The organism is Paraburkholderia ribeironis, assembly GCF_900019265.1.
GTDB lineage: Bacteria > Pseudomonadota > Gammaproteobacteria > Burkholderiales > Burkholderiaceae > Paraburkholderia > Paraburkholderia ribeironis.
The window spans coordinates 57,672-114,585 of the sequence record NZ_CYGX02000004.1; the positions used below are offsets into that span (position 1 = coordinate 57,672).

Sequence of the window (56,914 nt, forward strand, 5' to 3'; positions counted from 1 at the left end):
CTACGTGATGAGCAACCGCCTCGTCGATCTGAACCCGGCGATGGCGGGCTGACGCTCCGTCCTCCGTTTCCACCGCCGCTGCACGACATGTGCGGGACGACGCGCGGTTCGCCCCGGCCGCGCCTGCTACCTGGCAACAAAGCGCGGCAACAGAGCGATTCCCTCCCCGTTGTTCACGCATCGAGCGAAAGCTTTGCCGGTGTGTCGCTTACCGCGCACGAACGCCCCGCCGAACGTTCTCCGGCCGGCAATTTCCGCCCGCCCCAGGCGGCGCAAACGCGCCGTCTCCGAACAGTGCAGCGGCACGCATCCGCTAAAATTGCGGGTTTCCCCTGACATTCGGCGCGCAACACGCGTGCACTACTGGAGACCCACGCCAATGTCCCTGTTTCGCAAAAAGAGCGTCGAGCACATGATCGCGACAAGCGCTCAGAACGCCGGCCTGAAAAAGGCGCTCGGCGCGCTCGATCTGACTTTCCTCGGTGTCGGCGCCATCATCGGCACCGGCATTTTCGTTCTGACCGGCACGGGCGCGGTCCAGGCCGGCCCGGCGCTGATGATCTCGTTCCTGATCGCGGCGGTCGCGTGCGGTTTCGCCGCACTCGCCTACGCCGAATTCGCGTCCACCATTCCGGTCGCGGGCTCCATCTACACGTACTCGTATGCCACGCTCGGCGAGCTGGCCGCGTGGATCATCGGCTGGGACCTGATGCTCGAATATGGGCTGGCCACGTCGGCGGTGTCGGTGGGCTGGTCGGGCTATCTGCAATCGCTGCTATCCGGCTTCGGTGTGTCGTTGCCGGTTGCGCTGACGGCCGCGCCCGGCGCGCTGCCCGGACATGTCACGCTCTTCAACCTGCCGGCGTTTCTCGTGATGATGGCGATCACCGCGTTGCTGTCGTTCGGCGTGCGTGAATCCGCGCGGATCAACAACATCATGGTGGCGATCAAGGTGATCGTGGTGCTGCAGGTGATTGCCGTGGGCGTGTTCCACGTGAGCCCGGCCAACTGGCATCCGTTCATGCCGAATGGCTGGAACGGTGTATTCGGCGCGGCCGCGGTGATGTTCTTCGCGTTCATCGGATTCGATTCGGTGTCGTCGGCGGCCGAAGAGGTGAAGAATCCGAAGCGCGATCTGCCGATCGGCATCATTGCGTCACTGGGCGTGTGCGCGGTGCTGTACGTCGCGGTCGCGGCGGTGGTCACGGGCATCGTGCCGTCGGCGAAGTTCGCCAACATTTCGCACCCGGTGTCGTATGCGTTGCAGGAAGCGGGGCAGACGTGGGTCGCCGGCTTTATCGACCTGGGCGCCGTGCTCGGCATGCTGACGGTGATCCTGGTGATGGCCTACGGTCAGACGCGCGTGATCTTCGCGATGTCGCGCGATGGCCTGTTGCCCGCGCGACTCTCGCGCGTGCATCCGCGCTTCGCGACGCCGTTCTTCACGACGTGGCTAGTGGGGATTTTCTTTGGTTTGATCGGCGCGCTGGTGCCGTTGAATGTGCTGGCTGAGCTGATCAATATCGGCACGCTGGCCGCGTTTTCGATGGTCTCGATCGCGGTGCTCGTATTGCGCAAGACGCATCCCGAGTTGCCGAGGGCGTTCCGGTGTCCGGGTGTGCCGGTGGTGCCGGTGCTCGCGGTCGCGTCCTGCCTGTTCCTGATGCTCAACCTTCAGGACGTGACGTGGGCTGCGTTCCTGATCTGGCTGCTGATCGGCATGGTCATTTATTTCGGCTATTCGCGGCGCAATTCGAAGCTCGCGAAGTAGGCTCCGCTTCTCTCCTTCGCTTCCATCCTTCTCTTCTCTCCTTCTATTCAGGCGACGCTGTCTGGCGGTGTGCTGGCCGCGTCGACCTGTCCGCTGTTTTCTTCTCGGTCTGCTAGCGCCCCGCTGGCCTGACGTGCTGCGGAGCATGAACGAATCGGTGTTCCCGCATGCTCCGCATATATGAGACACAACCCTCATGCTTGTGTCAGCGCATCGCGCACGCAGCGCGCACACTTCCCCTCATAGCGCGTCAGCGCGATTTGTGCTTTACTTTTCGCCAGACTTACAAAACCCGCAGCACCCTTATCGGACCCCACGAGCAGGCAGCTGAAGGCAACAAAAATCAAAGGTCCGGTTTCACCCCATCAGGAGACACTCCATGGCGATCAGCATCAGTCTGACGGTGAACGGCGCGCCCATCAGCGCCTTAGTCGACCCCGGTACCCTGCTTGTCCAGTTCCTGCGCGATCAACTACGCCTCACCGGCACGCACATCGGCTGCGATACGGCCCAGTGCGGCGCCTGCACGGTCCATCTGAACGGCCGCGCGATCAAGTCCTGCAACATCCTCGCGGTGCAAGCCGAAGGTGCGGACGTCACCACCATCGAAGGGCTCGCGCAGAACGGCGCGCTACATCCGATGCAAGCCGCGTTCAAGCATTGCCACGGCCTACAGTGCGGCTTCTGCACACCCGGCATGGTGATGAGCGCGGTCTCGCTAGTGCAGCGTCAACCCGATCTCACCGGCGACGACGTGCGCGCTGAACTCGATGGCAATCTATGCCGCTGTACGGGTTATCACAACATCGTCAAGGCGGTGCTCGAAGGTGCCGAAGGCATGAAGGCCGCCGGCACGTCCAACGCCAATGCCAACGCAGCGGCCAGCGCGCCCGCCACCGCCTGAGGAGCCGACGATGAACGCACCCGAAACTCAAGGCCTGATCGGCGCTTCCGTCGAACGTAAGGAAGACTACCGGTTTCTGACCGGCAACGGCCAATACACTGACGACATCGTCCTGCCCCAGCAAACCTACGCAGTGTTCCTGCGCTCGCCGCATGCGCACGCAAAGATCAACAGCATCGACACCGCGGCGGCGAAGCAGTCTCCCGGCGTGGTGGCGATCTTCACCGGCGCGGACATGGCCGCTGAAAATGTCGGTGGCCTGCCGTGCGGCTGGCTGATCCACAGCACCGACGGCAAGCCGATGAACGAGCCGCCGCATCCGATCATCGCGCATACGAAAGTGCGGCACGTCGGCGATCAGGTCGCTCTCGTGATCGCCGACTCGATCAAGGCCGCGAAAGACGCTGCCGAACTGATCGACGTCGACTACGATGTGCTGCCGGCCGTGGCCGACACCGCGCATGCGGCCGACCCGGGTCAGCCCGCGGTTCACGACGAAGTGCCGGGCAACGTCTGCTACAACTGGGGCCACGGCGACAAAGCCGCGACTGACGCCGCGTTCGCCAAAGCCGCGCACGTCACCACGCTCGACATCGTCAACAACCGGCTGATTCCAAACGCGATCGAACCGCGTGCGGTCAACGCGAGCTATTCGGCGCAGGACGGCAGCTACACGCTCTACGTCGCGAATCAGAATCCGCACGTGGAGCGGCTGTTGATGGCCGCGTTCGTGCTGTCGTTGCCAGAATCGAAGCTGCGCGTGATTGCACCGGACGTCGGCGGCGGCTTCGGCTCGAAGATCTTTCTGTACGCCGAAGACGTCGCGCTGACGTGGGCCTCGAAGAAAATCCGCCGTCCGGTCAAATGGACTGCCGAACGCTCGGAAGCCTTCGTCTCCGATGCACACGGCCGCGATCACGTGACCAAAGCCGAACTGGCGTTGGACGCAGACGGCAAATTCCTCGCGATGCGCGTCCACACGATTGCCAACATGGGCGCATATCTGTCCACGTTCGCGTCGTGCGTGCCGACCATCCTGTACGCCACGCTGCTCGCCGGGCAGTACGCGACGCCCGCGATCTATGCGGAAGTGAAAGCCGTCTTCACCAACACGGTCCCGGTGGACGCCTATCGCGGCGCGGGCCGCCCCGAAGCGACGTACGTCGTGGAGCGCCTCGTCGAAACCGCGGCGCGCGAGATGAAGCTCGATCCGGCGGAAATCCGCCGCCGCAATTTCATCCACCAATTCCCGTACGCAACGCCGGTCGGCCTCACCTACGACACCGGCGACTACGACGCGATCCTCGCGCGCTCGCTCGAACTAGCGGACGTCAAAGGCTTCGAAGCACGTCGGCAGGAGTCCGAAAAGAACGGCAAACGGCGCGGTCTTGGTTACTCGTGCTACATCGAAGCCTGCGGCCTCGCGCCTTCGAACATCGCGGGCGCGTTGGGTGCGCGTGCCGGTCTCTTCGAGACGGGTCAGATCCGCGTGCATCCGACCGGCTCGGTCACGGTGTTCACGGGCTCGCACAGTCACGGCCAGGGGCACGAGACCACCTTCGCGCAAGTCGTCGCCGACCGGCTCGGCATTGCGCTGGAAAGCGTCGAGGTCGTCCACGGCGACACTGGCCGGATTCCGTTCGGCATGGGCACCTATGGCTCGCGCTCGATCGCGGTCGGCGGCACGGCGATCATGAAGGCGCTCGACAAGATCGAAGCCAAGGCCAAGAAAATCGCCGCGCATCTGCTCGAAGCGGCGGCGGAAGACATCGAGTTCAAGGACGGTGTGTTCCGCGTCGCGGGCACTGACCGCACCAAGGCGTTCGCCGACATCTCGCTGGCCGCTTATGTGCCGCACAACTATCCACTCGACAAGCTCGAACCGGGTCTCGAAGAAAGCGCGTTCTACGATCCGACCAACTTCACCTATCCGTCCGGCGCCTACATCTGCGAGATCGAGGTCGATCCGGAGACCGGCGTGTGCGGTATCCAGCGGTTCACCGCGGTCGACGATTTCGGCAACGTGATCAATCCGATGATCGTCGAAGGGCAGGTGCATGGCGGACTCGCGCAGGGCATCGGCCAGGCGATGCTGGAGCGCTGCGTGTACGACACCGAAAGCGGCCAGTTGCTGTCCGGCTCATACATGGACTACGCGATGCCGCGTGCGTCGGACCTGCCGAACTTCAGCGTCGAAACCGCGAAGGGCACGCCGTGCACGCACAATCCGCTCGGCGTCAAAGGCTGCGGCGAAGCGGGCGCGATCGGCTCGCCACCGGCGGTGATCAACGCGATCATCGACGCGCTCGCGCCACTCGGCGTGACCGATCTGCAAATGCCGGCGACACCGCATCGCGTGTGGTCCGCGATTCAAGCGGCCGCGCAACCCCATTGAGATCCTGAGCGGAGCATTCGACATGTATTCATATTCATTCGAGTATCAACGCGCGACGGATCCGCAAGCGGCCGCCGCAGCCCTCACCGCCGACAGCGAAGCAAAGTTTCTGGCCGGTGGCCAGAGCCTGCTACCCACCATGCGACTGCGTCTCGCGCAGCCGTCGCAACTGATCGACGTGACGCGGATTCCCGCGCTCAAGTCGATCAAGGTCGACGCGCAAACGGTGACGATCGGCGCGGCCGTGTGTCACGCCGACGTCGCGGAGCACGCGCAACTGCGGCGCGTGTTGCCGGGGCTCGCGGAGCTCGCTGCGCACATCGGCGATCGCCAGGTGCGCGCGCTCGGCACGATCGGCGGCTCGCTCGCCAACAACGACCCGGCCGCCTGCTATCCGGCGGCGACCCTGGCGTTGGACGCGACCATCGTCACCGACCGGCGGCGCATAGCGTCCAGCGATTTCTTCGTCGGCATGTACGAGACCGCGTTGGCGCCCGACGAGTTGATCGTCGCCGTCGAGTTTCCAGTGCCCGAGCGTGCAGCGTACGAGAAATTCGACAATCCCGCCTCGCACTTCGCACTGGTCGGCGTGTTCGTCGCGAAGTTCGCGAGCGGCGTGCGTGTCGCGGTGACCGGCGCGGCGTCGTCGGTATTTCGCGTGCCCGAACTCGAAAGCGCGCTGTCGGCGAATTTCACGCCGGACGCCGCACGCGCCGTCAGCGTGCTGGCCGACGATCTGAACACCGACATGCACGCGAGCGCCGAGTACCGCGCGCATCTGATTCCGGTGCTGGCGGCGCGTGCGGTGACCCGGGCGAATGGTTAGTGATCCTTGCTATTGACGGCCGACGTGCCCGTGGGTGGGCACGTCATCCGCGTCCGCTCACCGGCCTGACCGCGGCGCAAAGCAACTCGACGCGGCCGGCCCGCGTCGAACTCCACCGCCGTCGCGTTTGATCGCGCAGATTCAGGACCGCCATGCAGCCAGCTTCAATCGACGACACCCTCGCGCAACTCGCCGCGCAACGCTATTTCGCCAGCCGCGAACTGGCGACCGCGCTATATCTCGCGTTACGCATGGAGCGGCCGTTGTTTGTCGAGGGCGAGCCGGGTGTCGGCAAGACCGAACTTGCCAAAGCCGCGGCGGGCATGCTCGGTACCACGATGTTGCGGCTGCAATGCTACGAAGGTCTCGACACCGCCAGTGCGCTGTACGAGTGGGACTATCCGCGGCAGATCATGGCGCTGCGTCTGGCAGAAGCCACCGGCGAGCGCCCCGACAACGACACCTTGTATCGCGGTGAATTCCTGCTCAAGCGTCCGCTGTTGCAAGCACTGATGCCCGATGAAAACCATCCCGGCGCGCGGCGCGTGCTGCTGATCGACGAGATCGATCGTGCCGACGAGCCGTTCGAAGCGTTCCTGCTGGAGCTGCTGTCGGACTTCCAGGTATCGATTCCCGAGTACGGTACCGTGCGCGCGGCGCAGCCGCCGCTCGTCGTAATGACTTCGAACCGCACGCGCGAAGTGCACGACGCGTTGAAGCGCCGCTGCCTGTATCAATGGATCGGCTATCCCGAGCGCGATCGCGAACTGGAGATTGTGGCCGCGCGTGCGCCGCGAACTTCGGCCGAACTGCAGCGGCGTGCGGTCGATTTCGTGCATCGGTTGCGCGGCATGGATCTGTTCAAGGCGCCCGGCATCGCCGAAACGATCGATTGGTGTCGTGCGTTGGAAGCGCTGTCGGTGTCGGAGCTCGATCCGCAATCCGTGCAGAACACGCTGGGCGTGCTGCTCAAGTATCAGGACGATCTGGCGCGCGTGGATGCCGCGCAGATCGCGCAGTGTCTCGCCGCACCGGGATAATCAGCATGCCGAACCAAACCGACACGGGCGATCGCGACGCCGTGGGCCTAGGTTCTCACGCAAGCTCGCCCGCCGCGCCGCTCGACAACACTGCCACGCTCGCCCGCAATGTCGTCCACTTCGTGCGCGTGCTGCGCGGCGCAGGCTTGCCGATGTCGCCGGCACAAGCGGTCGACGCGCTCGCCGCGCTGCACTGGATCGATCTGGGCCGCCGCGACGACGTCCGCTCCGCGCTCGCCGCCCTGCTGGTATCCGCGCCCGACGAACGCGATCTGTTCAACGCCGCGTTCGAGCTGTTCTGGCGCGACCCCGATTGGGAAGGCAAGCTGCGCGCGCTGCTGCTGCCGAAAGTTCGCGAAGGACTGCCACCGCCCAAACGTAACAACCGTCTCGCCGATGCGCTAGCCGTCCGCGTGCCGCCATCGTCGCCTGGCCGCGCACCGCAGGAGACCGAACGGCATGAACTGCACGCGCACGTCACCTTCAGCGCCGAAGAGCGGCTGCGTCATCGCGATTTCGACACGTTATCCGCTGACGAATGGCGCACGCTGCGTCATCTGATCCGCGGCCAGCGGCTGCCGCTCGCCACCGAGCCGACGCGCCGCCTGAAGGCCGCGTCGCACGGCACGCATGCGGACTTGCGCGCGAGCGCGCGGCACGCGGTGCGCGCGGGTGGCGACTGGACAGTGTGGAAGTATCGCGCGGTGGTCGAGCGCAAGCCGCCGCTCGTATTGCTGCTCGACATCTCCGGCTCGATGAGCAACTACTCGCGTGCGGTGCTGTATTTCTGCCACGCGCTGCTGCAGTCGCGCGAACGCCTGCAGGTGTTCCTGTTCGGCACCCGGCTCACCAATGCGACGCGCGCGTTGCGCGAGCGCGACCCCGACGTGGCGATCGCGACGCTCGCCGATCAGGTGGTCGATTGGTCGGGCGGCACGCGCATCGGCGCGGCGCTCGCCGAATTCAACCGCCGCTGGGCACGACGCGTGCTGACCGGCAGGGCAACCGTGCTGCTTGTCACCGACGGCCTCGATCATGAAGCGATCGACGTGCTCGACACCGAGATGGCACGCCTGCGCCGCTTCGCGCATCGCATCGTCTGGCTCAATCCGCTGCTGCGTTTCAGCGGCTTTTCTCCGAAGGCGCGTGGCGTGCAGGCGATCCTGCCGTATGTCGACGCGCATCGTCCGGTTCATAATCTAGACAGTCTGGCAGCGTTCGGCCGCGCGCTCGTGCAACTCACGCGTGCGCCTCGTCCTACCTTCGCGTCCAAGACAACCGCGGGAGCAACCTCATGGAATTGACCGAAACCCAAATGCTGCCGCTTGCGCAGCAACGCACGTGGGATGCGCTGAACGACACCGACGTTCTGCGCGCCTGCATCCCGGGCTGCGAAAGCATCGAACCGGATGGCGAACATGCGTATCTGGTCGTGCTGAGCGCGGCAGTCGGGCCGGTCAAGGCGCGCTTCAAGGGCCGCCTGCAACAGACTGACATCGACGCGCCGAACTCGTACAACGTCGTGTTCGAAGGTCAAGGCGGCGCGGCGGGTTTCGCCAAGGGCAGCGCGCGTGTCACGCTCGAGCCGGACGGCGACACCGCGACGAAGCTGACCTACACGGCGAGCGCGCAAGTCGGCGGCAAGCTTGCGCAAATCGGTTCGCGGCTGATCGATGGCGCGGCACGCAAAATCGCCGGCGAATTCTTCAAGCGTTTCGGCGCACAGGTCGCTGGAGTCGGTGAGGGTGAGGGTGAGGGCGACGGCGAGGGCGCGACGACTGCGGACGATGATGAAGCGGCCGCCACCGAAGCCGCGCCGCCGAACACGGAATCGACTGACGCCGCGGACGCCGAGTCCGGCGGCGACGCACCGAAGAGGAAGAAATCATGGAAAGCGTGGATCTCGAAGTTCTGAAGTCCAGCGCACGCTGGCTGAACGAAGGACATCGCGCGCTACTGGTGACGGTGGTGAAGACGTGGGGTTCGTCGCCGCGGCCCGAGGGCGCGATGCTCGCGGTGCGCGACGACGGGCTTGTGGTCGGCTCGGTATCGGGCGGTTGCATCGAGGACGATCTGATCGACCGTGTGCGGCAAAAAGGTATCGAGCAGACGCGTCCCGAAGCGGTGAAGTACGGCATCACGGCGGAGGAGGCGCATCGCTTCGGTCTGCCTTGCGGCGGGACGATCCAGCTGGTGCTCGAGCCGTTGACGCCGCAAAGCGGCATTGCCGAGCTATGCCGCGCGGTGGAAGACGGTCGTCTCGTGGCCCGGGAAGTCGACATGATCACGGGTGCGGTGCGGCTCGACAACGCGCAGGCAACCGACGGCGTGCATTTCGACGGTGAACGTCTGTTGACGATCCACGGGCCGCGCTATCGGATGCTGGTGATCGGCGCGGGGCAGTTGTCGCGCTATCTGTGCAACATTGCGGTGGGGCTCGATTATCAGGTGACGGTGTGTGATCCGCGCGAAGAGTACACCGAGGAGTGGGACGTCCCGGGCACGAAGGTCGTGCGCACGATGCCGGACGACACCGTGATCGACATGAAGCTCGACGAGCGCTGCGCGGTGATCGCGCTGACGCACGATCCGAAGCTCGACGATCTCGCGCTGATGGAAGCGCTGAAAACGCCGGCGTTTTATGTCGGCGCGTTGGGGTCGCGAAGGAACAACCACGCGCGGCGCGAGCGGTTGAAAGAGTTCGATCTGAACGACGCGGAACTGGCCCGTTTGCATGGGCCGGTTGGTATTTATATCGGCAGCCGGACGCCGCCTGAGATCGCCGTCTCTATTCTTGCCGAGGTGACGGCGGCCAAGAACGGCGTCTCGCTGCCGACGTTGCTTCAGGTTGAAGGCGCGAAGGCGGCACGGGAGATTGCCGCGTCCGGCGGCACGGAGTGTAGCGTTTGACGCAGGGGCGGCATGCGTAGCGCGTGTTGCGTGTTGCGTGTTGCGTGTTGCGTGTTGCGTGTTGCGTGTTGCGTGTTGCGTGTTGCGTGTTGCGCATGGCTACTTGCTGGCGTGCGCCGTTGCTGTCAATCACCGCTTACATCAACCCGCAAACCACGGCTGCGATCACCGATCCGCCCACCAGCACGACGCCCACGAGGCGGCGCTTGTTGAGTTCGGTCCACAGCAGGACACCGGTCAGCGAAAGCAGGATGATGCTGCCGGCAATCGTGTCGATCAATAGCACCCAGCCGACGCCCAAGCCCACGCCCTTGTGCAGATTGCTCATGGTCGCGAGAAACGAGTTGTGCGTGCGTTTCACCGCGACGAAACCGTTGCCAACCCAGTATTCCGCTTGCACGCTCTGAGTGGGTCCCATGATGCCGACCTGCCAGAACTCCGGCTGTATCGTGCTGCGATCGCCCCATGCCACCGGATGCGCCGGCTCGCGCCTGACGCGCCCCGGCTTGCCGTCGATTTGCAACTCGCTTTTGAGCCAATTCGCCATCTCCGTCGGCGAATGCAGCGGCTTCTGCGGCACCGGAATCTGCATTTCCTCGACGTGCGGCTCGCCCGTCGACACCTTCAGCGGACCGCCACGATGGTTCAGAAGGAAGCCGGTCAAGCCGAACATCAGGCCAAGTACCGCGCCCCACAAGCCGACCCAGCCATGCACCTTGCGCAGCCACTTGATGAAACTCGCGCGTCGCGAACGCTGGCGGCGCGCCGCCTGCTCGGCGTCGTTCATCGGGTGATGACCGCGCTGCGGCGTGTGAACCGCGTAGGGCGTGCCGCCATCGGCAGCGGGTTTCAGTTCGAACGAATCGGGGGCGTTCACATCCAGACTCCAGGCGCAGCGGGTTAGTCCGTCGCCGGCTCGCGGCGACAATGCGCGCTCATCTGGCAGCGGTGAAGAAAGTATCGGAAGGAAGGAGTCGAACGACGCGGCTTGCGGTCCCGATCGTCCGGCTGAGAGGCTGGTTGGCAGTCACAGAGGAGGAGGAATGTGACAAACGGCTGGCGATGCCCTTCAATTGAGAATGGCTATCATTACACATTTGGCGCTTTGGCTCAATCCTCAATACGCAGCAGCTGATCAAGGTCAAGCCGGATCGCTCGCGAGCTTCACGGATTGGTTGGAAGATGCAACGCAGGCGGGACCGCTTCGTCGATTTGCAGTCGCAATGCACCGTTCGAACCTCTCGGCAATGTGGTCATGTTGATGCCCGACAGCGCGACATGTGCGTCGCGCGTGACATTCGCGACGAAGCCGCGCCGCCACCGTCAAAGGCAAGGCAAAGGCAAGGCAAAGCAAAGGCGAAGACAAAGCCAAATGGCTCAGACCGGCCAGAGCGGTCCTTCCTGCATCGCGCCGATCTGTTCACGCATCTCGAGGATGCGCTCTTCCCAGTAGCGCTGCGTGTTGAACCACGGAAACGCCGCCGGAAAGGCCGGGTCGTTCCAGCGGCGCGCGAGCCACGCCTGGTAGTGAATCAACCGCAGCGTGCGCAGCGCTTCGATCAGATACAGCTCGCGCGGTTCGAACTCGCAGAAGTCCTCGTAGCCGGCGAGCAGATCGGTCAACGCTCGCGACGCCTCGGCACGCTCGCCCGGCAGCAACAGCCACAAATCCTGCACGGCGGGACCCATGCGGCTGTCGTCGAAGTCGACGAAATGCGGACCCGCGTCGGTCCACAACACATTGCTCGGATGGCAGTCGCCATGCATGCGCAGCATGCGGATGTCGCCGGCACGCTCGAACGCGCGCTCGACGCCTTCGAGCGCCAGGTTCACCACGGTTTCCCACGCGGTGCGCAGATCATCGGGCACGAACCGGTGAGCGAGCAGAAAGTCGCGCGGCTCGTAGCCGAAGGTGTGGATGTCGAGCGTGGGACGTTCGGTGTAGTTCTGCGTCTGCCCGACCGCATGAATCCGGCCGATGAAACGCCCAAGCCATTCGAGCGTATCGCGCCGGTCCAGGTCCGGCGCGCGGCCGCCGCGACGCTCGAAGATCGAGAAGCGGAAACCGTCGAAGCGATGCAGCGTGCGGCCCTCCAACACGCGTGCGGGCACCGCCGGAATCTCGCGTGCGGCGAGATCGGCAACGAATGCATGTTCTTCGAGAATCGCCGTGTCGCTCCAACGCTCGGGACGATAGAACTTCGCGACCACAGGCGGACCGTCTTCGACGCCCACCTGATACACGCGATTTTCGTAGCTGTTGAGTGGCAGCATGCGGCCGTCGGTGCGCACGCCAATCGTGCTGAGCACACTATCGAGCGCGTCGAGCACGATTTCCGGCTTGAGCCGGGCGAAAGGCACGGCGCTGTGCGCGCCGTCCTGAGGGTCGAGAGTGTCGTCGTTCATGCCCGCATTGTGCGCTGTGCTGCCGTCAAAGACGAGGGCAACGGCTCACGACACGGATTACAACCTGCACACGCTTGCAACGCAAAACGCTTTCAATGCATTTGCGCGCCCGACGGTCGAACCATCTCGCCGGTATCGATCAGGTCTTCCAGGAAAAAAGGCTCAGTGTTCAGCTGCAGCGAAGCGCCGGGCTCACCGGCATACCACGCCACCATGGCCATGTCGCCGAGAATACGCATGACGATTCCGCGCGCACCTTGCGGCACGGCGATATGCACCGACCGGACAATGGAACCGATTTGCATGATATTTCCCCGTTTCTCCCATAGCCGGCTTTATGATTTCATGCCGGTCAAGGTGATGATAAAAGCGCCGCTTCGCCACCAACGTTGCGTACGCACCCAATCTGCTGCGTGTGATACGCGAAAGAGCTTCGAGTGATTGTTCCCGTTTTACGGGGCTTTGGAAAGCGCGAACAGAAAGCGGTTCAACCGTCGTTTCGCCCTATTCCAATTACGGTGCGCGCGACCGATGATCTGGCGTAAAGCGTCGTAACGAGACCATCATAAACCCTGCTGGGGGGAGATATCAAAAACGTGCACAGTCTTGACGATTCACTCTATAAGAGCGGCGCACGCCGCGCCCATCATGCTCGCGACGTCGACCCCGCGCGCAGTGTCGACGTCGATGGTTTTTATCAGCCGCGCTAATCATGTGGATCGTTCGTCTCGCGCTGCGGCGCCCCTATACGTTCGTCGTGCTGGCCCTGCTCCTGCTGATCGTCGGGCCGCTGACCATCCTGCGCACGCCGACCGATATCTTCCCGAACATCGACATTCCGGTGCTCTCGGTGATCTGGTCGTACAACGGCCTGCCCGCCGACGAGATGGAAAAGCGCATCGTGCTCAACTACGAGCGCGGGCTGTCGGTGGCGGTCAACGATATCGAGCACACCGAATCGACGTCGCTGAACGGCATCGCGGTCATCAAGATCTTTTTTCAGCCGAACGCGAACATCGACGAGGCCCTCGCCGAGGTCACCGCGCTGTCGCAAGCGCAATTGCGCTCGCTGCCGCCTGGCATCACGCCACCATTTATCCTGCGCTACAACGCGTCGACCGTGCCGATCCTGCGGCTCTCGCTTTCGTCCGCGTCACTGACCGAGCAGGAGCTGTACGACTTCGGCAACAACTTCCTGAAGACGCAGCTCGCCACCGTGCCGGGTGCGTCCGCGCCACTTCCCTATGGCGGCAAGCAACGGCAGATCATGGTCGATATCGATTCGCGCAAGCTGCAGGAGCGCAATCTTTCGCCGCTCGACGTGGTCAACGCCGTCAGTGCGCAAAATCTGATTCTGCCTTCGGGCACCGCGAAAATCGGCTCGACTGAATACTCGGTGGAAATGAACGGCAGCCCGGATTCGCTGGCCGGCCTGAACAACATCCCGATCCGCACGACGGCCAACGGCACCGTGTACATCCGCGATGTCGCCCATGTGCGCGACGGCTTCCAGCCGCAGACCAATATCGTGCGCGTGAACGGCCAGCGCGCGTCGCTGCTCACCATCAACAAGAGCGGCAACGCGTCCACGCTCGATATCGTCGACCGCATCAAGAAGATGATGCCGACGCTGCGCAATCTCGTACCCCCGTCGCTCAATATCGATCCCGTGGCGGATCAGTCGCTGTTCGTGCGCGCCTCGGTGCAAGGCGTGCTGCGCGAAGCGCTGATCGCCGCGTGCCTGACCGGTCTGATGATTCTGCTGTTCCTCGGCAATTGGCGCGCGACGCTGATCATCGCCGTGTCGATTCCGCTGTCGATGATCACGTCGATCATCGCGCTGTCGGCTCTCGGTCAAACAATCAACATCATGACGCTCGGCGGGCTCGCGCTCGCGGTCGGTATTCTGGTGGACGATGCGACGGTGGCGATCGAAAACATCAGCCATCAACTGGAACAGGGCAAGACGCTCGAACAGGCGATTCTCGATGGCGCGCATCAGATCGCCGTGCCAACGCTGGTATCGACCTTGTCGATCTGTATCGTGTTCGTGCCGATGTTCCTCCTGACGGGCGTCGCGCACTATCTGTTCATCCCGCTCGCCGAGGCGGTGGTGTTCGCGATGCTCGCCTCGTATTTCTTCTCGCGCACGCTCGTGCCGACGCTCGCCAAATACCTGCTGCGTTATCACCACAAACCGGCGGACCTGCATCACGCACCGGCGCAAACGCGTAACCCGTTCATGCGTGTGCACTACGCTTTCGAGCGCGGTTTTGCGCGTCTGCGCGCGCGCTATCGCGTGTTCCTCGAAGCGCGCGTCGCGCGGCCGGGTCTTTTCGTCACGCTGTTTCTGATCTGCTGTGGCGCGTCGATGGTGCTGCTGCCGTTCATTGGCCGCGACTTTTTCCCGGCGGTCGATGCAGGCACGATCGCGCTGCATCTACGCGCGAAAACCGGCATGCGTGTCGAGGAAACGGCGGTGGTGACCGATCGCGTCGACATGCGGATTCGCCAGTTGATACCGGCGGGCGAACTGCATTCGATCATCGACAATATCGGCTTGCCGGTGTCGGGCATCAACCTCTCTTACAGCAATACCGGCACGATCGGCACCTCGGATGCCGACGTGCTGATCACGCTGAATCCCGATCATCATCCGACCGCCGACTACGTGCGCACGCTACGGCGCACGCTCACCGACGAATTCCCAGGCGTGCAGTTCGCATTCCTGCCCGCGGACATCGTCAGTCAAACGCTCAACTTCGGCATGCCGGCGCCGATCGACATCCAGATCGTCGGCCGCGAGGTGGACGGCAATCGCGCGTTCGCCGCGAAGTTGCTGAGCCGTCTGCGCAGCGTGCCAGGTCTGGTCGATGCACGCATCCAGCAGCCCGCGGACTTGCCGCGTATCTTCATCGACGTGGACCGCACGCGTGCGCAGCAAGCCGGCTTCTCGCAGCGCGATATCGCAAGCAATCTGCTGATCACGCTGTCCGGCAGCCAGCAAACCACGCCGACGTTCTGGCTCAATCCGCACAACGGCGTCAGCTACAACGTGATTACGGAAGCGCCGCAATACACGATCGATTCGCTGCAGTCGCTCGCGAACATTCCGCTGAATGCAAACGGCCGCAGCAATATCCTCGGCTCGCTCGCCAGCATGAAACGCGAAGCCGGCAACGCGGTGCTCACGCACTACAACGCGCAGACCACCATCGACATATTCGGCACCGCCGATGGCCGCGATCTCGGCGGCGTCTCCGACGACATCCGCCAGATCATCGACGACGCCCGTGCCGATCTGCCCAGGAGCTCGACCCTCGAAGTCCGCGGCCAGGTGCGGACCATGAACGAGTCGTTCTCGGGTCTGTTCGCCGGTCTCGTGTTCGCGATCGTGCTGGTGTATCTGTTGATCGTGGTGAATTTCCAGTCGTGGCTCGATCCGTTCATCATCATCACGGCGCTGCCTGGCGCGCTCGCGGGCATCGTGTGGATGCTGTTTCTCACGCACACCACGCTGTCGATTCCGGCGCTGACGGGCGCCATCATGTGTATCGGCATCGCCACCGCCAACTCGATTCTCGTGATCAGCTTTGCGCGCGAACAATTGCTCGAGCATGGCGACGCGACGCGTGCGGCGGTCGATGCGGGCTTCACGCGGTTTCGTCCGGTGCTGATGACGGCACTCGCCATGGTGATCGGCATGGTGCCGATGGCGATCGGTCTCGGCGAAGGCGGCGAGCAGAATGCGCCGCTCGGACGCGCGGTGATCGGCGGCCTGGCGGTCGGCACGCTGGCGACGCTGATCTTCGTGCCGGTGGTGTTCTCGATGATCTACCGGCGACTCGCGGCGCGACGTCAGCGCGCGGCCGAGCATGTGGTCGGCAAGCCATGAAGCGAATGGCGACACGGATAATGAGCAACCCGGCGCACGACACAAGAGGCAGCGTCGACTGCCCACGCATTTTCACAGGGGAAGTTTGATGGAGTCACAACGTCCAGACGGTTCCGGCACCACGCCCGCGCCCGCCAAGGCAAAGCGCGCGCGCTGGCTCGGCGTCGCGGCGGCCGTGGTGGTCATCGCGCTCGCGGCGCAAGGCATCTGGTCGCGCCACGCTGCGCATGCAGCGCTCGAACGCGATGCCGAACATGCCGGCCAGATTAGCGTCGAAGTCGTGCGGCCGCAGAAGTCGTCAGCTGGATTCGATCTCGTGCTGCCCGGCAACGTTCAGGCGTTTCTCGATACGCCGATCTACGCGCGCACCAACGGCTACCTGAAAAAGTGGTACGCCGACATCGGTGCGCGCGTGAAGAACGGCCAGTTGCTCGCGGAAATCGACACGCCGGAAGTGGACGATCAACTGCGCGCCGCCCGCGCGGATCTCGCCAACGCCGAAGCCAACTATGCGCTGGCGAAAAGCACCGCCGATCGCTGGACCGAGATGCTGAAGAGCAAATCGGTTTCGAAGCAGGAGACTGACGAAAAGGTCGGCGACATGCTCGCGAAGAAGGCCACGCTCGACGCGGCGCACTTCAACGTCGCACGCCTGGAAAAAACGCAGTCGTTCCAGAAGGTCTACGCGCCGTTCGATGGCACGGTGACCGCGCGCAACGTCGATGTCGGTGCGCTGATCGATGCGGGCAGCGCTGGAGGGCCCGCGAAGGAGCTGTTCCATGTCGCGCAGGCGGATCGGCTGCGCGTGTATGTGAACGTGCCGCAGGCGTACGCTCAGCAAGTGCGCGCACAGCAGACGGCGTTTCTGACGCTGACCGAGACGCCGTCCAGACATTATCCGGGCACGGTGGCGCGCACGGCGGGCGCTGTCGATGCGCAACAACGGACGATGCTGGTCGAAGTCGATGTCGACAATCGCAACGGCGAGTTGCTGCCGGGCGCGTATGCCCAGGTGCATTTCGTGCTGGGCGCGGGCGCGGCGCCGTTCACGCTGCCCGGCAACACCTTGCTGTTCCGGCCGGATGGCGTGAAGATCGCGACGGTCGATGCACAGCATAAGGTGAAGTTGCTGGCGGTGTCGCTGGGCACGGACTTCGGCACGCGCGTCGCGATCGCGTCCGGCATGCGTGGCGACGAGCAGGTGATCCTGAATCCGCAGGACTCGATCGTCGATGGCGCACCGGTGCGGATCGTACCGCGCCAGGGGGAGCGGGCGGCGGGCAGCGAGGGTTCCACTGGCGCGTCTGGCGCGGCAGGCAGTGGCACAGATGCAGCGAGTGCTGCTGGTTCCGCTGCAAGCGGTGCAGGATCGGCGAGCGAGTCCGGCGCGGCGGCGACGAGCGCATCGGCAGCGCATGCCGACGTTTTGCCGTCCGCGAGGACGTCATCATGAGTACGCCGGTTTTGCGACGCGCCGTCGTCCAGCAACCCACGCGCCGCTGCGTTCGCGTCGCCGCACGCACTTCGGCGCTCGCCTCGGCATTCGCGCTGACGCTGGCCTGCACACTCACCGCGTGCACACTCGGTCCCGACTACGTGAGGCCGCCCACGACCACCGCGGCGACCTACAAGGAACTCGAAGGCAGCGGCTGGAAGCCCGCGCAACCCGCCGACGCGCTCACGCGCGGCGCCTGGTGGCATATCTACGCGGACCCATCGCTAGATGCACTCGAACAGCAGGTCGTCGCCGCCAACCAGAACGTGCAAGCCGCCGAAGCACGCTTTCGCGCCGCCCGCGCAACCGTCGCGCAATATCGTTCGGCCTTCTTCCCGGTGGTCAGCGCCAGCGCGAACTTTTCGCGCACGCGGACCTCGGAGAACGTGCTGCACAAATCGACGGCCGGCCTCACGCTGAACGATTACCTCGTGCAAGCCGATGCATCGTGGGAACCGGACTTATGGGGCCGTGTGTCACGCAGCGTCGAAGGTGCGAAAGCCGAGGCGCAGGCCAGCGCCGCCGACGCACAGGCCGCGCTGCTGTCGATGCAAGCCGAACTCGCAACCGACTACTTCGAATTGCGTGGCATCGATCAGGAGCGCCAACTTCTCGACGACACGCTCAAGGCCTATCAGGAAGCGCTGGATCTGACGCAGCACCGCTACGCCGGCGGCATTGCCACCGACGCCGATGTCGCGCAGGCGCAAACGCAGCTGAAAACCACCCAGGCGCAGGCGCTCGACCTCGGCGTGCAGCGCGCGCAACTCGAACACGCGATCGCGATCCTCATCGGCCAGACGCCTTCCGCCTTCTCGCTGCCGGTGGCGCCGCTCGTCGCCGTGCCGGTGGTGGCGCAAGCGGGTGTGCCGTCCGCCCTGCTCGAACGACGGCCCGACATCGCGTCAGCGGAACGGCAGGTCGCCGCGATGAACGCGCAGATCGGCGTAGCGACTGCGGCGTTTTTCCCGAACCTGATTCTGTCGGTGACGGGCGGACTCGAAGCGACCAACTACAGTCAGTGGCTACTGGCGCCGAGCCGGCTGTGGTCGCTCGGACCGACGCTCGCGGGTACGCTGCTCGACTTCGGCGCACGCGCGTCCGTCAAGGAACAGGCTCGCGCGCACTATGACGAAAGCGTCGCGCAATACCGGCAGACGGTACTGAACGCATTCGGCCAGGTGGAGGACAATCTCGCCGCACTGCGCGTGCTGGAACAGGAAGCCATCGCCCAGGACGACGCGGTGGCGGCCGCGCAGCGTTCGCTGGCGGTGGTGTCGGACCGGTACAAAAACGGCGCGATCACCTATCTCGACGTGGTCGTGGCGCAAACGACGGCACTCACCAACGAACGCAACGCGGTGGCGATCGCGCGCCGCCGGATGGCCGCGAGCGTCGCGCTGGTCAAGGCGCTCGGCGGCGGTTGGGACGCATCGGCGTTGCCGACCGACGAACAGATCGTGCATCCGTCGGCGCCTGCGAGCGATGCGGCGGCGCATGGCTAGCCCACGTTTTCGACGCAATGAAAGCGGTGCGGAGCGCCGCGTGCTGTGCGTGCTGTGCGCTCGCATCGCCGTGGCGTTCCATCGCGCCGCGTGGCGCTCGGCGGCGTGCCCGCCGTCACGATGGCTTACCTCGCCGAACAAGTGCATCCCGACGGGCTCGGGCTCGCGATGAGCCTCTATGTCGACGGCACCGCGATCGGCGGGATGGCGGGACGCGTGATTTCCGGCGTCGTCGCGGATCTGTTTTCGTGGCGCATGGCGATCGGCACGATCGACCTGCTAAACCTTCTGTCGATGCTCGCGTTCCGTGCGCTGCCGCCGCCGTGCCAGCGCGTGACCCGCAACCCAACGCGCATTGGACAAGGCCCAAAAGTAAGGCCAGCGTAATCAAACGCTGCTTTTTTTCGCTCTGCCTGTTGCGCTGCGTCAATCGCGCCGAGCCTTGCGGCGGCTGGGTTCAGCAGCTTGCGAAAAGCCGCTGCGGCGTCGCTGGGCGTTGTTACGTTGATCTAACCGTCTCCTATACTCGAATTGAGCGTGGCCGGTTCATGAGCTCGGGCATCGAGCCGGCGCCTTCGCCAGCCATTACATAAGGAGACGAATATGACGACCTACTTCACGATCGGCGATTTCATCCTGGTCATTCCGATGGCGCTCGCCGGTGCTCTGTTCGTCGGTGCGCTTCCCTGCAAGACGGAACTGCGGCACAACGCGCTGCGCGTGCTGGGCGCGCTGATCGGCGTGATCTGTGCGGTCGCGCTCGTTGAAGGTTTGCCGGCGCTGGTGTAGCGCAAAACAAAGCCGCCTCGTGGGCGGCTTTGTTTCGTTTCTTCTGTCTCAGCGGGAGGCTGGTCGCGCTGATCAGATCGCCTGATCCGTCGACGGCTTTTCCCAAAGATTGATCCCGCCTTCGGTCGCGTAGCGATCGATCTCCGCGAGTTCCTCCTTCGAGAACGCGAGGTTCTTCAACGCGCCGACGTTCTCGCGCACCTGCTCCGCGCGGCTCGCGCCGATCAGCACGGACGTCACGCGCGGATCGCGCAGCGCCCACGCAAGCGCCATTTGCGCGAGGCTCTGCCCACGACGCTGCGCGATGTCGTTGAGCTTGCGCACGTGCTCGATATTTTGCGGACTCAGATGCTCCTGCTTCAACGAGCCGCCACCCGGCTTGTTGACGCGCGCATCGTCCGGCACGCCGTTCAGGTATTTGCCGGTGAGCAGGCCTTGCGCGAGCGGCGTGAACGCGATCGCGCCAGCGCCGACCTGTTCCAGCGCATCCAGCAGTTCGTGTTCGATCCAGCGATTGAGCATGTTATACGCGGGCTGATGGATCAGCAGCGGCACCTTGTATTCGGCAAGCAGCTTCGTCATTTCGAGCGTCTTCGCCGCCGAGTACGACGAAATGCCGATGTACAACGCCTTGCCCTGCTGCACGGCACTCGCCAATGCACCGGCAGTCTCTTCGAGCGGCGTATCGGCATCGAAGCGATGCGAATAGAAAATATCGACGTAGTCGAGGCCCATGCGTTGCAGGCTCTGATCGAGACTGGCGAGCACGTACTTGCGCGAGCCGCCGCCCTGGCCGTACGGACCCGGCCACATGTCCCAACCCGCCTTCGACGAAATCAGCAGTTCGTCGCGGTACGGTTTGAAATCATCCTTGAACAGGCGGCCGAAGTTGGTTTCCGCGCTACCGTACGGCGGCCCGTAGTTGTTCGCCAGGTCGAAGTGCGTAATACCGAGGTCGAACGCCGTGCGCAGGATGTCGCGCTGCGTGGAGATCGGTGTGGTGTCGCCAAAGTTGTGCCACAAGCCGAGCGAGAGCGCCGGCAGTTTGAGACCCGACTTGCCGCAGACGCGGTACTGCATCTCCGAATAGCGTTCTGAAGCTGCTTCGTAAGCCATTGCTAATGTCCTTGTCAGTGAGGTCGCCCAATAATCATTGCGGGCATGAGGCAATCGCGCCGTGCGGGAGGCATGCTGCATTTATAGGTTGAGTCGTCGTGCAGCCAGACCGCTATGGTAGCCAATCGACGCGCTGCGTGCAGACACCCAGTATGCAGGATGGACGATCGCATGCAGGTCCCCTACACTTTGGCCGATCGAAGCTTAGGGGAGGACTACATGACGAAGGCGATTTCAATCGCGCTGATTGTCGGCGGGGTCGTGCTGCTGTATTTCGGCGGGCAGGCGTTCAATTCGGTGAGCAGCGACGTCTCGCGCGTGTTGACCGGTTCGCCGAGCAACAAGGCGATCGTCCTGATCGTGGCCGGTGTGGTGGCGACGTTTGCCGGGCTGACCGGGGTGGCGATGTCCGGGCGCAAACGGTAGTGGTTCGTGCCTTCGCGCGGCGCCTCGCGTCGGGGTCTCACGTTTCCCGTTTCGCGTTCCCCGTTTTGCGCCGGCAAGCGGGGACGCGGACAGGCGCCACCTTTCGCAGATCGACGACCTAGAACGCCACCTCTGGCTTCGCGGCCGAGCGCGTTCCCGGCAACGGCACGTTGCTCGCGCCGTGATACGTGTACACGAGCGAAAACTTCACCTGATCGCTGAGGTTCTTGCCGGCCGAATGCAGCGTATTGCAGTGGAAGAACACCACGTCGCCGGCCTTCAGCTCGGGCGACACCGCCGTGCGAATCCATGCCTGATTGTCTTCCACATCGGCGCGGAAAAACTTCGCTTCGTCGAACCGGTCGGACGTGAACGCCGCGCTGTGCGACTTCGGCACGAGCCACAGCGCGCCGTTATCGACGGTTTCCGAACCCACCGCGAGCCACACCGACACCAGATCGTCGCGCTCAAATGACCAGTAACGCACATCGCGATGCCAGCCGGTCAAGCTGCCATACGCGGGATGCTTGGTCATCATGCAGTTGTGATGCGCACGCGACAGACGCGGCTCCTCACCGAAATACAACTCCATCCAGCCACGAATTTCCGGCGCGGTCGCCCACTGCGCAAAAGCGGGATGACGCCCATACGCATCCAGCAGCCGGCGCACCGTGTGGCCGCCGGGCGCGTCTTTGGACGACGGTGCGCCGGGGTACTGCAGATCCGCTTCGAACTCGATCGGCGCCGCGGCTTCCAGCAACTGCTGCTGCGCGATCTGGTTCAGCTCGGTGCAACGCTCGGGCGACACCAACCCGGGTACCACGACAAAGCCCTGCTCCCGCAACGTCTGAATCTGTTCTTTCTTCGAATGGAGTGACATGGTGTTCCGTTACCGTCGGCTAGCTGATGCTCGATTGCTCGATTGTAAAGCGGGCGCAATCACGCTGCGCGCTTTTGCCGGCCGCGGCACTTCCGCCTGACGCACGACGTTCCCGCGCAAACATCGATCACGCGGCACATTCGATGGGCAAACACGCACGAAAATCGACCACAAAGGGCCTGACCGTACCCGCACAGGGCACGGCTCATCCCCGGAAAAACCCGGATTCGCAGGGTAAAAACCGACTTTCTGCCGTCACGAATCACGTGTAGCCTGCACGCATGTTGATCGCTGCTCCCGCACCTCTACGTCGCGCGCAGGCTATCCAGGCCCATGCCGCCGACCTCCGTGCCTTTTCCCGTCGAATTCAGCGCTTGCGAGTCGTCCATCGCGACACCGCCATTGGCATATTTGGTGCTCCTGTTGGAGCACATCCCGTCGCGCGACACGCTGCCCACTTGTGAAGCCATGCACACTCTTCTGAGCACCCGTCTTACCCGCGCCGCATTGAAAGCGGCGCGTCCCGCCCGCCGCCATGTGGTGCGCGCGCTGCGTCACCATGCCACCCGCGCTCGCGCGTTGGGCGAACAATGGCGCGATGCCAGATCGGTCGACGGTATTCGCACATGGTTCCACACGTTCTTCTCCACGCTGCGTCTGCAAGGTGGCTCGCGCCGTTTTTCGCTGCGCACGCTGCTGCGCAAACCGGCTCCGCTGCGCCTTACCGCCGCGAAACGCGCAGCGCCCGCCGCGCCGCAGAATACGAGTCGCCGCCCGCGTCGGATGTCGACGAGCAGCAGCGGCTGGTTTGCGTTCGCGTTCGCGAGCCGCTAGGACGGTTCGTGAGCACGCCGCCCTACTAGCGGCACATGTGTGGTGTCGACCCAGCGCCGCACGTCGCGGCGCGTGATGCCGTAAGCCAGCCGCACACGGCGCGGCCGCACCGGCAACCAGCAACACGCGATAAAAAACCCCGCCCGGCTTGCGCCGGCGGGGTTTTTTGCTGAAGCGGGCGACTAGCGCTTCTTACGCCAGCGCAGCGACCGGTTCCGTGCCGGCGGCTTCGGCAAGCGCCAGCGCCTTGTCCGTGGCTTCCCACGTGAATTCCGGCTCTTCGCGGCCAAAGTGACCGTAGGCTGCGCTTTTCTCGTACACCGGGCGCAGCAGATCAAGCATCTGGATGATGCCCTTCGGACGCAGATCGAAATGCTCCTGCACCAGACGCGTGATCGTCGCGTCCGACACGCGGCCCGTGCCGAACGTGTTGACCATCACCGAGGTCGGCTGCGCGACGCCAATCGCGTACGACACCTGAATCAGGCAACGCGACGCGAGGCCGGCGGCCACGATGTTCTTCGCGACATAGCGGCCAGCATAAGCCGCCGAGCGGTCGACCTTGGACGGATCCTTGCCCGAGAACGCGCCACCGCCATGGGGCGCCGCGCCGCCGTACGTATCGACGATGATCTTGCGGCCCGTCAGGCCGCAATCGCCTTGCGGACCACCGATCACGAAGCGGCCGGTCGGGTTCACGAGGAACTTGATGTCGCCCTTGATGAGTTCGGCGGGCAGCGTCGGCTTGATGACTTCTTCGATCACGGCTTCGCGCAGCGTGTCCAGATCGATGTCCGGCGAATGCTGGGTGGACAGCACGACGGTGTCGATCGAATACGGCTTGCCGTCGACATAACGCACCGTAACCTGCGACTTTGCGTCCGGGCGCAGCCAGGGCAGGCGGCCATCACGGCGAAGATTCGCCTGACGCTCGACCAGACGGTGCGACAGGTGGATCGGCAGCGGCATCAGTTCAGGCGTTTCCTCGCACGCGTAACCGAACATCAGGCCCTGGTCGCCGGCGCCTTGATCGAGGTTGTTGTCGTGCGCGCGGTCCACGCCCTGGGCAATGTCCGGCGATTGCTTGTCGTACGCGACGAGCACCGCGCAGCCGCGATAGTCGATGCCGTAGTCGGTGTTGTCGTAGCCGATGCGCTTGATGGTGTTGCGCGCAACCTGGATGTAATCGACGTTCGCGGTCGTGGTGATTTCGCCGGCGAGCACGACCAGACCCGTGTTGCACAGCGTTTCAGCGGCAACACGCGAGTATTTGTCCTGGGCCAGAATCGCGTCGAGAATGGCGTCCGAGATCTGATCCGCGACTTTGTCGGGATGGCCTTCGGAGACGGATTCGGAAGTGAAGAGATAGTCGTTTGCCACGTTGCAGACTCCTTTTTGGTGGTTACGGTTGATTTTCACGTAGCCAGCTTCGGGGAGTCTTGAAGCGGCGACGCTTTAGCGGATTACCTGATCGGCCGGCGCGTATCCCATGGATCGCGCCCGCCAGCTTCGCCCCGCAAGTTGTCTATTAACTCGGCGAAGCCCTTATTATAGCGACTTCCTAAGAATGTCACAGGGTGTCCACGAGTGCGGTATTCCGTCAATTTTTCCGCTTTCCTGAAATCCGTCACGCGCACCCCCTCGTTCCCGGGGGCGGCATGCTGAGCCGTTATGGCGCCAGCTTCGCGATCGGGCTGTTGAAACTCTTCGCACTATTGCCCTATGGCTTCGTCGCCCGTCTCGGCGACGGGCTCGGCTGGCTGCTCTATCAGATTCCGAGCCGGCGCAAGCGCATCGTCCACACCAATCTGAAGCTCTGCTTCCCCGAGTGGAGCGACGAGCGCCGCGAAGACGTCGCGCAGAAGCACTTTCGTCATGCGATCCGAAGCTACCTCGAGCGCAGCGTGCAATGGTTCGGCTCTGCGAAAAAGCTCGAAAAACTGATCCAGCTCGACAGCGCGATCGATCTGACGGACCCGAACCTGCCGCCCACGCTGTTCCTCGGCCTGCACTTCGTCGGTATCGAAGCCGGCTCGATCTTTCTGAACTACTCGCTCAAGCGTCAATGCGGCTCGCTGTATCAGCCGATGTCGAACCCGCAGCTGGAAGAAGTCGCCAAGGCGGCGCGCGGGCGTTTCGGCGCGGACATGGCAAGCCGCGCCGACAGCGCCCGCGTCGTGCTGCGCTGGCTGCGCGACCGCAAGCCGGTGATGCTCGGCGCGGATATGGATTACGGCGCGCGCAATTCCACCTTCGTGCCGTTCTTCGGCGTGCCGACCTGCACGCTAACCGCGGTCGGGCGTCTGGCGAAGGTCGGCCATGCGCAGGTCGTGCCGTTCATCGGCGAGGTGCTGCCGAACTACAAGGGTTACCGGCTCAAGGTGTTCAAGCCGTGGGACGGCTATCCGACCGGCGACGACGACGCCGACGCGCGGCGCATGAACGCCTTTCTCGAAGAACAGATTCCGCTGATACCCGAGCAATACTACTGGGTGCACAAGCGCTTCAAGACCCGGCCGCCGGGCGTTCCAGGCGTGTATTGAGACGCGCCGGGCCACGCGGAATCGAACCACCGCCGACGCGGCCTGCAAGAAAGTGCCCGGACGCGGAAATGACGCGGCGCATGGGCGCATCGGCGGGCGCGTCACTTACAATAGCGTGATGAAACTGAAATTCACCAAGATGAAATAAAGTTTCACACAGTCTCTCTAGAATTCAGCAGTCGCCCAGAATCGTCCACCGCACAAAGGTTCTGTGGAATCGACCCTTCCGCGCCGTGTCTTGCGATATCACGACATCACGCCTAAAATGGGTAGCTAGACGGGTAGCTACCCTTAGCTACCCAACGATTCCTGAAGGTAGCTACCGGTGGCAAAGAGAGAATCCAAAGTCCTGTCGGACACGCAGTTACGGCACTGGGTCAACGCGGGTGAGCCTGTCGCCAAGTCGGACGGCGACGGCCTCACGTTCACCCTGTCAGCGGCAGGCCTCGCTGCCTGGGTGCTTCGGTACAGGCACGGGGGGCGGCGCGGCGAGATCACCTTGGGGCGCTACCCGGACGTAGGTCTTGCGCAGGCTCGCAAGGACGCCGCCGCACGTCGGGTGCAGATCGCCAATGGAGAGAACCCTTCCCTCATCCGGCGGCGCGAAAAGACGGCGGCGGTTACAGCTCTGACGGTGCGCCAGCTAGTTGAGGATTACCGGATCAAGGTACTCCCCGCCAAAGCGGAAAAGACCCGCCTCTCCCACAATTACCATCTCGACGTGTTTATCGGGCCGAAGCTTGGCCCCATGCTCGCGCGTGACGTGCAGGCCGGCGACATCATCGCAATGGTTGAGGATGCGAAGAAGCCCTGGCCGACGTCAGCACTGATGCTAAACACGACCAACAGGCTGTTCGCCCACGCTGCCGGAAAGCGGATCATTACGTCCAATCCGTGTGCGGGAATCGAGCTATCCGCCATTCTTGGACCGCGCCCGCCGCGCCGTCAGCGCCTGATGCTGACCGAAGCCGAGTTACGCAAGCTGCTGACTTCGGTCGATACAGTCGGGCGGCAGAACGGGCTGTGCCTGCGGATCCTGCTCGCGACAGGCGTCCGGTCTAGCGAACTGTTCAAGGCGAGGTGGTCCGAGGTGAATCTCGGCGAGGATGCGTCGTGGACCGTGCCCGCCGAGCGCATCAAAACACGGGCGTCGAACAACGCGGCTTTCACGGTGCCGCTATCCGCGCACGTAGTCGGTTGGCTAGAGGAACTGAAAAATCTGGCTGCTGGATCAGATTTCGTCCTGCCAGCCAGACAGGCGCGCCGCAAAGCCGAAGCAGGCGGCGACACGCATCAGGCGGAAAACACGCTATGGGCCGCCCTCAATCGCCTCTTTGATAGCCCCCTCACCGGCGTTCGTCGCTTCACGCCACATGACATGCGCTCGACAATCAAAAGCCACCTGAGGGCAATGGGAGTTGACCGGGACATCAGCGAACGCGTCTTGAATCATAAACTCGCCGGGGTGGAAGGGGTTTACGACAAAGGCGACTACCTGCGCGAACGTCGTCACGCGCTCGAACTGTGGTCGCAGTTTCTGCACGCGTGCGAGACCGGCGCCGAATGGAACGTAACACCTTTGCGGGGCATTGCTGCCTAGGTCGATCCCATGAAAAAGCCCAAAACCCGCCGACCTGTACCGATCCAGATGGATCGCGATTTGTTGCCGCGATACCTGAGTGCAGCAAAAGACGGCGACACGATGGCGGCGCGTCACTTGCTGGCGCTATTCTGCGAAGACCTGAAGACCGGAGCCTCTGTCGATCCAGGACTTGTCGCTTACATTCACCAGATACTGAGCGGAGTGGTTGCGCTCAAAGATGCGCGCGAAGCGCCACGCACCGCTGGCGGAAAGCGCGCCGGCAACGAAGCGCAGCACTATCGCGCCATCGTGCAGGTGATGGGCCTGGTTGAGCCTCGCGGGCAGCCGGCGAGGCGCGAGAAGCACCTTGACGTGGCGATCGAGGTCCGCGAGGAAATGGAGGCGGGCGCGACGTTGGAGAACGCTGCTGCGGCCGTAGAGGAAGCGAATCCGGGCATCGGCAATGCGACGAATATCTACTCCGCGAACGCGACAGCAGCGCGTGCGAACTCCGACATGAAGCGCCGCGACGAATACGCCCGCAAGGCCGATACGGATTAATCCCGCTGGTTTTCTGGTAGTGAGTACGCGGCCAGTGTGCCGCAGCATGGTTCCTGTCGTTTCACCCGGAGCCATGCAATGCCTACCCAAACCAAAACCCTCATCGCCGAATCGCTACGTCATTTTGACGAACTCCCCGATTCCGCACACGTAAAGCAGCCAGTCGTCGAATCACTCTTCGCGTGTTCGCATTCCAGCGTATGGCGACGCGTCAAGTCGGGCGCCATTCCCGCGCCCAGGAAGTTCGGTTCCAGCACGGTCTGGAACGTCGGCGAGCTGCGCGCCGCGCTTACTGCTCAAGCGGAGGTGTGAGATGTCTCCGCGCGTACTACCTTTGACCGTATTGACGTTCGATGCTCTTCTTGTCGATTGGCGCAAGATGCTTGAAACCGAGGGCGTCCCTTTCATCCAGACGGATTTGCGGATGGGACTTCCGTCTTTCTTCCTTCCAGGGAGGCCCAACCACTGGTTGCAGGTGCTCGCGGAGGTAAAGGCCGGCACAATTGCCCGCATGGAGGCGATCTGCAAGGCGACCGGAGTCGACGGTTACCTCGCTATCGGGGCGACCGGCCTGTCGGGCCTGCTGACCGTCTACGCGGCGGCGCGCCCCTCAGTCGACCGACGCCGGTATGCGCAAATTCTTCTGAACCGGAGAGACACGCCATGAACGGACGTACTCTCAGCGGCGACCGGAATCAATGCGCCGGCTGCCGCGAATACTTCAACAGCTCCACGGCATTCGACTGGCACCGCACAGGTGAATTCAGCTGTGATCGACGGTGTATGTCCGACGGCGAGATGCGCACGAGGGGTATGTCGATCAACAGCGCCGGTTTCTGGATCACGAAACCTTATGCAAAGTACGCGGAGGAGGCATGAGGAACTTCTTCCTAAAGGAGGGCACCCGATGCGCGCACTGTGATCGCCGGTTCGCTGCAAATGCGCTTGAACGGCACAGGCCGCTTCGGGCTGACCATGAAGGCAACGTACTTCCTCGTTGTCTGCCTGACGATGAACTGGCTCGCGCCGGCCTGACGTGCACGCGGCGCGGCGTCTGGGTAATCGATCCACGCGGCGCGGGCGGGGCTTTCGTATCGGGGCGCTTTTCATGATCGCAGCCGACGCAGACGAGATTTCGTTCTTCTACGACGCGCCCGCCGCGATCGTGCTGATTCACGACGGCGAACCGATGTACTTCTTCGCGAACCGCGCGGTGCTCACGCCGGACGGGCATATGATTCCTACAGCCGCCGACGGGACACGCGCCATGCGCCCGCACGTTGTCGTCGATACATCCGGCGTGCTTGAAACGATGTTCATCGGCGAGTGGACTGCGGAGGAAGAAGCCAGGCTGCGCGTTGCGGTTAGCGCGCTTGAGAATTTTCTGGCATTAAAACCAGAAGGTAACGCATGACAATCGATAGTTCACTCACACTGTACCGTGCTGAGGCCCTGCCGGGCCAACGATATCCGCTCCCTGCGGGCTGGAATCCGGATGAGAGATGCTCTGTGTTCTTTGTCCTGACGGCGCGGGGGCCGGAACTGTACCCATTCGTTAGCGTCGGCGATATCGCGGGCGTCCAGCTATTACGCGCCGGACCCCAGTGCGGCTTTCACCGGGTACATGGATACGAAGTACGGGAAAGACACCTGGCGGTTTTAGGTCACAGACGCTTTAAGCCGCATTAGACGGTATTGGACTTTGCAGAACGTAGTTAGCAGTACCAGGCAACAAAAGGGAGGGCTCCCGACCACGGTGGCACGTTACGCCGGGAGCCTCAAAACGACATCAAGGAAAAGACCATGAATATCAACGCTTACCACCTCACGCCCGCGCAATCGAAAGGCCTCACACATGGCCTGAAGAAGCGCCCCACAGCCGGCGCACTGCCTTACACCACGGTGGCCGTGCGGGAAGGCCGCTACGTCATGCTGTTCCTCATCGCGCACGTGCTCGAAGACGAGAGTGGCGCGATTTGCCCTGTAGGGCCTGACGGTGAGGTGCCCATTGGCCCCTACGCGATGCTCGGCGACGGCGGCGAAGTTGCCTTTGTGGGCGACTGGAGTGACGACGAAGATCTGCACCAGGCGATCCTGAAGGTGGCGCACATGCAGAAGGCCGACGCCGTGCGCGCCGCCCCGGTGCACTGACCATGTTCGTCCTGCTGTACTTTCTGCTGATGCCCCCGCTGTTTCCGGTGCTGCTGATAGCGTCACTGGTGCAGGGGGCGGGAATATGACGCTATCTGATCGAAAAGGAAAAAACCATGCTGAAAACCATTCTGCAATCCCTCTTCCCGGGTGTCGCGCGCAATCGCGCCGATGCGTGTGACGCGCTCGCACGCGAGCTGCCGAAGAGTCTCACCCTGCCGGTGTACTGGCGTGCGGCGCGCAGCGAGCGCGCAGTATGGGCCGTGTGGCTGGCGGGGGTGCTCGTTCAGGCGGCCATCGATCGCGTTGAGGAGAAGGACGGCGTTTTCCTGCCAGTCGACGTGCTGGGGCGCTATCCCCGTGGCCGGTACGTGCTTGCCGACATGGACGGCCGGGTTGAGTTCGTCGGCAGGTGGCCTGCGAAGACGCGCGAGCAGGTTGAGGCCGTGCTCGATCATCGACTGACCGCCGCGCGCCAGTGCTGGCTGCACGCACCGCAGGCTGGGGGAACATCATGCTGAGATCCGACTTCGAACCCGCGCTTATCACTGACTCGCTGCCGCCCGCCCGCGCGATCGAGCAGAGCCGGCGGGGCAGGCCGCGCAAACCGGACGCGCAGACCAACGCTCAAAGGCAGGCACGGTGGCGCGAACGCCGGAAAGCGAAGCGTAACGGAAAAGATTCCGCACCGCCTGATGCAATTTCCGTTACGCCTGACGTGAATTCCGCACCCTGGGTGATCGAGTCCGAACGCGGCTATCCGCTTTTCACCGGAACGCGCGTCGTGTGCACGGCGTGGCTCGAAGCACAGCCAGAATTCTTCGTGGTATCGACCCACGAGGCATCTGGGACCATTGTCGTGCGGGCACTGGCACGCCGATGACCGACACCAAACCCGGGAAACCCGCCAGCCATCCCCGCCCCACGTATCTCGAAAGCCCCGCACCGCCCCCGGTGCTGGCGGCGCGCCAACGTTTATAGCAATTGCTATAAGAAACCGCTTTATTTTCAATGGGTTAGGCGTTGCAAGAAGCGTTCGGGCTCTTTATACCCGGTCCATGTTGTTTCAGTTAACTTCATTAGGAGTCCTAAAGTGTCTAAGCCCGTCTTAAATGAAGCTCTCGAAAACTTCGACCGTCTGCCGAACTCGGCGTATGTGAAGGTGGCAGTTGTGCAGGGTCTTTTTGCGTGCTCGCGTTCGAGCGTCTTGCGGCACGTGGCCGCTGGCACGTTGCCCGCACCGCGCGAGTTCGGCGACAACAGGCTGTTCAACGTTGGCGAGTTGCGCGCCGTGCTCCATTCGAAGGAGCCGATTCCCCTGCCTATGGTTGCTGAACAAACTGAACAGAACTGATGCCCCAAAAGAAAAACCCCGCTGTGCGGGCGGGGCTCAAATCACTGATTTCAAAGGTAAAACCATGAGACTTCATTCTATCACCCGTTTCTCGTTTATCGACGTCCTTTTCCTCCTCCCGCCAGCGCCGGGTGCTGCCCGCGCACCGGGCGAGGGCTTCCACCGCAAGCATGGTTCCCTCTGGAAGAGGCTACTCGCGAGTCTCTATCTGGGCGTGGAAGGTGGCGAGGATGATCTGTCGGCGCGTACCGCATTGCTGGAGTGGATTCAGCCGCTCACGCAGCGTCTGCGCGGCGACATCCATGCCGTGAAAGGTGGCGAAGGCCCCGCGTGTGTCTACGCACCCCTGCCGGAAGCCACGCTACGTGCACACCTTACCGGCGGCGCGCAGGTAGGGCTCTACCTGATGGCGAAGGGCTCGGACACAACCCGCGTCGCCCTGCTCGATCTGGACAGTCACAAGGGCGCGACGAGCTGGCCGGATATGGTGGCCACGGCACGGCGTCTGATCGGGCATGCTGACCGGCGCGGACTCAAGGCGCACGAGTTCCGTTCGAGCGGCGGCCGTGGCATCCACCTGATCTTCATCTGGGACGAGCCCCAGCACGCCTACAGCGTTCGCGCGCTGCTGCGCGAAGTGCTCGCCGGGGAAGGCCTCACTGACGGCACGGGTGGCGTCGTCGCGTCGCAAGGTGAGGTGTTCCCCAAGCAGGACGTGGGCACCCGGTGCGGTCATATGTTCGTCCTGCCGCTGGGCGGCAAGTCCCTCCCGCTCGATCTGTACGGCGACCCGGCGGACGACCTGCCGGGGGAGGAAGCGCTCATGCCGCGCCACGCCGTGCTCGACAGCGAATGGAAGTGGCAATGCAGCGATGCAGTTCCGGTGCTGGAGCGTCCGGTACGCGCTGCTGTGAGTGTCGACAACATGACGATCGGGCTCAGGCATGTGAAGGCGCTCTGCGATCTGATTCCGAACAGCGGTGAGCATGAGATTCCTTATGAGGGGCAAGAGGCGGCGCAGGGTGGCAGTTACATCCCGCTCATGGCGGCCGTGTACCGCGCGACCGGCGGCAGCGAGGAAGGCAAGGAGCTGTTCATTGAAATGGCAGGTCGCTCAGGGAAGCTCAAGCTGGAGGACGTTGACCACCGCTGGCCATCCATCGAGCGCACGAGCGGACCCACCGCCACCGTGCGCACGCTGATCAACGCCGCGAAGTTTTACGCCCCGGAGGCCGCGCACGCCATCGAGCACGGGATGCTGGCGGAGGATTTCGACTCAGTGGACGCCCCGCAGGAGGGCCAACCCGTAAAAAAGTCGTTCCTCGGTGATCTCAACCTTATGCGCGTTGGCGGTTTCCTCGACACGCTGCCTGCGCCGCGCCGCTTTCTCTTCGCGAATTTCCTGCCGGCGGCTACCGTCGCTCTGGCGGGGGCAGCAGGGGGCACAGGCAAGTCGCAGCTCTCGATCCAGGCAGGTCTGTGCCTGGCGACCGGCGATAAGCTCGCAGGTCAGTGGGAGGTGAAGGAAAGAGGAGCTTCGCTGCTGCTGTGCTCGGAAGATGAATCGGAGGAACTGCACCGGCGCGTGCACAACACGTTTGGGCAGATGACGGCGGATGACGACGAAGAAACAAAACGTGCGAAGCGCGCAGCGATCGTGAATAGCTTCTTCGTGACCTCGCTAGTAGGCAACGATGTGCGCCTGCTCAAACAGGAGCAGCGCGGCGGCTGGTCGGTCAATACCGCTCGTGTACAGGAAATCATCGACACAGCGAAGCAGATACCCGGACTGAAGCTGATCGTTCTGGATCCTGCAAGCCGGTTTCGGGGAGGCGATGAGAACGATGCTGACGGCGCCACGCGCTTTATCGAAGTACTGGAGGGCATCCGAGCCGCCACAGGTGCAACTGTGCTCGTTACGGCGCATGTGAACAAGACCTCGATCAGGGACGACGATCCGTCAAATACCGCATTCCGGGGGTCTTCCGGCCTGACCGACGGCGCGCGCATGACCTTCATGATGAGCACCCTTACAGAAGCCGCAGCGAAGAAGAAAGACGTTCCCGTCGCAGACCGATGGAAGTATGTGCGTGTTGACTCGGGCAAATTCAACTACGGCCCGCCGGTGCGGGAGGTCTGGCTCAAAAAAGGCGTCGGCGGTTTCCTGCACCGCGCCGATGCTACCGAGGTCACGCCTGAGCAGGCAGCGACGGACAAAGAAGGGGAGAACGACCTGCGCGGCAGGATCGTCACCCTGATACGCGATCGCGCGGTGCCAAAGGATGGGGAGGAAGGAAGGTATTACACAGTCACCGGCTTTCGGGAGGCATTCGGAGGCGTGAACAAGGTGCTAGGGGCCTCTCAATACGAACTGCGCGAGCTATTGCCCGCCATGCTGAGAGATGGCCATCTGAAAGAAATTCAACCTCCGGGCGCAAAGCGTAGCGTGCTCGCTCCGGGGGATATGCCCGTCGAGCAGGGTGTAGCCGACGATTTCGCTACGGACGATCCTAACGTTAAATAAGCAAGTCGGACGAACAGAAAAAGCCGGACGAATAGCGTAAAGTTTCGTCCGGCTTTTTTTTTATTCCCCGCAAACCCTTATCCAGCAAGGCTGAGCGACGGACGAAGTGGATTTTAGCAGCGGTCGTCCCCCGCTCAGCCTTATCCGGCAAGGGTTTGCGCGAAGCCGGACGAAATTATTTTTTCGACCGGCTTTATTTTCGTCCGTCGCTCAGCCTTATCCAGCATGGGTTTGCGCGAAGCCGGACGAAATTGAGCCGGTCGATCGTCCTGAATCGCGCAAACCCTTACCCAGCAAGCGAATGCGACGGACGAAATTTCACCCCCTACGGGGGCACACCTGTTTTCGTCCGGTGAGCCCTTTCCTTGGGTGGTGGGCGCGGCTTGCGGGCCGCGAGACCACCCCTGCGCACAAGAGATTTTCCACGTAAGAAGGACGGACCACCGGCGATTGACTACTGAGGGCGCGGATACCATCGAAATGCAAAAAATGAATTAGATTCGAGAAATGATTCCAAAATGGAATGCAGGAGTAAAATCGCGCGCCAGGCAAGACTTTGGCTGATTCGGGGTTTGCGGATCGGGGTTTGTGTTTTAGTGGCAAAAAGAGGTGCGGTGCGAGCGTCAAAAATATCCACGACAGCCGGTGCCGGCACGTGGCCCGGGTTCGCTCATGCGCAACCGGCGGAGGATCGGGTCAGACAGATCGAAGTAGAACGGGAAAAAACATGAAGCGCATTTTTCTGATCGCGGGAATGAGCCTGTCGTTCAATGTGTTCGCGTGGACCCTTGCCGGTTTGCCGGCTTACCAGAGTTACCAGAATCAAACGGTGCCGCAGCAACCACAGCCGTCTTATAGCCAGCAGTACAACACCGGCTATAACGACGGGTACATGAACTCACATGGCTATGCCGCGCAAAACGGCTATGGGCCTGCGTATCAGGACGGATACAACGCCGCATGGAAAGCGGAGCATCGACAACGACGGAGTGGCAAAAGATGCTTCTCGGTGCTGGGGCCGGCGCAGTCGTCTACCTGCTCCACCTGCTCTACCAACTCGTTGGCGAGATCCGATCGGCAAATGCGAAGCTTCAGCGAATTATCGAGTTACTCGTCGATAATGGTTTCAGGCTGAAATGACGCCCTAAACGATCGCGCCAAACCTGACGCCCTCAATCACATGCCCTTCAAAATCTCTGCGCGCTTTGAGTTGTACTCTTCCTTGGTGATCAGGCCGCGCTTATAGAGATCGCTCAGATCCGCAAGCCTCTGCGGCGTGCTGCCCGCTGGGGCCGGCACATCGGCTGTCCTTGCGGGACACGCAGCCGCACACAGATGCATGGCATCAGTGCATTGGTGCTGCGCCATTAGTGGGAAGAGAGTGAATTTGCCGAGGCAGTCGGAATACTTCGCCGTACAGGATTGCGCGCAATTCGCATCAAGTTTGCTGGTGTCGATGTCCGCAACGCTTGCGCATCCGGCTAGCAGCAGCATCGATAACAGTAGCGTCTTTTTCATCATCATTCTTCTGTGAACCACTTGGTGGGGATCTGCCTAACGTCGGTGCTGCGCATTTTACTACTCAGTGCTTTAGCGGTCCCACGTGCTCGCAACTGTCGAGTGGATTCCAGCGTCGTAACGTCTCATTGCATTTCGATCAGTGTCGGCCTATCATGACTACACATTGTACGAAGGTCCTGAAATGAAGTCAGAAGGGGAATCGAGATGGCAAACGGTAAGTTCGTGACGTACCTGCGAGTTTCGACAGCACGTCAGGGGGCCAGCGGTTTGGGTCTCGAAGCCCAGCGGGAAGCCGCCACCCGATTCCTCAACGGTGGCCAGTGGGAATTGATCGGTGAGTTCGTCGAGACTGAAACCGGTAAGGGCTTTGATGCGATCGCCAGGCGCCCGCAGCTTCGCGCAGCGCTTGAGATGTGCCGCAAGACCGGCGCGCGCCTGCTTATCGCGAAGCTCGATCGCCTGGCGCGCAACGTCGCGTTCATTGCCGGCCTGATGGAATCGAAGGTCAAGTTTGTCGCCGTCGATATGCCAGAGGCCTCTGAGCTGACTATCCACATTCTGGCGGCATTCGCCGAGCACGAAGCCAAGCGTATCAGTGAGCGCACGAAAGACGCACTGCGCGCCGCCAAGGCCCGTGGTGTTGTTCTCGGCGCGACCGGGTCGGCCAACCTCAAGCCGAACATCGAAGCCCGCCAGCGCGCCGCTGATGACTTCGCGGCGTCACTGTCGAACGTGCTCGCAGGGTTCAAATCCGCCGGCATGACGCAACGCGCGATGGTCGAAGAACTGAACGCCTTGGGCATCAAGACTGCTCGCGGCGGTCAATGGTCGCTGATCCAACTGCAACGCGTTCTCGCTCGCGCGTAACGCATCAGCAATGCGACGACGCTGCCAGCGGCGGACGCAACAGCCACCCCACCCGCAAGCCCGAGCAGACAGGCCGGGGGATGGAGGATAGGCACCCCGGCGCCTTGCATTTACCTAACTCTGGGGGCCAGGCGGCCCCCGCCGTCGGGGTGGTTTCGCGGCTGAGACCATCTTTCCAATCCGCGAACCGGAAAAACATCGATGAAAGTTTTGTAATGATCTCCAACCCGCGTACCCCGAACTCTGGGAGCCTCGGGATCCCACGGCCCCCGGGTGCATGAAATCCCACCGGCATTTCCGCGCGCCGCCATCGAAACAACATGCACGAAACCAACTGGCGTTTTTCTGCCAGTTCGCTGGCCCCTCGAAACCCCCGCGACAGATCCAGCTATAGCAACTGCTATACAAAACCCAATAAAATCAAAAGCTTGCATTATAAGTTAGTACTGCTTATGATAGTGCTTATAGACATACCTTAAGGTGCGCGCAATGCGTCGAACAGCAATCCATCTGGCAGCTCAGCAGGTCATGCGCCTGCGGGTGCTATCGAACGGATCGGGATTGAGCGTCGCGGAGTTGATCCGTCGCGCGATCGACGAATTCGCGGACCGTCAGGCTTTGAAACAGGGCGATGCGATGCAAGGCCCGGGCAAGTCGCAAGGAGAATGAGCATGGCCACTTGGGCAGACTACCAGGCGCTATTCCAGCAGATGGGCGCGCAACGCCAGCAGCAACAGCAGCAGGCGCAACAGGACCGCCAGCGTGCACAAACCGCGCAACAGGCCTACGGCCAATACCTCGCATCGCTGGGCCAGCAGCCGCAAACCTCGCAGGGCGGCAACCTGCTCGCGCCTCCGTCCCAAACACCCGCGCCGGGGCAGGCGTCTCAACCGATGCAGCAGCCCGGCCAATCCCAAGGACAGATGCAGACTCAGGGGCAGTCGGCGATGATGGGCGTGGGCAACCAGATGCCGCCTCCACCCGTCCAGCAGGCTTATGCGGCGGGCGTGCAGGCCGGGATGCAGCACGCGACGCGACAGGCTCAGCAGATGCAGCAGCAGCCTGTCGGAGCGGGTGGGCAACCGCCGCCTTTCCGTCCGATGCCGGCCAGTCCGCCGCCACAGCAAGCGGCACCCTCGGCGCTCTCCACCCCTCCTGCGCCGCCGATGCAGACGGACGCGGGTGCAGGTGGCTCGACCACGAACGGCCCGATGTCGTTGCAGGGCGCGGTGCAGTGGATGGAAAAGAACAACATCGCGCCGGAAGATCGTCCTGCCGTGCTTCAGCAGATGATGCCCATGCTTGATTACCAGTCGAAGCAACAGCTGGCAGCAGCACAGGAACAGGACCGCAGGGCACGCGAGAGGGAGACCGCAGAGTACCGTCGCGCGTCGCTCGACGCCCGGGCAGACTCGTCGGCAGCGGGTGGTTGGACGCTTGTCACAGAGGCGTCGGGCAAGAACTATCGGCTCAACACCCGCACCGGAGAAGCGGTGCCCGTGGAGCTGGGCGGCGCGCCGGCATCCGGTCTCACGAAGACGGGCAGCCGTTTCACGCCGGGCGTAGGTGCAGGCGACGTGACCGACTACGGCAAGCCACTCACGAACACGACCTGGGAGAGCAACGCGCAGGCGATCGCGTCGGGCAGCATGGCGCCGATCCCTCTTTCGTCCCGCGCGAAGGGTGCGCAGGAAATTATGGCCCGGGTGACGCAACTCAATCCTGATTACGACGCGAAGGATTACGGGACGAAGGCGGCGGCGGAGAAGTACTGGGCGACCGGCAAGGGCGGTCAGCAGGTCAACACGATCAATACTGCGTTCTCGCACGTGGGCAATCTGCAGGAGACGAGCCGCGAATTGAAGAACGGAGGCGTGCCCGCGTGGAACGCGTTCGCCAATCGCATCGCGGACGCAGCGGGGCAGCCGGCGCCGCGTGACTTCGGCGCGCAGAAGGCAATCGTTGCGGGGGAGGTGGTCAAGGCGATCGTGGGTGCGGGCGGCGGCACGCTGGAGGATCGCAAGGAGATCCAGCAACTGTTTGATAACGCGAATACGCCTGCGCAGATGACCGGTGTGATGCAGAAGGTGCGCGAACTGATGGCGGGCAAGCTCGAAGCAATGGAGCGTCAGTACCGCAAGAGCACCGGGCGCGATGACTTCGGCGACTATCTGAGCCCTGAAGCCGCATCGTATCTGCCGTCTGATGGCAAAGGTGCTGGCGCTTCAGGTGGCGGTGGCCCTGTACGGGTCAAGTCGGTTGCGGAAGCAAGGAAGCTGCCGTCAGGGACCGAATTCATATCGCCTGATGGTGTAACCCGGAGGGTTCCGTAATGGCTAGCGAATGGGATGCCTTCCCGCCGGTGAGCGGTGGGCAAAAAGCACCGAAGACAGTGAGCTTTGTCGATGCGGTTCACATGAACGAGTCGGGCGGCGCATCCGATACACGTGCGGGCATCGTGAACCCGGCTTCGGGCGCACGCGGCAGCATGCAGGTGATGCCTTCCACGGCGATCGCTCCGGGGTTCGGCGTGAAGCCGTCGAACGGCACGCCGGAGGATGACGCACGCGCTGGACGGGACTACGCGAACGCGATGCTCAAGCGCTACGACGGCAACCAGTCATACGCAGCCGCCGCCTACAATTGGGGACCCGCCAACGCGGACAAATGGATCAAGGGCGGTGCAGACCTTGCGAAGCTCCCGAAGGAGACTCGCGACTACGTTGGCAAGATCCTGGGGCAAACCGGCTACGACGAGTGGGCCGCGTTTCCCAAGGTGAGCGAAGATGGCGGGAAGGCGTCGCCGCACGCCGCCCAACCGGCCGCACCAGCGCCGAAGCAACCACCGCAAACGCTCGCGGGGTTCGTCGGCGGGAACCTCGCGAAGGGTGCCGCAAGCGTGCTCGGCATGCCCGCCGAGATCGGCAGGCAACTCGGCTCGGCGATGCAGACGCCCGAGGCGAACCGGTTCAACAGGCTGATCGGTGCTCCGCAGAATGTAGCTGGCGAGAAGCCCATGGCGGGCAGCACCGAGAACATCGAACGCCTGATGCGCGAGCACGGCACGATTGGCCCGTCCGCCGAGCCCCGTAATAACCTCCAGCGTCTGGCTGCGGCCGGCTTGCAGGCGCTTCCGTCTGCTGCCATCCCCGGTGGCGGCGCCAGCGCACTTGGTCGAGTCGGAGCCGCGATCGGTTCGGGCGTTGGCGGTGAGGCAGGGCGCCAGATCGGCGGCACAACCGGGCAGATCGCAGGCACACTGCTCGGCGGCGGTCTGGGCGGCGTAGCTGGCGCAGAACGCGGCATCCCCAAGCCGCCTTCCGAAGCTGCACGTGCGTCGCAGGCTTCCGGTATCCCGCTCACGATCGGGCAGGAGACGGGCAGCACTGCCCTGAAGTTTGTCGAGAACCGGTTGCGTGAACTGTTCCCGTCGAAAGGGACTGCGCGCGCTGACGAGCTTGCACAGGTCACGGCGGGCGCCAACCGCGTGAACGAGCTTGCCGATCAGATCAGCAAGGGTACGACTGCTGACCCTGAGGCGATTGGCTTGCGGCTTCGGGGTGCCTATGGCGGGACCGTCAGAAAGATCGACGCAGTGCGGGATGCGCAGGCGAAGACGGACTATGACGCCGTTCGCCAGTTGGCCGGTGACAAGCCAGTGATCGGCTACAGGAACACGATGGACACGCTCGACAGGATCATCGACGAAAACAGGAACGTACCTGGAGCCGATGCGCAAAAGATTGCCGCTCAAGCCCAGAAAATCAAGGAAGCACTTACGACCACGAGAGCGGGTGCACCTGCGCAGCCTCCGTCTTCGATTCTGAATGCGCAAGGCCAACCTGCAAGGTCGGGCATCCCTGCCGCACCATCCGCTACTGGTGCAGCGACGCACACGATCGGCGATGCCATGAAGACCCGTTCGGCGTGGGGGCGCGCCGCCCGTCGCTCGGGGAACGTATTCTCCGACATCGATCCGAATGCGAACCAGGTGCTCGCGAAACGCCTGTTCGGTGCGATCAATCGTGACTTCGACGAAGCCAGCACTGCATCGACGCCCATCGCGAAGGCGCTGAAAACCGCCAACACGAACTATCGGAAGGCATCCGATTCGATCACTTTTATCGAAAAGTCGGCGCTCGGTAAGCTGCTCGGCGAAGACGTGACCGACGCCGCGTTCAGTGGACAGACCGCATCGACCAGGGCGCCGGAAGCTATCGCCCGCCGGTATCTCAACATGCAGCCCAGCGAGGCCCGCTCGGTCACAACCATCCTCCAGCAGCATGCGCCCGATGTGCTCAACGACACAAAGGCATTTGTGTTGCGCAACGGGCTGGAAGCGGCGAAGAACGACGTACCCGGTGCAGCTCCTATCTCGTTCGCCAGATTCCGCAAAGAGATGGATCGGGTACAGCCAAAGCTCGAAGAGCTGGGCTTCACGAAAAAGGAAATCGCAGACATCAAGGATGTTACGGACACGATGGCGCGAGCGGGCGACAAGGCCGGCGCTAACCCTTCGGGGACGACGGGAGCCGTGCACATGCTGGAGACAGCTCGCGAGGGCCTTATGGGGCATCCCGCCGCCGCCGCCGTGTCCGTCGTAACACCCTGGGTGATGTCAAAGGCGCTGCTAACCCAAGGGGGTAGGGATCTGCTGCGCAAGGCCTATACCGCGACCGCCCCCGCTGCTCGTGCCGCTGCGATCGGGGCGTTGCGCAGCCAGTATGCGCCGCCGGCACGGCAAGGCGGCCCTGATGCGACGGGCGCCCCCGGTGCTATCCAGCCGCCGCCGCGAAACACGGTCGACAACCCGTTTTGAGGAAACCGACATGCTGACCGTAAATTCCGTTTTCATCGTCGCGATGGTCGTGCTGCTTTGCGTCGACCCAGGTGGCGCCATGCGAGGATTGCTTTGCGTCGCTGGTGCCATCGTGATTGGCGTCTCAGGTCTTCTTTTCATGACAGCGCTTGCCGTCCTGCCGGGGGTGACCGTCGGCAGTCTGGCGGGCTATATCGCCCACGACACAGCACGCTCATGGGCTGTGCTCGCGCTCTGTGTGCTGGCGTCCCCGGTGGCACTCTGGGTGCTCTGGCTCGTCTCCAGAGAGCTAAAACCGGTAGCGTTTGTTCTTGCAAGCAAGCATGGCCTGCGAGCCATCCTGGCCGGCGGCGTGGTGACGGTTAGCATGTGGGCGCTAAGCCCGACGTGGGCGATTGCGCTCGGCGCGGCGGTGCCGCTCATCTGGGCGCTGCGAAAGGCTGGCATTTACGACGAGCCACTTTACAAACCGGAGCCGCTGCCGGGATTCAGGGAGGCTGAGTGATGTCCACTGCATGCCTCGCTCTGAAACTGTGCGCCATGGCGCTGCTCGTCGCCTTCACGCTCAAGATACTGCGCGAGTCGGCTGCAACTCGTGCACTGGCGCTCTACGCGGCGCCACTCGCTCTGCTCGTCGTCTATGCCGTTCCCTCGAATCCGCTCAACCTTCCGATCACCGGCACGGTTGCGGCGTTCGCCATCGTCCTGTCAGCAAAAAGCGGGGTCTAGCATGTTGAGCGTAATCATTTTCGCTTTCGTTCTGCTACTTCTCGCCTCGGTGCGCATCGCGCGAGCGGTTGTCGCCCTGTCTCCGCTTGCTCTCCTGATGCGCCGGCACGCTTTCACGATCACGGCGCTGGCGTGGGCTGCCGGGAGATAGCGGGTGCCGAATGTTCTCGTTGCGTTCGTCCTCGCCACCTTGGGGGTAATCGGTTTGCGCGCTTTACTGCCACGGAAACTCCGGCCGTCATGGTCCGATCTGACGGGGGCGATTCTTATCACGGGCTTTCTAACCGCCGTGGGCGCGATGACAGCGCTGTGCACGTGGTTCTCGACTGCCAGCGTGTGTTCGTGAGGCTCGGTCAGCTGCCGGCTATGAACCGCTCGGCGTAACGGCCACGAACAAATACACCAGCGGGCGCTCCGGCTTGCCATTCAGCCGATCGATATACGCCTCAACATGGCCTCGCTCAAGCCATCGATGCACCGCCGGCAACATGGGGACCGGCACATAGCCAATGCGCCGATCGCGATGTAACACCGCTACGGCGTGAGAGTCCGCTTCGTTCGAGGGCTCTGGTTCGAATTGGACAGCATCACCAAGTTCCAAATCGGTCGCTGGCACTCCTTGCCGCCAAAAACCAGCCACCTCCATTACCGTTTCCAGCGGCAACGGCGCGTTCGAAAAGTCTGGACATAGCTCAAAGCCGTCGCCTGGCAACTTCGCCCCTGTGTATCCGAGCAGAGCAAAGTCCGAACCATCAAACGCTTCTGACAGACGGTACTTCTCCAAATATTCGGTGAAATCTCGACGCTTGCGGGAAGGCAAACGCCGCACGAACGCCTCTAGGACGCCCTTGCGGTGTTCGTCCTCTGCTCGATTGAACGCGGGGTACCCTTGGAAACCTTCCGCCTTCGCAAGTTGGTAGTCGTGAGATTGGTTCAGGTAACGAAAAACTGCCTCGCCATGTTCGAGGATAATCTCCGCCACAACTCGCCGGCGGCGCTTTTCGGCCCCCAATTCTGGCGGCTGCCAGGATAGCCAAAGCCTCGACGGCTCAGCCACGTGCTCAATTTGCCTCATGACAAGATCGCGCATAGTCGCCTGTATCGAAGAGTAACTAGCCTGAGGGTAAACGAGAGTCGAGCTTCCCGAAATCTAACGGGCAAATCTAGTTTACACAGTTCGGCAAGCCTCTGTTCAAACTCTTCCAGCGAGAACTTGGAGAGCGTTTCCGCCAGAGGTGGCTTCAGCGCTGGGTGCGCCTCGACTACGTACTTCACCATCTCGAAATGCTGACTCCTTGCCTTGTTGTCATTGAGCAACTTCATATGGTGGCAACCTCTATTGAGGTAAGCGGTGCATTTGTTATCGTCCCAACCTCCGACATGCTCTAGGTGCCTTTCCATGCCTAGGCTCGTGCCATTGTCAAACAGTGGCGACAATCGCTCCCGGACCCCACCTGCTCCAGTCGACGATAAAAAACCCCAATTATCCTGATGCCTGTCTGTATTGCCGATTAGGGCATCGAAGAGAAATGCTTGACCCCAATACAGCAGCCAATCTCCCTCCAGACCGTCGCGCGCTGCGCGAAGACAAACCCGCTGGACCAATTGGAAACTGTGTTGGGTCCCTTTTTTGCGATCATATTCCGGCATGAGTCGTTGAAGCCTATTTCCTCCGGCTATGAACGACTGTTCACCGTCGACAAAGAACCATTCAATCAGAGCTCCACAGACATTTCGATCGCGGTGAACTGCTATGTACGCCGGCGGCACTTCCACGTCGATCAGGCACCCTACAATGTAGGCTATTGTCTCCGCCCAAAATTGCTCCGGATATCGTGGATCTGACAGCTTGAATAAGTAACGACGGCCGGGTTTCAAAAACTCATGTGGCACCACTTCCGGCGGAAACAACGCAGACTTCTCCCGTGCTCCTTCCGGGTAGTGTGGGTGTTCGGGATCTTCCGGCCACTCGGTCACGTCGATGACGGCCGGCTGCATTACAGGAATCACGCTTTCCAAGTCCCGTCTTGAACATTGTCCATTTGGAGCGCGAGTTTAGAAGACGCAGCGCCGCAACACAACGCGCAAAACGATCCAGCCAGGCATATGATCCGCCGTAAGGCGCATATCCAAGGCCTCAAGGTCATTCGTGGGCTTCGCCGACGTTACCCTGTAAAATCGTCCACTGCTATCTTGATTGGTAGCCAGATGGGTAGCTAGAGGTTCGAATTACTGATTTCGATTTGACAAAACGCTTGCTACACAAGGCGAAGAAAGATTCTGTGAAACTGAAATTCACCAAGATGCACGGCGCGGGCAACGACTTCGTCGTACTCGACGGCTACACCCAAGCGCTCAACCTGACGCCCGCTCAAGTGCGCGCGCTCGCGGACCGGCATTTCGGCATCGGCGCCGACCAGTTGCTGCTGGTCGAGAAACCCACCGTGGACGGCGTGGAATTCAGATACCGCATCTTCAATTGCGACGGCGGCGAGGTCGAGCATTGCGGCAATGGCGCGCGCTGCTTCGTCAAGTTCGTGCGCGATCGCGGCCTGACCGATCAGCGCAGCGTGCGCGTGCAGGTGCAGAAGGGCACCATCACGCTGACCATGCAGGACAACGGCGAAGTGCTGGTCGACATGGGCGCGCCGGTGTTCGAGCCGGAACGCCTGCCGTTCGCCACCAAAGGTCTCGAAGGTCGCCGCGAAGGCGCGGACACGCTCTGGCCGCTCGACGTGAATGGCACGACGCGCTGGATCTCGGCGGTGTCGATGGGCAATCCGCACGCCGTGCAGGTGGTCGACGACGTCGAAGCCTTCCCGGTGCGGGTCGAAGGCGCGGTGATCGAGCGGCACGCGCGTTTCCCGCAGCGGGTGAATGCGGGCTTCATGCAGATCGTCGGCCGTAGCGAGATCAAGCTGCGTGTCTACGAACGTGGCGCCGGCGAAACGCTGGCGTGCGGCACGGGCGCGTGTGCGGCGGTCGCGGCGGGCATCCGGCGCGGGCTGCTGGATGCGCCGGTGCGGGTGCACACGCACGGCGGCGACCTGACCATCTCGTGGGACAGCACCCAGCAAGGCGAGCCGCTGCTGATGGCTGGGCCCGCCGCGACCGTCTTCGAAGGCGAGATTGAATTGGCCGACTCGTTAGCCGATTCGCTGGCCGACTCACTGGCCAGTTCACCCGCCGCTTGAACTCATTGACCGACGCGCCGCCCCAAGGGCGGCGTCCCGTAGTCCCTTAGCCGAAACCATGAACGATCGCGAAGTCGCCGAATATCTGCTCGCCAACCCCGAATTCTTCGCCGAACACGCGGAAATGCTCGCGACCATCCGGCTCGCGAACCCGCACGGCAAAGCCGCAGTGTCGCTGCAGGAACGGCAGATGGACATGTTGCGCGACAAGAACAAGCATCTGGAACGGCGGCTCGCCGAACTGCTGCGCTACGGTCACGAGAACGACAGCATTGCGTCGAAATTCAATCGCTGGACCATCCGCGTGATGGCCGAGCGCGATCCGTACGCGTTGCCGCGCACCATCGCCAATGGTTTGCGCGATGTTTTCGACGTGCCGCAAGCCGCGCTGCGCGTGTGGGATGTGGCCGAGCCTTACGCACAGGCCGACTTCGCGCGCCATGTCGGCGAGGAAGTGCGCATTTTCGCAGGCAGCCTCACCACGCCGTACTGCGGCGCGAATACCGGCTTCGAAGCCGCGCAGTGGCTGGCGCCGGCCGTCAGCGCCGTGACCGACGAGAGCGCGTCCGGCAACGCGACGTCCGACGCGGCCCACGTCACCGAATCGATCGCGCTGCTGGCGCTGCGCGACCCCGAGGGCAACGAAGAAGCGCCCACCTTCGGTCTGCTGGTGATGGGCTCGGCCGACGCACGCCGCTTCCACGAGGGCATGGCCACCGATTTCCTGACGCAGATCGGCGCGCTGGCCAGCGCGGCGCTGAGCCGTCTGCTGCCGCGCTGATTTCGCGATTCGCGCGCCACCACCGTGACCACCGCCGACCCGATCGCCGCCTACCTGTCGAATCTCGAACATGAGCGGCGGCTGTCGGCGCATACGCTGCGCGGCTACACCCACGAACTCGACGAACTGCGACTGCTGGCCAAAGGCCGGCCGCTTGAAAGCCTCACTGCCGTCGACATCCGCGGCGCCGTGGCGCGCGCCCATGCGGGCGGCCTGACCGCGCGCTCCATCAGCCACCGGCTATCGGCATGGCGCGCGTTTTATCGCTGGCTCGGCGGCCGCGTCGACTTGCCGGCCAATCCGGTCGCCACGGTGCGCGCGCCGAAGCAGGCCAAAACGCTGCCCAAAGCCCTCTCCGTCGACGACGCCGCTCGTCTGATGGACAGTCCGCCCGCTGCATCGACCGAAGGTTTGCGCGACCACGCGATGCTCGAACTGTTTTACTCTTCCGGCCTGCGCCTCGCGGAACTGGTCGGCCTCGACGTCCGTTTCATCGATGCCGACGGCTACCGCTCCGCCGGCTGGCTCAGGCTGGACTCCGCCGAGGTCGAAGTGCTCGGCAAGGGCAACCGGCGCCGCGTCGTACCGGTCGGCAGCAAGGCGCTGGACGCGTTGAATGCGTGGCTCGCGGTGCGCGACCAGATGGTCAGGCACGATCCGCATCCGCTGTTTCTGTCCGTGCGCGGCAATCGGCTGTCGCCCAACGTCGTGCGTGAGCGCGTGAAGCGCGCGGCGCTGGTCGCCGGCATTCCCGCCAACGTGCATCCGCACGTGTTACGGCATTCGTTCGCCACGCACGTGCTGCAGTCGAGCGGCGATCTGCGCGCCGTGCAGGAACTGCTCGGGCACGCCAGCATCACCGCCACGCAGGTTTACACCGCGCTGGACTTTCAGCATCTCGCCCGCGTCTACGACCAGGCGCATCCGCGCGCCAAAAAACGCGGCTGACGTCGCCTGTTGCGACCCGTAGTCGCCGCTTTCGCTTCACTTGCCGCGGGCGTCTCGCCACGCGGCCCAATGCTCTGCTGACACCCTGATGAATACCGTTACGCTCAAACCGTCGAAAGAAAAATCGCTGCTGCGCCGCCATCCGTGGGTCTATGCCAACGCGATCGATCGCGTCGATGGCCATCCCGCAGCCGGCGCGACCGTGCTGGTGCGCGCGCACGACGGCCGCTTTCTGGCGCGTGCCGCCTACAGCCCGCACTCGCAGATCCGCGTGCGAGTGTGGAGCTTCGACGAAACCGAGCCGATCGATCACGCGTTTTTCAAGCGCCGCGTGCAGCGCGCGCTCGCGCATCGCCGGACGATGGTGCGCGACACCGGCGCGGTGCGGCTGATTTTCGGCGAAGCGGACGGCCTGCCTGGCCTGATCGTCGATCACTATGTCGCCGACGACGCAGACCAGCGCAGCCAGATCGTCTGCCAGTTCATGGCGGCCGGCGTCGAAGCGTGGAAGGACGCGATTGTCGCGGCGCTGATCGGCGCCACTGGTTGTCCGAACGTCTATGAACGTTCGGACGTATCGATTCGTCAGAAGGAAGGGCTCGAACAGATGACCGGCGTGCTGGCGGGCGAACCGCCATCGGACGTGTTGATCACGAGCGAAAACGGCGTGCGTTACCACGTCGACGTGCGCAATGGCCACAAGACCGGCTTTTACGTCGACCAGCGCGACAACCGCCTGCTGGTGCAGCAGCTCGCGCAGGATCGCGACGTGCTGAACTGCTTCTGCTACACCGGCGGCTTCTCGCTGGCGGCATTGAAGGGTGGCGCGCGGCGCGTGGTGTCGATCGATTCGTCCGGAGAAGCGCTCGCGCTCGCCCAGCAGAACGTGGCGGCCAACGGCTTCGACGCTGAACGCGCCAGCTGGCTCGACGCCGACGCCTTCAGGACGCTGCGCCGCCTGTACGACGACGGCGAGCGCTTCGATCTGATCGTGCTCGATCCGCCGAAGTTCGCGCCGTCGCGCGAGCACGTGGACCGCGCGTCGCGCGCCTACAAGGACATCAACCTGACCGGCCTGAAGCTGCTGCGGCCGGGCGGTCTGCTGTTCACCTACTCGTGCTCGGGCGCGATCGACTCCGAACTGTTCCAGAAGATCGTCGCCAGCGCGGCCGCCGATGCGCGCGTGGACGTCCGGATTCTCAAGCGACTGGGCGCGGGCGTCGATCACCCGCTGCTCACGGCGTTTCCGGAAGGCGAATACCTGAAGGGGCTGCTGTTGCAAATCGCCTGATCATCCCCATTTCGGGGTTGTTTCGCGCGGGGGGCGGCGAATGGGCAACGCAACGCGCAAGCGGGCCCAAACCGCCGCTGCCAGCGCGGCGTTGACAGATATGTTTCAATAACCGGCTAGAGCGGGCCGCGCGCCATCCGGCTGCAGCGCCCCGCCTACGCTTTCGATTACGCACCGTTTCACGACAATACAGGCGACCTCCATGATCCCAGTCACCATCCTGACCGGCTTTCTCGGCAGCGGCAAAACCACCCTGCTCAAGCGCATCCTGAATGAAAAACACGGCATGAAGATCGCCGTTATCGAGAACGAGTTCGGGGAAGAGAACATCGATAACGAGATTCTCGTGCAGGACACCACCGAACAGATCATCCAGATGAGCAACGGCTGCATCTGCTGCACGATCCGTGGCGATCTTTCGCGTGTGCTCGGCGATCTGGCGCAGAAGAAGCAAGCGGGCGAACTGGACTTCGACCGCGTCGTGATCGAAACCACCGGTCTCGCGAATCCGGGCCCGGTTGCGCAAACTTTCTTCATGGATGACCAGATCGCCAGCGAGTTCCTGCTCGACGCGATCATCACGCTGGTCGACGCGAAGCACGCGGACCAACAGCTCGACGAGCACGAAGTGGTGCAGCGTCAAGTCGGCTTCGCCGACCGTCTGTTCATCACCAAGGCCGATCTGGTCGACGACGAGCAGCTGGCCGATCTGCGCCACCGTCTGCTGCACATGAACCCGAAGGCGGCGATCAGGGTCGTCAATTTCGGCGAAGCAGACATCAAGGAAATTTTCGATCTGCGTGGCTTCAACCTGAATTCGAAGCTCGAGATCGATCCGGAGTTCCTCGCCGAAGACGAACACGCGCACCACCACGCTCACGCACATGACGAGCATGGCCACACGCACGATCACGCGAACTGCGATCACGACCATGGCCATTGCGACCACGAAGGGCACGATCACGCGCATCATCGCCATGCGCATCACGACGACAAGATCAAGTCGTTCGTGTATCGCAACGACCGTCCGTTCGATCCGAACAAGCTCGAGGATTTCCTCGGCGGCATTTTGCAGATCTACGGCGAGCGCCTGCTGCGATACAAAGGCGTGCTGTATATGAAGGGCGTCGATCGCAAGGTCGTGTTCCAGGGGGTGCATCAGATGATGGGCAGCGATCTGGCCGCGAAATGGCAGCCGGTCGAGAAGAAGACCAACAAGATGGTGTTCATCGGCATCGAACTGCCGCAAGACCTGATCACCGACGGCCTCGACGCCTGCCTCGCCTGAGTGCGCGTGCGAACTGCGTGCGCGAATTGAGCGCGGTGCGCATCAACGGCGCGGCGCACGCCCGCGCTACCGCGCCTGCTGCGCATCGTGCAAGACCCGCACCGCGTTAATCATCTGCTGAATACGCGGTGCGGCGAGCGCAAAGTAGCCGCAAGTCCTCTGTATGAAAAGCGCGTGAAAACCCTGCTGTATTAATGCGTGCACGACCATCGCTTTTTGATCGTGCGCGCGTTATATTTTCGGGATATCAGTGCGCCGCAGGCAGATTTTCACCAGTTGCGGTGCCGGATTGTGATTCAGTTACAATACGTGCCCACTGGAGAATGACAACGAATTGCCCGGTCAGCGCGTGTCCCGCGCCGGGTCTGAAGCGGCGCCGGAAAACCTTGTCCGGGCAACACGCCGACAATGCCGGCTGGCACAGCCTGTAAAGGTATGCTGCCGGCAAGCGATGCCTCAGGAGCATTTGAGAATCGGTTTCCAGAGGAGTTCGGCCCCGCATTGGCGTAGCGGCCCCGGCGTCACGACAGCCCACCGTCCATGCCCGCCCTGCGTTGCGCGTCCTCGAGGCGCTTTTTGCGGTCTATACGAGAGTGCGGGCACTCTGTAAGAGTTTTGCCTCACATTGAAGAAGTAAGCCAGATGACGACGAAACGACTCTTGACCGAAGCCGAAATCCTGAAGATGAGCGACAAGGATTACATGAATGAGGATCAGCTCGCCTTCTTCAAGAACAGGCTCGAACAGCTGCAAGCGGAAATTCTCCGCAATGCTGGCCAGACGACCGAGAACCTGCGCGAAACCGTGATCGTACCGGACCCGGCCGACCGTGCAACGATCGAGGAAGAGCATGCGCTCGAACTGCGCACGCGCGACCGCGAACGCAAGCTGCTGAAGAAGGTGCAGCAATCGCTCGCGCGCATCGATTCGGGCGACTACGGCTGGTGTGAGGAAACCGGTGAGCCGATCGGCATTCCGCGTCTGCTCGCGCGGCCCACGGCAACCCTGTCGCTCGAAGCACAGGAACGCCGTGAACTGCGCCAGAAGCTGTTCGGCGACTGAACGTCGGCGGCGCGGCTTCGGCGCCGCGCCCTGAAACGCTGCTTCGTCGTGAGGCGCACGGTAAGCCGTGCGCTTTTTTCTTTTGTGCGGCGCTGCATGCGCGTCATCGCGCAGACGACTTCACCCGATCGATGTACGGCACGTTCGAGGCCGCTCCGAGCCTATCGGCCCGTTCCTTCCATTTGCGCGCGGACAGCCTTCCCTCCTTCCAGCACGCCGCCCCCGCACCATTTCCGCGCCCGCACCAAATCCCCGGTTTTTTGTTTTATGCCGTCTGGCAGCTCTTGATATGACCGCGCACGCCCTAAAATAAATCGGACATGCGCTGCACGAGCGCGCGCCGACCCGTTGAGCTTCGGCGTCGCGCGCCGTCCGTTTTCAGGATTCATGCGATAGCGCATCGCGCTGTCGCGTCCTACCCGTTTTGCAAAGAGGAACGCATATGGAGCAATTTCACGGCACGACGATCGTCTCCGTGCGCCGCGGCGACAAGGTCGCACTCGGCGGCGACGGCCAGGTGACGCTGGGCAACATCGTCATGAAAGGCGGCGCGAAGAAGGTCCGGCGCATCTACAACAACAAGGTGCTGGTCGGCTTCGCCGGCGGCACGGCCGACGCCTTCTCGCTGCTCGACCGCTTCGAAGCGAAGCTGGAAAAACATCAGGGCAATCTCACACGCGCTGCCGTCGAACTCGCGAAAGACTGGCGCACCGACCGCATGCTGCGCCGCCTTGAAGCCATGCTGATCGCCGCGGACGCCACCAGCACGCTCGTGATTACCGGCAACGGCGATGTGCTTGATCCCGAAGGCGGCATCTGCGCGATCGGTTCAGGCGGCGCCTATGCGCAAGCCGCCGCGAAAGCGCTCGCCGACAACACCGAGCTGTCGCCCCGCGAGATCGTCGAGAAGTCGCTGGAGATCGCCGGCGATATGTGCATCTACACGAACCACAACCGCGTCATTGAGACGATCGAGTAAGGACACACGATGAGCACCATGACCCCTGCCGAGATCGTCTCCGAACTCGACAAACACATCATCGGCCAAGGCCGCGCGAAAAAAGCCGTCGCCGTCGCGCTGCGCAATCGTTGGCGTCGTCAGCAGGTCGAAGAACCGCTGCGCCAGGAAATCACGCCGAAGAACATTCTGATGATCGGACCGACCGGCGTCGGCAAGACGGAAATCGCGCGGCGTCTGGCGAAGCTCGCCGACGCGCCGTTCATCAAGATCGAAGCCACCAAGTTCACCGAAGTCGGCTACGTGGGCCGCGACGTCGACAGCATCGTGCGCGATCTGATGGAAATCTCGGTCAAGCAGACGCGCGAAACGGAAATGCGCAAAGTGCGGACCAAGGCCGGCGATCAGGCTGAAGACCGCATCCTCGACATCCTGCTGCCGAAGGCGCGCCCGGTCGGATTCGGTTCGAGCTCGAGCGCCGCGGACACCGCCGACGAAGGCGGCAGCACGCGCCAGACGTTCCGCAAGCGTCTGCGTGAGGGGCTGCTCGACGACAAGGAAATCGAGCTCGATGTCGAACAGCCGCAAGTAGGCATGGACATCATGGGCCCGCCGGGCATGGAAGACATGACCGAGCAGATCCGTTCGATGTTCGCCAACATCGGCGGCGGCAAGAAAACGCGCCGCAAGATGAAGGTGAAGGAGGCGCTGAAGGTGCTCACCGACGAAGAAGCCGGCAAGATGCTGAACGACGAGGAGGTGAAAGCCAAGGCGGTGCAGAACGTCGAGCAGAACGGCATCGTGTTTCTCGATGAGATCGACAAGATCACGTCGCGCAATGAAGCCGGCGGCGGCGAAGTGTCTCGCCAGGGTGTGCAGCGCGATCTGCTGCCGCTCGTCGAAGGCACCACGATCAACACCAAGTACGGCATGGTGAAGACCGACCATGTTCTGTTCATCGCGAGCGGCGCATTTCACCTGGCCAAACCGAGCGATCTGATTCCCGAGTTGCAAGGCCGCTTTCCGATTCGCGTCGAACTCGACTCGTTGTCGGTCAAGGACTTCGAATCGATTCTGGTGTCCACCGACGCGAGCCTCGTCAAGCAATACCAGGCACTCCTCGCTACTGAAGACGTGCATCTCGAATTCGCCGACGAAGGCATTCGCCGCCTCGCCGAGATCGCTTATGCGGTAAACGAGAAGACCGAGAACATCGGCGCGCGCCGTCTGTACACGGTGATCGAAAAGCTGCTCGAAGAAGTCTCGTTCTCGGCCGGCAATCACTCGGGCAGTACGGTGCAGATCGACGCGGCGTATGTCGATCGCGCGCTGAATGAAGTGGCGGAAGACGAAGACCTGTCGCGCTACGTGCTGTAATGTCGATACGGATTTCGTCCCGGGCAATTCATATTGCCTGATACAGATCAAATGTGAAGCGTAAAAAAACGGGCTGCCCTCAATAAGGCAGCCCGTTTCCTTTTGGGCCGCCCACATGGCGGCACGGCATCGCGCTTACTGTTTGACCGGCCGCTTGGCGAGCTTGCGCTGCAGCGTCCGACGATGCATGTTCAACGCCCGCGCTGTGGCCGAAATATTGCCGCCGTGCTCCGCGAGCACGCGTTGAATGTGCTCCCACTCGAGCCGCGCAACCGACAGAGGCGTCGGATGCTCGATCGCCTCTTCGGCTTGCAGCGCGCTCGCTTCGCTTTGCAACGCCGACAGAATCGTCTCGACGTTAGCGGGCTTCGCAAGGTAGTTATCCGCGCCGTCTTTCACGGCCTGCACCGCGGTTGCGATGCTTGCATAACCCGTCAGCACCAGCATGCGCGCATCGGGCTGCAGATCGCGCAAGGGCGCCACGAGCGTGAGGCCGGAGTCGTTGCCGAGATGCAGATCGACCGTGATCTGGCTGAACTTCTGCTGGTTCGCCAGCTTGATCGCCTCGTCCGCGTTGTGCGCTTCGCTCACCGTGTAGCCGCGCCTCGTCAGACCGCGAGCGAGAATGCCGGAGAACACCTCATCGTCGTCGATCACCAGAAAATTCTTTTCGCTCATGCCTGTTTCTCCGTGTTGATTGGCGCGGCGCCTTGACGGCCCGCGCCGGAAAGTTTGCGCTCGGCCGGCGGAAGTTTCAGCACCGCACGCGTGCCGCGCGGCTTGATCGCACTGACGTCGGTCAGTTCGATCGATCCCCCCAGACGCGCCGCCGCCGAAAAAGCCAGATAGAGGCCCACGCCGTGTCCGCCCTGCGTGCTGTCCACCGGCATCGCGCCGAGCGAGCCGCGCAATGCGGCCGGGATACCCAGGCCAGCATCGCACACTTCGAACACGATCTGGCCGCCGCGCGACGCGAGCGAACACGACAGCGTCACGTGATCGCGACTCGCACGCGCGGCGTTGTCGAGCAGAATCGTGAGGATCTGGCTGACGGCCACCGTATCGTCGAGGCTGACATCCGCGGGCGGCACACCGATCCGCTCAAACTTCACATGCGGATGGCGCAAGCGCCACTGCTCGGCAAACGACCCGAGCCAATCGGCAACCGGTTGCCGATTGGTGGTGGTCGACGCGCGGCTGCGCAAGCGGGCCAGCGCCGACGTGCACAACGCCATCTGCTGCTCGAGTAATTCGAGATCGGCGCTGTACGGCGCGAGCCCCTGATCGCTGCGTGCGGCGTCGCGTAATTCTTCCGACAGCATCGCGATTGTAGACAGGGGTGTGCCGATTTCGTGAGCCACGGTGGCAGCCTGCACGCCAAGCGCGACCGCGCGTTCGTCGTGAAGCAAGCGCTGCTGCGCTTCTCCGAGCGCTGCGTCACGTAGCCGCAGTGCTCGCGACATCCGCGCGACGAACCATGCAATCAGCCCGACGCTGACCATGAAGTTGACCCACATGCCCGCGCGATAGTAGTCGAACAGGTTGGCCGGATTATCGAGATTGAGCGGTACCGAATCGAAACCGAGCATCGCGTAGCAGGTCACGGCGAATGCCGCGAGCCACGCCATCAGATGCCATGGCAACACGGCGGCGGCGATGGCCAGCGATGGCAGGTAGAGCGAAACGAACGGATTGGTGGTGCCGCCGGACAGAAACAGCAGTGCGGACAACGCGCCGAGATCGACCCAGATCTGGCCGAACAGCTCCATGTTGGATTCGGGTCGTTGCTGCGAAACGCGCCACCAGGTGAGCGCGTTGAAAAGCACTTCGAGGGCGATCACCAGCAACATCGCAGGCAACGGCAAGTGCACGCCGATGAAGATCTGCACGAACGCGATCGTCACCAGCTGACCGATGATCGCGAGGCTGCGCAGCCAGAACAGATGCTCGAGATTGACCCGGCCGGTGTTGGTTATGCGATGCATCACGCTAGTCTACCTGTTCGGAAGGATCCGACTGACTTCGCCGCCTTGCCTCCGGTATCATGACTTCTTTGCGACAGCGTCGCGTGGGCCGGTTTATCTTGATTGGTTCTTGCGCCGCGCAACTGTCCCATGCTGCCCACCTCCCATCGCGAAGCCAACAACTTTTCAGCTTTCCTGACTTTTTTGCGCGAGGCTGCCGCTGCCCGAACAAGCGGTGCCGCGGCAACAGAAGCCAGATGCCTGGCCGCCGCGGCGCAACAGCATTCACTCGACGACGCGTCGCTCGGATCGCTGATCACGTCGTTGCTCAAACAAAGTCGCCATGACGAGGCGATTGAACTTGCCGCCATTATTGCCCAACTTGATCCGCACCGCGCTCTGTCGCACTTTCGCGTCGGCTATGCGTTGCAGATGGCCAATCGGCATCGCGAAGCAATCGCCCCATATCGACGCGCGCTCGCCATCGATCCGACGCTGCCGAAGCTGCGCAATAATCTCGCCGGTGCACTGGCTTTCGTGGGCGGCGATTTGCGCGAGCGGCTAGCGCTACTGGAAAGTGCGGTCCGCGATGAACCCGGCGACGCAGACGCCTGGATCAATCTCGCCGACGCGTGCCGCGCGAATCTGGATCTGCCGCGTGCGCTCGAGGCCGGTGCGCACGCCGTGCAATGCGCGCCGCTCAGCCCGCTGGCGCACAACAACTATGCGCTGGCGCTACGTGAAGCGCAACGCTGGACCGAAGCGGAGCAAGCCGCGACAACGGCCTGCACGCTGGCTCCGCACAACGCCACCATGCGCTCCAATCTCGGCATGCTGCAACTGATGCTAGGCGATTACGAACACGGCTGGTTGTCGCACGAAGCGCGCTGGGACGGCTCGCTGGAACTGGGCGGCAAACGTCCGTCGATGCCGGCGCCAACCTGGCACGGTCAACCGCTCGCCGGTAAAACGCTGCTGGTGTGGGGCGAACAGGGTATGGGCGACCTGTTGCAGTTCAGCCGCTACATTCCGATGCTGGCGACGCACGTTCATCGCGAAGGCGGCCGTCTGATCTGGAATTCCTTCCCGCAAATGGGCGCGCTGCTCGCGCGCAGCCTTGGCCGCAATGTAGACGGCTACTCCGCTGGCGGCGGTGTCGAATCGCTACCGCCGTTCGACTATGAGATTCCGCTGCTCACCCTGCCTTTACTATTCGACACGCGCGTGCAGATGATCCCGGCCACCACGCCCTATTTGTTCGCGGCCGCGGCAGCGCGCGAGTCCTGGCGCACGCGGCTTGCGAACGAGGCACGGCTCAAAGTGGGGCTGGCCTGGACCGGCAGCCATGGCCATCAGCGCAATCCATTCCGGCGAGTCGGCTGGGAACGCTATGCCGCGCATTTCGGCGGCATGCAGGACGTGGCGTTTTATTCGCTGCAACCGGGCGCTGACGCCGACGTGGCGGCAGCGCGAGCGGCCGGCTTGCCGATGGCCGACTACACGGCCAAATTCGCGACCTTCGACGACACCGCCGCGTTCGTCAGCGCGCTCGATCTGGTCATCACGGTTTGCACGTCAGTGGCGCATCTGGGCGGCGCGCTCGGCCAGCGCACCTGGGTGCTGCTCGACGTCAATCCGCACTGGGTATGGCTGCTCGAACGCAGCGACAGTCCGTGGTATCCGAGCGCGACGCTCTACCGGCAGCCGCAATTCGGCCAATGGGATCCGGCTCTGCAAGCGGTCGCTCGCGACCTGCGGGCACTGGTGGCGCAACATCGCACCGCGTAGCTGACGGGCGTTTCGCTCATGCCCTGCTGCGAGCTGTGGAGTGTGTGGCTTGCGGTTCAGGTTGAATCAGCGCCGGGCAACGCGTGAGCGGCTCGCGCGATCTCCGCGGCCAGACATTCCGGACACAAACAAGCGCGGGCCGGATCGAGCCTGTCAGCGGGTAACGACGGCATCGCACGGCACCAGCAATCGCACGGCTGCGTACGCATGCCGCAGTCGAACGCGCTACCGCAGCGCGGGCAGCGCGCGCTGCGTTCAGAGCGGGAGGCGGACGATTTCATGACGTGCCAGAAGTTCTCGCCGAGGCATCTATCGGGAAATGATGCCACGACTCGCGCGCCGGCGTGAGTCGTCCATTCGGCCAATTCACAAACGTCACGCGAGTGCGCTAATCTCACCCGTCCTCACCCGTCGATCCGC

55 protein-coding genes and 2 pseudogenes (1 of these 57 running past the window's edge) are annotated in these 56,914 nt (G+C 62.9%); 44 read left to right on the forward strand and 13 right to left on the reverse strand.

The genetic code is table 11. The annotated features are described in order from the left end of the window. The 9 genes from rqpR to BN2475_RS01025 form a co-directional block, all read left to right on the forward strand. Positions 1-52 carry the final stretch of a response regulator transcription factor RqpR gene (gene rqpR / locus BN2475_RS00985; protein WP_094777718.1) on the forward strand. The gene continues 605 nt to the left of window position 1, outside the view, so only the last 52 of its 657 coding nucleotides appear in the window; its start codon lies beyond the left edge, outside the window; it ends in the stop codon at positions 50-52. 327 nt (positions 53-379) lie between these two features. Further along, positions 380-1,771 carry a branched-chain amino acid transporter BcaP gene (bcaP, locus tag BN2475_RS00990; RefSeq protein WP_094777719.1) on the forward strand — a complete coding sequence of 464 codons (1,392 nt, stop codon included), beginning with the start codon at positions 380-382 and terminating at the stop codon, positions 1,769-1,771. A gap of 379 nt (positions 1,772-2,150) precedes the next feature. Continuing rightward, the gene (locus tag BN2475_RS00995; protein ID WP_094777720.1) at positions 2,151-2,675 is read left to right on the forward strand and encodes a (2Fe-2S)-binding protein; all 525 of its coding nucleotides are present in this window, start codon (positions 2,151-2,153) and stop codon (positions 2,673-2,675) included. A gap of 10 nt (positions 2,676-2,685) precedes the next feature. Continuing rightward, positions 2,686-5,070 carry a xanthine dehydrogenase family protein molybdopterin-binding subunit gene (locus BN2475_RS01000; RefSeq protein WP_094777721.1) on the forward strand — a complete coding sequence of 795 codons (2,385 nt, stop codon included), beginning with the start codon at positions 2,686-2,688 and terminating at the stop codon, positions 5,068-5,070. A gap of 22 nt (positions 5,071-5,092) precedes the next feature. Next, positions 5,093-5,896 carry an FAD binding domain-containing protein gene (locus BN2475_RS01005; RefSeq protein WP_094777722.1) on the forward strand — a complete coding sequence of 268 codons (804 nt, stop codon included), beginning with the start codon at positions 5,093-5,095 and terminating at the stop codon, positions 5,894-5,896. Positions 5,897-6,048: 152 nt separating this feature from the next. Beyond that, the gene (locus tag BN2475_RS01010) at positions 6,049-6,936 is read left to right on the forward strand and encodes an AAA family ATPase (RefSeq protein WP_094777723.1); all 888 of its coding nucleotides are present in this window, start codon (positions 6,049-6,051) and stop codon (positions 6,934-6,936) included. A gap of 5 nt (positions 6,937-6,941) precedes the next feature. Beyond that, the gene (locus BN2475_RS01015) at positions 6,942-8,240 is read left to right on the forward strand and encodes a vWA domain-containing protein (protein WP_245841116.1); all 1,299 of its coding nucleotides are present in this window, start codon (positions 6,942-6,944) and stop codon (positions 8,238-8,240) included. After that, positions 8,231-8,851: an SRPBCC family protein gene (locus BN2475_RS01020; protein ID WP_094777724.1), complete on the forward strand. Its 621-nt coding sequence runs from the start codon at positions 8,231-8,233 to the stop codon at positions 8,849-8,851. Before BN2475_RS01015 ends, BN2475_RS01020 begins: the two co-directional genes overlap by 10 nt. Beyond that, positions 8,824-9,846 (forward strand): XdhC family protein, encoded by a 1,023-nt coding sequence (locus BN2475_RS01025; protein ID WP_094777725.1) that lies wholly within the window; start codon positions 8,824-8,826, stop codon positions 9,844-9,846. The genes BN2475_RS01020 and BN2475_RS01025 overlap by 28 nt, the downstream gene beginning before the upstream one ends. 136 nt (positions 9,847-9,982) lie before the next feature. Here the strand turns inward: BN2475_RS01025 and BN2475_RS01030 are convergent, their stop codons facing one another. The 3 genes from BN2475_RS01030 to BN2475_RS01040 all read right to left on the reverse strand — a co-directional run bounded on the left by BN2475_RS01030 (position 9,983) and on the right by BN2475_RS01040 (position 12,557). Continuing rightward, positions 9,983-10,723, reverse strand: a complete 741-nt coding sequence (locus tag BN2475_RS01030; protein WP_094777726.1) for a PepSY-associated TM helix domain-containing protein — start codon at positions 10,721-10,723, stop codon at positions 9,983-9,985. 500 nt (positions 10,724-11,223) lie between these two features. Then, positions 11,224-12,252 (reverse strand): serine/threonine protein kinase, encoded by a 1,029-nt coding sequence (locus BN2475_RS01035; RefSeq protein ID WP_094777727.1) that lies wholly within the window; start codon positions 12,250-12,252, stop codon positions 11,224-11,226. A 92-nt stretch (positions 12,253-12,344) separates the two neighbouring features. Then, positions 12,345-12,557 carry a hypothetical protein gene (locus BN2475_RS01040; RefSeq protein WP_094777728.1) on the reverse strand — a complete coding sequence of 71 codons (213 nt, stop codon included), beginning with the start codon at positions 12,555-12,557 and terminating at the stop codon, positions 12,345-12,347. 407 nt (positions 12,558-12,964) lie between these two features. On the opposite strand from BN2475_RS01040, the gene BN2475_RS01045 reads away from it, so the two are divergent. The 5 genes and pseudogenes from BN2475_RS01045 to BN2475_RS01065 all read left to right on the forward strand — a co-directional run bounded on the left by BN2475_RS01045 (position 12,965) and on the right by BN2475_RS01065 (position 19,936). Next, complete coding sequence (locus BN2475_RS01045) at positions 12,965-16,147, forward strand: efflux RND transporter permease subunit (protein WP_094777729.1); 3,183 nt, start codon at positions 12,965-12,967, stop codon at positions 16,145-16,147. Between the two features lie 88 nt (positions 16,148-16,235). Then, the gene (locus BN2475_RS01050) at positions 16,236-17,600 is read left to right on the forward strand and encodes an efflux RND transporter periplasmic adaptor subunit (protein ID WP_094777730.1); all 1,365 of its coding nucleotides are present in this window, start codon (positions 16,236-16,238) and stop codon (positions 17,598-17,600) included. Then, positions 17,597-19,147: an efflux transporter outer membrane subunit gene (locus BN2475_RS01055; protein WP_094777731.1), complete on the forward strand. Its 1,551-nt coding sequence runs from the start codon at positions 17,597-17,599 to the stop codon at positions 19,145-19,147. Before BN2475_RS01050 ends, BN2475_RS01055 begins: the two co-directional genes overlap by 4 nt. Before the next feature lie 90 nt (positions 19,148-19,237). Continuing rightward, positions 19,238-19,471 (forward strand): annotated as a pseudogene (locus BN2475_RS01060) (MFS transporter); the annotation flags it as partial. A gap of 279 nt (positions 19,472-19,750) precedes the next feature. Next, a complete protein-coding gene (locus BN2475_RS01065; RefSeq protein ID WP_094777732.1) occupies positions 19,751-19,936 on the forward strand; it encodes a hypothetical protein in 186 nt (61 codons plus the stop codon). A gap of 72 nt (positions 19,937-20,008) precedes the next feature. On the opposite strand, the gene mgrA is transcribed toward BN2475_RS01065, so the two are convergent. After that, complete coding sequence (gene mgrA, locus BN2475_RS01070) at positions 20,009-21,052, reverse strand: L-glyceraldehyde 3-phosphate reductase (protein WP_094777733.1); 1,044 nt, start codon at positions 21,050-21,052, stop codon at positions 20,009-20,011. 219 nt (positions 21,053-21,271) lie between these two features. On the opposite strand from mgrA, the gene BN2475_RS01075 reads away from it, so the two are divergent. Next, positions 21,272-21,478: a DUF3185 family protein gene (locus tag BN2475_RS01075; protein ID WP_094777734.1), complete on the forward strand. Its 207-nt coding sequence runs from the start codon at positions 21,272-21,274 to the stop codon at positions 21,476-21,478. A gap of 118 nt (positions 21,479-21,596) precedes the next feature. Here BN2475_RS01075 and BN2475_RS01080 read toward each other — a convergent pair whose 3' ends face one another. Together BN2475_RS01080 and BN2475_RS34135 are read right to left on the reverse strand one after the other, a co-directional pair. Further along, entirely contained in the window at positions 21,597-22,358 is a 762-nt protein-coding gene (locus BN2475_RS01080) for a phytanoyl-CoA dioxygenase family protein (RefSeq protein WP_094777735.1), read from the reverse strand. A 305-nt stretch (positions 22,359-22,663) separates the two neighbouring features. Next, positions 22,664-22,828 (reverse strand): hypothetical protein, encoded by a 165-nt coding sequence (locus tag BN2475_RS34135; RefSeq protein WP_159444509.1) that lies wholly within the window; start codon positions 22,826-22,828, stop codon positions 22,664-22,666. Here BN2475_RS34135 and BN2475_RS01085 point away from each other — a divergent pair. Next, complete coding sequence (locus BN2475_RS01085; RefSeq protein WP_094777736.1) at positions 22,827-23,192, forward strand: hypothetical protein; 366 nt, start codon at positions 22,827-22,829, stop codon at positions 23,190-23,192. The genes BN2475_RS34135 and BN2475_RS01085 overlap by 2 nt on opposite strands. 192 nt (positions 23,193-23,384) lie before the next feature. Here BN2475_RS01085 and metK read toward each other — a convergent pair whose 3' ends face one another. Further along, entirely contained in the window at positions 23,385-24,572 is a 1,188-nt protein-coding gene (metK, locus tag BN2475_RS01090) for a methionine adenosyltransferase (protein ID WP_094777737.1), read from the reverse strand. Positions 24,573-24,850: 278 nt separating this feature from the next. Here metK and BN2475_RS01095 point away from each other — a divergent pair, with 278 nt between their 5' ends. From BN2475_RS01095 to BN2475_RS33335, 12 genes are all read left to right on the forward strand, one after another. Further along, the gene (locus BN2475_RS01095) at positions 24,851-25,735 is read left to right on the forward strand and encodes a lipid A biosynthesis lauroyl acyltransferase (RefSeq protein ID WP_094777738.1); all 885 of its coding nucleotides are present in this window, start codon (positions 24,851-24,853) and stop codon (positions 25,733-25,735) included. 325 nt (positions 25,736-26,060) lie between these two features. After that, positions 26,061-27,335, forward strand: coding sequence for a tyrosine-type recombinase/integrase (locus BN2475_RS01100; RefSeq protein ID WP_094777739.1), 1,275 nt, complete (start codon positions 26,061-26,063; stop codon positions 27,333-27,335). Positions 27,336-27,344: 9 nt separating this feature from the next. Then, entirely contained in the window at positions 27,345-27,878 is a 534-nt protein-coding gene (locus BN2475_RS01105) for a hypothetical protein (protein WP_143325707.1), read from the forward strand. Between the two features lie 78 nt (positions 27,879-27,956). Further along, complete coding sequence (locus BN2475_RS01110) at positions 27,957-28,190, forward strand: helix-turn-helix transcriptional regulator (RefSeq protein WP_094777741.1); 234 nt, start codon at positions 27,957-27,959, stop codon at positions 28,188-28,190. Position 28,191: 1 nt separating this feature from the next. Next, positions 28,192-28,545, forward strand: a complete 354-nt coding sequence (locus tag BN2475_RS01115) for a hypothetical protein (RefSeq protein WP_094777742.1) — start codon at positions 28,192-28,194, stop codon at positions 28,543-28,545. After that, a complete protein-coding gene (locus tag BN2475_RS33330; protein ID WP_143325708.1) occupies positions 28,542-28,757 on the forward strand; it encodes a hypothetical protein in 216 nt (71 codons plus the stop codon). Before BN2475_RS01115 ends, BN2475_RS33330 begins: the two co-directional genes overlap by 4 nt. A gap of 229 nt (positions 28,758-28,986) precedes the next feature. Beyond that, complete coding sequence (locus BN2475_RS01120) at positions 28,987-29,292, forward strand: hypothetical protein (RefSeq protein WP_094777743.1); 306 nt, start codon at positions 28,987-28,989, stop codon at positions 29,290-29,292. Between the two features lie 389 nt (positions 29,293-29,681). Beyond that, entirely contained in the window at positions 29,682-30,029 is a 348-nt protein-coding gene (locus BN2475_RS01125) for a hypothetical protein (protein WP_094777744.1), read from the forward strand. A 116-nt stretch (positions 30,030-30,145) separates the two neighbouring features. Further along, positions 30,146-30,550, forward strand: coding sequence for a hypothetical protein (locus BN2475_RS01130; protein WP_094777745.1), 405 nt, complete (start codon positions 30,146-30,148; stop codon positions 30,548-30,550). Positions 30,551-31,122: 572 nt separating this feature from the next. Beyond that, positions 31,123-31,383 (forward strand): helix-turn-helix transcriptional regulator, encoded by a 261-nt coding sequence (locus BN2475_RS01140; RefSeq protein ID WP_094777747.1) that lies wholly within the window; start codon positions 31,123-31,125, stop codon positions 31,381-31,383. A gap of 64 nt (positions 31,384-31,447) precedes the next feature. Continuing rightward, positions 31,448-33,907, forward strand: coding sequence for an AAA family ATPase (locus BN2475_RS01145; RefSeq protein WP_094777748.1), 2,460 nt, complete (start codon positions 31,448-31,450; stop codon positions 33,905-33,907). Positions 33,908-34,634: 727 nt separating this feature from the next. Further along, positions 34,635-35,042, forward strand: coding sequence for a hypothetical protein (locus BN2475_RS33335; RefSeq protein ID WP_143325709.1), 408 nt, complete (start codon positions 34,635-34,637; stop codon positions 35,040-35,042). A 41-nt stretch (positions 35,043-35,083) separates the two neighbouring features. Here the strand turns inward: BN2475_RS33335 and BN2475_RS01155 are convergent, their stop codons facing one another. After that, on the reverse strand, positions 35,084-35,425 hold the full coding sequence (locus tag BN2475_RS01155) for an SHOCT domain-containing protein (RefSeq protein ID WP_159444510.1): 342 nt from the start codon (positions 35,423-35,425) through the stop codon (positions 35,084-35,086). Positions 35,426-35,632: 207 nt separating this feature from the next. On the opposite strand from BN2475_RS01155, the gene BN2475_RS01160 reads away from it, so the two are divergent. The 7 genes and pseudogenes from BN2475_RS01160 (at position 35,633) to BN2475_RS01185 (ending at position 41,843) form a co-directional block, all read left to right on the forward strand. Next, the gene (locus BN2475_RS01160) at positions 35,633-36,295 is read left to right on the forward strand and encodes a recombinase family protein (protein WP_094777751.1); all 663 of its coding nucleotides are present in this window, start codon (positions 35,633-35,635) and stop codon (positions 36,293-36,295) included. 489 nt (positions 36,296-36,784) lie between these two features. Further along, complete coding sequence (locus BN2475_RS01165; protein ID WP_094777752.1) at positions 36,785-36,964, forward strand: ribbon-helix-helix protein, CopG family; 180 nt, start codon at positions 36,785-36,787, stop codon at positions 36,962-36,964. 2 nt (positions 36,965-36,966) lie between these two features. Beyond that, the gene (locus tag BN2475_RS01170) at positions 36,967-38,628 is read left to right on the forward strand and encodes a mediator complex subunit 15 domain-containing protein (protein ID WP_094777753.1); all 1,662 of its coding nucleotides are present in this window, start codon (positions 36,967-36,969) and stop codon (positions 38,626-38,628) included. An 83-nt stretch (positions 38,629-38,711) separates the two neighbouring features. After that, positions 38,712-38,918: pseudogene (locus tag BN2475_RS36425) on the forward strand (hypothetical protein); the annotation flags it as partial. Between the two features lie 285 nt (positions 38,919-39,203). Beyond that, complete coding sequence (locus tag BN2475_RS01175; RefSeq protein WP_245841117.1) at positions 39,204-41,114, forward strand: hypothetical protein; 1,911 nt, start codon at positions 39,204-39,206, stop codon at positions 41,112-41,114. Between the two features lie 10 nt (positions 41,115-41,124). Beyond that, a complete protein-coding gene (locus BN2475_RS01180; RefSeq protein WP_094777755.1) occupies positions 41,125-41,619 on the forward strand; it encodes a hypothetical protein in 495 nt (164 codons plus the stop codon). Then, entirely contained in the window at positions 41,619-41,843 is a 225-nt protein-coding gene (locus BN2475_RS01185) for a hypothetical protein (RefSeq protein WP_094777756.1), read from the forward strand. The genes BN2475_RS01180 and BN2475_RS01185 overlap by 1 nt, the downstream gene beginning before the upstream one ends. Positions 41,844-42,207: 364 nt before the next feature. Here the strand turns inward: BN2475_RS01185 and BN2475_RS01190 are convergent, their stop codons facing one another. Then, on the reverse strand, positions 42,208-42,933 hold the full coding sequence (locus tag BN2475_RS01190; RefSeq protein WP_143325710.1) for an HIRAN domain-containing protein: 726 nt from the start codon (positions 42,931-42,933) through the stop codon (positions 42,208-42,210). Further along, positions 42,915-43,853 (reverse strand): HipA domain-containing protein, encoded by a 939-nt coding sequence (locus tag BN2475_RS01195; RefSeq protein WP_245841118.1) that lies wholly within the window; start codon positions 43,851-43,853, stop codon positions 42,915-42,917. Before BN2475_RS01195 ends, BN2475_RS01190 begins: the two co-directional genes overlap by 19 nt. 272 nt (positions 43,854-44,125) lie before the next feature. Between BN2475_RS01195 and dapF the strand changes: the two genes are divergently transcribed. The 8 genes from dapF (at position 44,126) to hslU (ending at position 52,742) form a co-directional block, all read left to right on the forward strand. Further along, the gene (gene dapF / locus BN2475_RS01200; RefSeq protein ID WP_094777795.1) at positions 44,126-45,037 is read left to right on the forward strand and encodes a diaminopimelate epimerase; all 912 of its coding nucleotides are present in this window, start codon (positions 44,126-44,128) and stop codon (positions 45,035-45,037) included. Positions 45,038-45,095: 58 nt separating this feature from the next. Then, complete coding sequence (locus tag BN2475_RS01205; protein WP_094777759.1) at positions 45,096-45,818, forward strand: DUF484 family protein; 723 nt, start codon at positions 45,096-45,098, stop codon at positions 45,816-45,818. A gap of 24 nt (positions 45,819-45,842) precedes the next feature. Beyond that, entirely contained in the window at positions 45,843-46,766 is a 924-nt protein-coding gene (xerC, locus tag BN2475_RS01210) for a tyrosine recombinase XerC (RefSeq protein WP_094777760.1), read from the forward strand. 88 nt (positions 46,767-46,854) lie between these two features. Beyond that, a complete protein-coding gene (locus tag BN2475_RS01215; protein ID WP_094777761.1) occupies positions 46,855-48,057 on the forward strand; it encodes a class I SAM-dependent rRNA methyltransferase in 1,203 nt (400 codons plus the stop codon). A 202-nt stretch (positions 48,058-48,259) separates the two neighbouring features. Beyond that, complete coding sequence (locus tag BN2475_RS01220; protein ID WP_094777762.1) at positions 48,260-49,345, forward strand: CobW family GTP-binding protein; 1,086 nt, start codon at positions 48,260-48,262, stop codon at positions 49,343-49,345. 642 nt (positions 49,346-49,987) lie between these two features. After that, entirely contained in the window at positions 49,988-50,407 is a 420-nt protein-coding gene (dksA, locus tag BN2475_RS01225) for an RNA polymerase-binding protein DksA (protein WP_028203189.1), read from the forward strand. A gap of 442 nt (positions 50,408-50,849) precedes the next feature. Continuing rightward, positions 50,850-51,386 carry an ATP-dependent protease subunit HslV gene (gene hslV, locus BN2475_RS01230; protein WP_094777763.1) on the forward strand — a complete coding sequence of 179 codons (537 nt, stop codon included), beginning with the start codon at positions 50,850-50,852 and terminating at the stop codon, positions 51,384-51,386. A 9-nt stretch (positions 51,387-51,395) separates the two neighbouring features. After that, on the forward strand, positions 51,396-52,742 hold the full coding sequence (gene hslU, locus BN2475_RS01235; protein ID WP_094777764.1) for an ATP-dependent protease ATPase subunit HslU: 1,347 nt from the start codon (positions 51,396-51,398) through the stop codon (positions 52,740-52,742). Positions 52,743-52,877: 135 nt separating this feature from the next. Here hslU and BN2475_RS01240 read toward each other — a convergent pair whose 3' ends face one another. Continuing rightward, entirely contained in the window at positions 52,878-53,420 is a 543-nt protein-coding gene (locus BN2475_RS01240) for a response regulator transcription factor (RefSeq protein WP_094777765.1), read from the reverse strand. Continuing rightward, the gene (locus tag BN2475_RS01245) at positions 53,417-54,727 is read right to left on the reverse strand and encodes an ATP-binding protein (RefSeq protein ID WP_094777766.1); all 1,311 of its coding nucleotides are present in this window, start codon (positions 54,725-54,727) and stop codon (positions 53,417-53,419) included. The genes BN2475_RS01240 and BN2475_RS01245 overlap by 4 nt, the downstream gene beginning before the upstream one ends. A 129-nt stretch (positions 54,728-54,856) precedes the next feature. Between BN2475_RS01245 and BN2475_RS01250 the strand changes: the two genes are divergently transcribed. After that, on the forward strand, positions 54,857-56,494 hold the full coding sequence (locus tag BN2475_RS01250; RefSeq protein ID WP_094777767.1) for a tetratricopeptide repeat protein: 1,638 nt from the start codon (positions 54,857-54,859) through the stop codon (positions 56,492-56,494). A gap of 56 nt (positions 56,495-56,550) precedes the next feature. Here the strand turns inward: BN2475_RS01250 and BN2475_RS01255 are convergent, their stop codons facing one another. Beyond that, on the reverse strand, positions 56,551-56,775 hold the full coding sequence (locus BN2475_RS01255) for a cysteine-rich CWC family protein (RefSeq protein WP_094777768.1): 225 nt from the start codon (positions 56,773-56,775) through the stop codon (positions 56,551-56,553). Positions 56,776-56,914 lie beyond the last annotated feature (139 nt).

Coding starts and splice junctions, on each gene's coding strand:
- bcaP (WP_094777719.1), top strand. CDS start 380: ATGTCCCTGTTTCGCAAAAAGAGCGTCGAGCACATGATCGCGACAAGC.
- BN2475_RS00995 (WP_094777720.1), top strand. CDS start 2,151: ATGGCGATCAGCATCAGTCTGACGGTGAACGGCGCGCCCATCAGCGCC.
- BN2475_RS01000 (WP_094777721.1), top strand. CDS start 2,686: ATGAACGCACCCGAAACTCAAGGCCTGATCGGCGCTTCCGTCGAACGT.
- BN2475_RS01005 (WP_094777722.1), top strand. CDS start 5,093: ATGTATTCATATTCATTCGAGTATCAACGCGCGACGGATCCGCAAGCG.
- BN2475_RS01010 (WP_094777723.1), top strand. CDS start 6,049: ATGCAGCCAGCTTCAATCGACGACACCCTCGCGCAACTCGCCGCGCAA.
- BN2475_RS01015 (WP_245841116.1), top strand. CDS start 6,942: ATGCCGAACCAAACCGACACGGGCGATCGCGACGCCGTGGGCCTAGGT.
- BN2475_RS01020 (WP_094777724.1), top strand. CDS start 8,231: ATGGAATTGACCGAAACCCAAATGCTGCCGCTTGCGCAGCAACGCACG.
- BN2475_RS01025 (WP_094777725.1), top strand. CDS start 8,824: ATGGAAAGCGTGGATCTCGAAGTTCTGAAGTCCAGCGCACGCTGGCTG.
- BN2475_RS01035 (WP_094777727.1), bottom strand. CDS start 12,252: ATGAACGACGACACTCTCGACCCTCAGGACGGCGCGCACAGCGCCGTG.
- BN2475_RS01040 (WP_094777728.1), bottom strand. CDS start 12,557: ATGCAAATCGGTTCCATTGTCCGGTCGGTGCATATCGCCGTGCCGCAA.
- BN2475_RS01045 (WP_094777729.1), top strand. CDS start 12,965: ATGTGGATCGTTCGTCTCGCGCTGCGGCGCCCCTATACGTTCGTCGTG.
- BN2475_RS01050 (WP_094777730.1), top strand. CDS start 16,236: ATGGAGTCACAACGTCCAGACGGTTCCGGCACCACGCCCGCGCCCGCC.
- BN2475_RS01055 (WP_094777731.1), top strand. CDS start 17,597: ATGAGTACGCCGGTTTTGCGACGCGCCGTCGTCCAGCAACCCACGCGC.
- BN2475_RS01065 (WP_094777732.1), top strand. CDS start 19,751: ATGACGACCTACTTCACGATCGGCGATTTCATCCTGGTCATTCCGATG.
- mgrA (WP_094777733.1), bottom strand. CDS start 21,052: ATGGCTTACGAAGCAGCTTCAGAACGCTATTCGGAGATGCAGTACCGC.
- BN2475_RS01075 (WP_094777734.1), top strand. CDS start 21,272: ATGACGAAGGCGATTTCAATCGCGCTGATTGTCGGCGGGGTCGTGCTG.
- BN2475_RS01080 (WP_094777735.1), bottom strand. CDS start 22,358: ATGTCACTCCATTCGAAGAAAGAACAGATTCAGACGTTGCGGGAGCAG.
- BN2475_RS01085 (WP_094777736.1), top strand. CDS start 22,827: ATGCACACTCTTCTGAGCACCCGTCTTACCCGCGCCGCATTGAAAGCG.
- BN2475_RS34135 (WP_159444509.1), bottom strand. CDS start 22,828: ATGGCTTCACAAGTGGGCAGCGTGTCGCGCGACGGGATGTGCTCCAAC.
- BN2475_RS01095 (WP_094777738.1), top strand. CDS start 24,851: ATGCTGAGCCGTTATGGCGCCAGCTTCGCGATCGGGCTGTTGAAACTC.
- BN2475_RS01105 (WP_143325707.1), top strand. CDS start 27,345: ATGAAAAAGCCCAAAACCCGCCGACCTGTACCGATCCAGATGGATCGC.
- BN2475_RS01110 (WP_094777741.1), top strand. CDS start 27,957: ATGCCTACCCAAACCAAAACCCTCATCGCCGAATCGCTACGTCATTTT.
- BN2475_RS01115 (WP_094777742.1), top strand. CDS start 28,192: ATGTCTCCGCGCGTACTACCTTTGACCGTATTGACGTTCGATGCTCTT.
- BN2475_RS33330 (WP_143325708.1), top strand. CDS start 28,542: ATGAACGGACGTACTCTCAGCGGCGACCGGAATCAATGCGCCGGCTGC.
- BN2475_RS01120 (WP_094777743.1), top strand. CDS start 28,987: ATGATCGCAGCCGACGCAGACGAGATTTCGTTCTTCTACGACGCGCCC.
- BN2475_RS01125 (WP_094777744.1), top strand. CDS start 29,682: ATGAATATCAACGCTTACCACCTCACGCCCGCGCAATCGAAAGGCCTC.
- BN2475_RS01130 (WP_094777745.1), top strand. CDS start 30,146: ATGCTGAAAACCATTCTGCAATCCCTCTTCCCGGGTGTCGCGCGCAAT.
- BN2475_RS01145 (WP_094777748.1), top strand. CDS start 31,448: ATGAGACTTCATTCTATCACCCGTTTCTCGTTTATCGACGTCCTTTTC.
- BN2475_RS33335 (WP_143325709.1), top strand. CDS start 34,635: ATGAAGCGCATTTTTCTGATCGCGGGAATGAGCCTGTCGTTCAATGTG.
- BN2475_RS01155 (WP_159444510.1), bottom strand. CDS start 35,425: ATGAAAAAGACGCTACTGTTATCGATGCTGCTGCTAGCCGGATGCGCA.
- BN2475_RS01160 (WP_094777751.1), top strand. CDS start 35,633: ATGGCAAACGGTAAGTTCGTGACGTACCTGCGAGTTTCGACAGCACGT.
- BN2475_RS01165 (WP_094777752.1), top strand. CDS start 36,785: ATGCGTCGAACAGCAATCCATCTGGCAGCTCAGCAGGTCATGCGCCTG.
- BN2475_RS01170 (WP_094777753.1), top strand. CDS start 36,967: ATGGCCACTTGGGCAGACTACCAGGCGCTATTCCAGCAGATGGGCGCG.
- BN2475_RS01175 (WP_245841117.1), top strand. CDS start 39,204: ATGCCCGCCGAGATCGGCAGGCAACTCGGCTCGGCGATGCAGACGCCC.
- BN2475_RS01180 (WP_094777755.1), top strand. CDS start 41,125: ATGCTGACCGTAAATTCCGTTTTCATCGTCGCGATGGTCGTGCTGCTT.
- BN2475_RS01185 (WP_094777756.1), top strand. CDS start 41,619: ATGTCCACTGCATGCCTCGCTCTGAAACTGTGCGCCATGGCGCTGCTC.
- BN2475_RS01190 (WP_143325710.1), bottom strand. CDS start 42,933: ATGCGCGATCTTGTCATGAGGCAAATTGAGCACGTGGCTGAGCCGTCG.
- BN2475_RS01205 (WP_094777759.1), top strand. CDS start 45,096: ATGAACGATCGCGAAGTCGCCGAATATCTGCTCGCCAACCCCGAATTC.
- BN2475_RS01215 (WP_094777761.1), top strand. CDS start 46,855: ATGAATACCGTTACGCTCAAACCGTCGAAAGAAAAATCGCTGCTGCGC.
- BN2475_RS01220 (WP_094777762.1), top strand. CDS start 48,260: ATGATCCCAGTCACCATCCTGACCGGCTTTCTCGGCAGCGGCAAAACC.
- dksA (WP_028203189.1), top strand. CDS start 49,988: ATGACGACGAAACGACTCTTGACCGAAGCCGAAATCCTGAAGATGAGC.
- hslV (WP_094777763.1), top strand. CDS start 50,850: ATGGAGCAATTTCACGGCACGACGATCGTCTCCGTGCGCCGCGGCGAC.
- hslU (WP_094777764.1), top strand. CDS start 51,396: ATGAGCACCATGACCCCTGCCGAGATCGTCTCCGAACTCGACAAACAC.
- BN2475_RS01240 (WP_094777765.1), bottom strand. CDS start 53,420: ATGAGCGAAAAGAATTTTCTGGTGATCGACGACGATGAGGTGTTCTCC.
- BN2475_RS01245 (WP_094777766.1), bottom strand. CDS start 54,727: ATGCATCGCATAACCAACACCGGCCGGGTCAATCTCGAGCATCTGTTC.
- BN2475_RS01250 (WP_094777767.1), top strand. CDS start 54,857: ATGCTGCCCACCTCCCATCGCGAAGCCAACAACTTTTCAGCTTTCCTG.
- BN2475_RS01255 (WP_094777768.1), bottom strand. CDS start 56,775: ATGAAATCGTCCGCCTCCCGCTCTGAACGCAGCGCGCGCTGCCCGCGC.